A 45,037-nucleotide genomic window follows, 5' to 3' on the forward strand; every position below is an offset into this window, starting at 1 on the left:
GGTCGCCGCCGGATGGCGGGCATCGGGCCGCACACTGGAGCAATGGCCATGCCAGCCGACACGTTCGCCGTGGTGGACGAGTACGTCCGCGCGGCGCCGGTGCCCGCGTTACGCCCGTACATCGCCTGGTACAGCGGCTACCGCCAGCGTGGGGTCGCACCTGCCCTGCACCGCGGCCTGCCCTCGCCGTACCTCACTCTGATCTTCACCCTGGACGAGCCGCTGATCGTTGTCGGCCACCCTGATCCGCATCAGGCGCCGGGCGGCTACGACACGCTGCTCGGCGGCCTGCACACCTCGCCGGCGTTGATCTCACACGACGGCGCCCAGTCGGGAGTGCAGGTCGCGCTGCGGCCGCTCGGGGCGAGGGCGCTCCTCGGCCTGCCCGCGGGTGAACTTGCCGACCAGGACCTTCCGGCGGATGCGGTCCTCGGCGACGTGTGTGCGGAGACGCGGGAGCGGATGCGGGCCGCCTCCGGCTGGGCGGAACTGTTCGCGGTGCTGGACGACATCCTGTGTCGGCGGGCCGCGTGCCGGACGTCGGCGGTCGCGCCGGAGATCGCCGAGGCATGGGCGATGTTGGAGCGTGCCCGGGGCTCCGTCTCGGTGGTGGACCTGGCGGCCGAGGTCGGATGGAGCGCACGTCACCTGCGGAGCCGGTTCAGGACCGAGATCGGCCTGACACCGAAGGCGGCGTCCCGGGTCATCCGGTTCGACCACGCCCGCCGTCTGCTCGCCCGGCGTGCCGTGGCCGGGGACACGGGGGAGCTCACCCTGGCGGACCTGGCGGCCGGTTGCGGATTCTTCGATCAGGCGCACCTGGCACGCGAGTTCCGCGCGCTGGCCGGGGTGCCGCCGAGCCGCTGGCTCGCGGAGGAGGCGGGCTACCCGCCGACCGGTCGGCGGGCGCGGGCCGAGAACACCGGGACGAAATAGGTCGGGCGGTCGGTGGCGGCGTCCACTTCGGCGAACGCCTTCTCCCAGCGTCCGACATCGTCGCTGTGGGCGTGCCCGGCGGCCGTCATCGCCGGTACGGCGGCCCAGGACGGTGGCCGCAGCCCCGGCGGCGGCTCGTTGACGTTGTACCAGCCCCGGTGGTGGACGTCGACGAGCCCGGCCGTGCGCAGTAGGGAGCCGAGCCGCAGCCCGACGGACAGGTCATTGCCGAGGGCCGTGTGGAAACGGTGGTACCGCTCATTGAGCTCGAGGACGTCGGTGACTGCCGGCGGGCCGCCGACGATCCGGAGCGCCGACGCGTCGATGTCGAGGAGGTACACCCAGCCGCCGGGCTTCACCAGCGTCGCGAGGTGGTCGACGATCGTCTGCTCGCGACCGCCGTTGTGGGCGAGGACATGGCGCATCATCACCGTGTCGTAGCTGGCGGCCGGGAGTCCGCTGGCATCCGCGGAGCCCTCGGTGATCGAGATGTTGTCGGCCTTCCCGGCCGCGACGACCTGCCCGGCCAGCGCCCGCGCGTCGGGGTCCCGGTCCACGGCGTCGACCTTCCCGGTCGGTCCGACCACGGCGGCCAGGGCGAGGGCGAGCGCGGCCGGTCCGCAGCCGACGTCCGCGACCCGCGCGCCGGGGACGATCCCGGCCGCGGTCCATTCGACGGACTCGTCCTGTTGCGCCACCGCCGCCATGAACTGGTAGCGAGCCAGCTCACTCGAATCAAGGGTCAGCACATAGGCGTTCTGGCCGCCTTCACCGTGATCGGTCACGGTGCGAAGCTAGTACGCGGGTCGGGACTTCGGGCCGCACAGTCGCCTGGCCGTCACGGCGGCCGCCCGCACCGGACAGGACGCCGTCCTGTCTCGCCCGACGGGCGGCCGCGCCGGCAGGCGCGGGTCAGGTCTCGCCGCGGGCCAGCAACGGCAGGTCGTGGGCGTAGTCGGCGACCGAGGTGCCCGTCAGGTAGGCGACCCGGGCGGTGCCGTCCGGGCTGAACGCGGTCACCTGCGCGCTGTGCGTCACGTTCACGGTGCCGTCGGCCTCGCGCACCGCCGGCTCGATCGCGACGTCCAGTGCGTCGGCGAACTCCTTGATGTGCGGCCAGGTGCCGGTCAGGCCGATGAAGGACGCGTCGAACTGGTCCAGCCAGCGGCGGATGACCGGCCCGGTGTCACGGTCCGGGTCGGTCGAGACGAACACGACCCGGATCCGGTCGCGGTCGGCCGCGGGGAGGCTCTCCAGCGCCGCGTCGAGGTCGGCCATGGTGGTCGGGCAGATGTCGGGGCAGTTCGTGAACCCGAAGAACACCAGCGTGACCCGGCCGGCGGTCGCCTGGTCCGTCCGCAGGTCGAACGGCGCCCCGGCGGTGTCGACCAGCGTCGTGGCGGGCTTCGCGACGGGGGCACCGAGAGACACACCGCGCACCCCGGCCGCCCCGCTGGCCTCGCTGAGATCGACCACGGCCGGGCCGGACGAGCCGTCGCCCCCGGAGCCGCAGGCCGCCCCGGTGAACAGCAGCACGGCCGCCGTCGCGGCGCACGCCAGGCCGGTGGACGTCCGCCCGCGCCGCCCGCGCTGTCGGTCCTGCCAGTCCCGTCGGTTCCGTCGAGGCTCCGGCCGCGGCGGGCCTGGCGGTTCAGACCCCTCGGGCGGCGCAGACCGCTCAGGCCGCTCAGGCCGCTCAGGCCGCAAGGCGGACCAGCTCCTCCGCCTGCTGCTGCCACCAGGCGCCGGCCTCGGGGTCGCCACGTCCGCATTCGCCGTCGCTGGCACCCGGGGTCTTGATCCAGAGGAACGCGTCGGCATGCGGTGAGCCCGTCTCGGTCGTGGGGGCGATGCCCAGGCCGCGTCCCGGCGGGTTGCACCACGGGTCCTGGAAGCCGTCGGCGGGGCCCTGGCCGTTGCGGGAGGTGTCCACCACGAAGTGGGTGCCACCGGTCAGAGCCGAGACGACCTCGCCGCGGGCGACCTCGCCCTCGGTCCGGTAGTAGTTCGACACGTTGACCGCGAAGCCGCGAGCGTTCTTCACCCCGGCCCGCAGGAGCCGCTCGGCGATCACCGGGGCGGCTCCCGCGGGCATCCAGCCGCAGTTCGCGCCGTCCAGGTAGACGCTGGTGTTGGGCAGCGCGCCGTAGACGCCGACCGCGTCGTTGAGCAGCGCGTAGCGCTCGGCCTGCTGGTCGGCGGGCAGGCTCTCCATCTGGCCGAGCGAGTCCGGCTCGAGGACGATGACCGCGCGGGCGTCGCCGATCGCGCCGGCGACCTGGCGGGTGAACGTCCGGTAGGCGTCGGCGTTCGGCAGGCCGCCGGCGGAGTGGCCGGCCGCCGCGTCGCGGTGCGGAATCGCGTAGATCATGAATGTCGCGGTCGTGCCGGTGTCACGGCTGGCGGACGCGCGCTTGTGGACCTCGCCGGGCACGTCCCGCAGCCAGTCGCCGACCGGGTAGGCGGTGGGGGTGTTGACCAGCGGCGCGAGGATCTGGGCACGGGCCGGGTTGCGCTGCGCCTCCTCGGCCGCCTGGCTGCCGTGGTCGACGAGGAAGGGCGCCGCCGGAGCCGGATCGGCGGGGGCGACGGACTCGGCGGGCCGCTGGGCGCCGGCCGGGTCGCCTGCCGGGCAGTGTGGTCCGACCGCCGTCAGCGGACCGGCGGGAACGTTCGGCGCGCCCGCGGTCACGGTGGGTGCCGCGGGGCCGGGGTCCGACCCCCCGCTGCAGGCGGCGAGGGCGAGTACCGCGACCGCCGTCGCCCCCGCGGCACAGGCCCGGCGCCGGAGGCGGGTACGACCTGGCCGGTCCCGAAGCCCGCGCCACCGCGGCTTCGGCCCGTTGCCGTCTTCCGCCCGGAGGCTCACCCGGCATCCCCCCTGCTCCCGTGATCCAGCCGGCCGGGCCAGACGATTGTGTTGTGCCGATTCAACCCGTCCCAGGCTAGTACTGACCGTCCGGCCGGCCCGAATGGTGGGGGTGGCGGCTCACTGGACCTGCACCCAGGTGGCGACGGACGGAATGTTCTCGCCGTTGTCGACGAAGAGCATGTACCAGTCGGGCGGGAGCAGGTTGCCGTTCTCGGGGACACTCACCGTCACCTTGCCGTTCGCCTGGCTCACCAGGGGGAGGGCCACCGAGCGCTGCTCGGTGTCGGTCACGTGCGTGTAGGCGCCCGGGCGGATCAGACGGACCTTGGACACCTCCTGAGAGACGCCCAGGTCGATCGTGGTACCACGGGTCACCGAGGTCGGCGCGGTCTGGATGACCGGCCGCTCACCCTGATACATGTAGGGCGGACTGTAGATCTCGATCTGGGTCTCGAAGAAGTTTTCGTCGCTCAGTGGATTCGAACCGAAAACCGCCACCCGGCCGTCGGGCATCAGCAGATAGCTCGAGTGGTAGTCCCGGCCGACGAGCGGGTCGGCGGCCGGGGTGAAGGTGTTCGTGTCCGGGTGGTAGATCTCCGCCGTCTGGGTGTCCTTCTGGCGGTAGGCGGTGGAGCCGCCGGAGACGAGCACGGTGTCGTCCGGCAGGACGACGACGCCCGGATAGCGCTTCGCGACGGTGGTGTCCGGTCCCTGGACGTAATGGGGATTCGGCTCGTCCAGGTCGACGACGGCGGTGCGGGCGGTGGCCACCTGGGTGTCGCCGACGCCGCCGCCGGCGACGAACATCACCCGCTGTTCCTGGGCCGGCGGCAGCAGCACCGTTCCGGCGGTCTCGTTGATCTCCGGATCGGGCAGGCCAGGAATCTCCTGGAACGTACCGTCCGCGAGGCTCCAGAGACCGGGGTGGCGGGCTTCCAGCGAGGTCGGTCCGTAACCGGCGTTCGCTCCGGAGAAGAACAGCCGGCCGTCCCCGGCGAGCAGCAGCGACGGGTAGGTCGGGAACTCCTTGACCAGCCCCTCGTTGTGGTTCCACGTGCGGCTCGCCTGGTCGAACCACTCCGTGTTGCCCGGGTCGATGTCGCCCTTCTCGTTCAGGCCGGAGACCGCGACCACCTGGCCGCTGGCCAGCGTGACCAGCGTCGGGTACCACCTGGCGAATTGCAGGTCGCCCGTCTTCTCGTACCGCTCCGTCTGCGGATTGAACGTGTAGCTGTCCTTCAGCCCCTGGTACTCCTGCTTCTTGCCGTCCGGCGAGTCCTGGGCGAGGACCTCGTACTTCTTCGTGCCGCCGGCGATGAGCAGCTCACCGCTCGGGAGAAACGCCTGGCCGGCGCAGAAGACGTCCCACGGCGTGTACACCTGCTCGAAGGTGTTGGCGATCGGATCCCACAGCAGGGTCTCGAAGCGCTTCGCGTCGAAGCTGGCCTGGTCGTTTCCCGATCCGGCCAGCAGCAGAATCTTCCCGGTGCGCAGCAGTGCCGCGTGGATGGAGCGCGAGCCGGGGTCTGCGACGATGTCCCAACGGCCGTGCTGACGCATGTAGTCCGGCTGGTGCGAGCGCCAGGTGTCGTATTTGTCGGTCGCCCAGGCGCTGAGGAACGGGCCGTTCCCGGCCACGATGACAATGGCTAGGCAGCAGACCTGGACCACTCGCCACCGACGCGGCCCGCTGATTATTTTCATCGTCCCATCAGATTCTCGTCATGGCCATCAGCCGATCTCTTCCAACAGGCCGTCGAGTGACACCCGCCGGCGGCGGGGATGCAGGGTCATCGTGACGTCCTCGGTGTAGTGCGGAACGCCGGCGGGGGAGCGGCCCTCCCGGGCGAGCGCCGCCCGCCGGGCGGCGAGGACCTCCTCCGGCGACCCCTGCCGGGAACGGAGAGTCACGACGGTGTCCTGATCGACGTCGTCGGGGTCAGCCGAGTCACGGCGCAGCCCGGCGGCGGCCAGGACGGCGCCGACGACCGGCCGGGACGTCCGGACCGTGTCCTCAGGAGTGCCGGTGCCGGTGCCGGGGCTGTTGGCGTCGGCGGCGGCGACGATGGCCGCGATCCGCGGCTTCTCCGTGCGCACGGTGTCGTCGCTGAACCAGCCCGGGTCCCGCGGCCGCGACTGTTCGGCATCCCCGCCGCCCGCCGCGCCGCCGCGGGCGCCGACGGGCTCGAGGCCGGTCAGCGTCGGATCGTCGCGCTCCCCCCCGGCCCGCCCGGCGCCGGCGTGCTCCGGGGAGCCTGCCGGCCTGGCACGCCGCCGCCCGGGTGCGGCGGGACGTCCCGGCTGGGCCCGGCGTGGCTGGGCGGGCCGGGGCTGGTTCGGGCGCGCCGGCCGTACCGGGTGCGGCTGCGTGAGCGGCGGCGCCGGCGGGGGGACGGGCGGAACCGTCCGCTCGGTGCCGGGTGCCTCCGGGAGCGGCGTGCCGACGGTCGCCGGGTCGACGTCGGACGGCCTGGCACCGAATCCCTTCCCGCCGGGTCCCCTTCCGCCGGGCCCGTTCCCACTGGCGCTCCCTGCGCCGATCGCCCCCATGACGGTCGTGTCCGCGGCGCTCGGGTCGAGGGTGGACGTCTCGACCGTGGCCGGGTCGACGCCGCCGCGACCGGCGGGGGTGCGGTCGGCGCGGCGCTGGGCGCCGGGGCGCGCGTCGGCCGGTGCGCGGTCGCCGGTGCGCTGCGGCGGGATGTGGGCGGCCGGCAACGGGTTGGGAGCGACCGCCCGCCGCGGGGCCAGGATCGGCTCGATCAGCCACAGCCCGATGGGAATCAGGCAGGTGATGATCGACAGTGAGGCCCAGACCATGTTCGCCGGGTACAGGTGACCGAAGACCGCGGCTCCGGCCACGGATCCGCCCGAGACCGCCGCCCAGAACAGGTGCTTGCGGAAGGTCATCAGGCGGTCCGGGCTGGCCGCGTTCCCCTTGGGGGTGACCACGAAGCCGAGCTTGCGGCGGGTGAGCGCGCCGACGAAGGCCGTCGAGTAGAAGGGCGTGCACAGCACGGACACGAAGATCCCGCTCATGCCCGCGCTGCCCTTCTCCTCGTGCGGGCTGATGTTGAACCGCCGCAGCCAGAAGTAGAGCAGCATCCGCGCGACGAACACGTCGACGTAGAGCGCCAGCCAGAACGAGACGTTGACGAGGACGCCGGTCGAGCCGAGCGCCATGTAGAGCACGGTGAGCAGGTTGCCGACGATCCAGGTGATCGCGACGGTGGGGTAGTGCACCATCAGCGTCAGGTAGTGCAGGCGCGGTCCCCAGCTCAGCGCCTTCAGTCGCCGCGGGGCCTCGGTGACCATCACCTCGTTGGCGCCCCGCGCCCACCGCAGCTGCTGGCTGAAGAAGTCCGTCCAGTTCGCCGGGCCCTCGCCCACGGCGACCACGTCCGGGGTGTAGACCGACGTCCAGCGGTGCCCGGTGACCTCGTTGAACGAGCCGTGCACGGCGAAGGATGTCGCCAGGTCCTCGGTGATCGAGTCCTGGAACCCGCCGATCTGTTCCCAGGTGGACACCCGGTAGGCGTGGTTGGTACCCACGAACATGCCGGCCGCGAAGCGGTTCGCGGCCCGCTGGATCACCGAGTGGAACATGTAGTTCTGGGCCTCGGCGCCCCGGGTCAGGTAGTGCCGGAAGTTCCCGTAGACCTGCGGGCCGACCACGAAGGCCACATTCGGGTCGCGGAAGTACCCGAGCATCCGGTCGGCGAAGTTCGGCAGCGGGATGTGATCCGGGTCGACGGAGAGCACGACGTCGTACTTGTGGCCGTTCGCGTCAAGCCACGAGTTGTGGTTGCCGTGCTTGGTCTTGGCACGGAACCGTCCCTTCGGCGTGTTCCATTTCTCGACGCCCTTGCGGGAGAAGTGGTGGACGCCGGTCTCCCGGCACATCGCCTTCACGGCCGGGTCGTTGCCCTCGTCGAGCAGCCAGACGTCGATCTGCTCGCTGTACTGAATGTTGCGGGCGGCGATCAGGGTGTCGCGGACGATGTCGACGGGTTCCTTGGACGGCACGATCGTTGTGGTGAACGCCACTCGAAGCCCCGGGGGCGGCAGCACCGGCACCGGGTCACGCATGATCACTGATGACCAGCACAGGATGATGGAGCTGAGCAGGCGGATGCCCTCGGTCACCACGATCAGCCAGAACATGATGTGGTTACCGACGGCCACCGCCGTCGGTATGTATTTCGTGCTGGGATAGTGCTGGGGCTGGAGAAGCCAGACGAAGAACAACGACGACAGGCCCAGTGTCGCGATGAGTAGCGGCATGACCTGCCAGAGCACACGACCTGCCATGATGCGCCGGTACTCGACGTGGTGCACCGCACCTTCGGCCGGGCGCGTCAACGGCCCGGCGAGCGTCGAGAAGGTCGCGTAGTCGTATGCCACTGCTGTCCCAAACGGTCGTCGCGGAGATGGTGCCGAACGGATCCTGGGTAAACCTGTGGAATTCGGCGCGGGACTCCGCGGTCAGGTCAGGATGTGTCGCGGTCGGGACTGCGGTCGGGGTCGCCTTCACGCTCCGAGCTGAGCTCGTGGTCGGGTGCGCGGCCCGCCGGAGGGGAAGCGGCGTCTGTGGGCCGGGATACGTCGCCGCCGGGTCGTGCGCTTCGCTCTAACACCAGCCGGGCGCATCCCGCGACCAGGATGACGGCTCCGGCCGCCAGAATGACCCAGAGACCGAACGCGCTTCCGTGGGTCGCCGTCGGATTCTCGGTCTGGAAGGTTCCGATTCGGAGCCGTTCGAGCTTGCGGGCCACCGGTTCAGCGGTCTGCAGCGCGGTGAGCGGAATGATGACCATCACCAGGCCGGCGACCGGGATCAGTCGGCGCAGCCAGATGTTCTCCTCGGCCGGTGGGATCAGGACGAGCAGAGTAACGACCACCCCGACCGCGAAGACAAGCTGCCCCGCCGGCGCGAGCTCCCAACCCGTCTGGTTCACGACGAGGAGATCGGCGCCCCGGTCGGCGAGGGTCGCGTGGGTCCAGGGACGGAACGACGCGAGTGCGGCGATCACACCGGCGAGCGAGCACACCGGTCCAGTCGCGGTGACGAGCCGGAAGCGGAGAGTTCTCGTCTCTGCTCCGCTCGGCCGCGGCCTCGCTGGTGAATCCGCCCCCATTGATGTATCCCGCCCTCGAGGAACACGAAGTGCTTGCCGTCAATCGGCCGTCATCGTACATACCTCCGCTGTGGGCCCTGGCTCGTGGTGCTTTACGGGCCATGATTGCGTGCCTCTCACGTAACGGTTCACCGTGCTGTGAGCGCAACCACGTCATTACAGTGACGTGAGTGTCGGGCTCTCGGGTTTTCTCTGCCACGAAGGCTCGAAGGTGGCGGACGGTCGCCCATCGGCCACACTGCTCGCGCACGCCGGAGCGTCAATTATTCGGCCGGAGTTGTTCGCGTGCGTGCTACTTGGCCTGCCTGGAGCGCGACGACGTCTGTGCGTAGCCAGCCGCCGCGCCTTCGTGGCCGTCCCGAATCAACGTGCGGCACCCGGTGAATCTCGACACCAACGAGGGTGCCCAAACGGTGGTCGGGATCACCGAGCCCGATCGACGCGCGGGTCGGGACGAACAGGAGAACGGCCCGCGCGGTGTCGTAGACGTCTACGACGGTGCAGTCGACGTCTACGACGGTGCCGCCGACGCGCACGGCGCAGCCCCGGCGCGTGCTCGTGTGCCACTCGTCACGGTGGGCCCCGGAACGAGTCGGGCGGCAGGGACGTCAAGGCACGAACTGTGGCACGGTTGGGCGCAGGGACGAGAGAAGAGGGACTGCCGTGCGAGAAGCAGTGATCGTGGAGGCGGTGCGCACGCCGATCGGGAAGCGCAACGGCTCCCTGGCGGGCGTGCACCCGGTGGAGCTGGGCGCCCTGGTGCTCAACGAGCTCGTCAACCGGACCGGGATCGATCCCGCGCTCGTCGACGACGTCCAGTGGGGGTGCGTGACCCAGCTCGGTGACCAGTCGAGCAACGTCGGCCGGTACACCGTCCTCGCCGCCGGCTGGCCCGAGAGTGTCCCCGGGGTCACCGTGAACCGGGCGTGCGGATCGAGCCAGCAGGCGCTCGACCACGCCGCGTTCGCCGTCATGTCCGGCCAGCAGGACCTCGTCGTGGCCGGCGGTGTCGAGTCGATGAGCCGCATCCCGATGGGTGCCACCCGGCAGATGGGCGAGCCCTACGGGCCGAGCGCCAAGGCACGCTACGACGGCACCGACTTCAACCAGATCGTCGGCGCCGAGCGGATCGCGCGGCGGTGGGGCTTCTCCCGCCAGCAGTTGGACGAGTTCTCCTCGCTGAGCCACGAGCGCGCGGCGGCGGCGATCGACGCCGGCGCCTTCGAGCAGCAGATCGTCGCCGTCCCGACCGAGTCCGGCCCGTTCACCGTCGACGAGGGCCTGCGGCGCGGCACGACGCCGGAGAAGCTCGCCGGGCTCAAGCCCGTCACCGGCGAGGACGGCCTGCTGCACGCCGGAAGCTCCTCGCAGATCTCCGACGGCGCCGCCGCGCTGCTCGTGACCACGCCCGAGAAGGCGCGCGAGCTGGGCCTGCGACCGATCGTGCGCTACCACAGCGGCGCGGTCGTCGGCTCCGACCCGTTGCTCGTCCTGAGCGGGCCGATCCCGGCGACGGAGAAGGTGCTCGCCCGGGCCGGGCTCTCCATCGGTGACATCGGCGCGTTCGAGGTCAACGAGGCGTTCGCCTCCGTCCCGCTGGCCTGGCTGGCGGACACCGGCGCCGACCCGAAGGTCCTCAACCCGCTGGGCGGCGCCATCGCGGTCGGGCATCCCCTGGGTGCCTCGGGCGCGATCCTGATGACCCGCCTCGCCCACCACATGCGCGACAACGGCATCCGGTACGGGCTGCAGACCATGTGCGAAGGCGGCGGCACCGCCAACGCCGCGGTTGTGGAACTCGTCACTGACTGACCAGCCGCTCCCGGAGGATCCCCGACCCCGATCCGCCGGAGTGAATCCCGTCGCCGAGGCGCTTTACCGGACCATCCGGCAGCGTCGGGACGTCCGCGGGCAGTTCACCGGGGAGCCGCTCGGGCCCGGTGTGCTGCGCCGTGTGCTGGCCGCGGCGCACGCGGCGCCCAGCGTCGGCCTCAGTCAGCCGTGGGACTTCATCCTCGTGGCGAACGCCGCGACGAAGGCGGCGCTGCACGCCCACGTCCAGCACGAGCGGCAGGTGTTCGCCGCCACGCTCAGCGGCGAGCGGGCGGAGCGCTTCGCGGAGATCAAGATCGACGGCGTGCTGGAGTCGACGCTCTCGCTGGCCGTCACCTACGACGCGTCCCGCGGCGCCCCGGCCGTCCTCGGCCGGCACGCCATCGCCGACGCCGGCCTGTACTCGGTGTGCCTGGCGATCGAGAACCTCTGGTTGGCGGCCACGGCGGAAGGGCTCGGCGTCGGATGGGTGTCCTTCTACCAGGAGGCTTTCGTCCGCGAGCTGCTCGGCCTGCCGGCGGGCCTGCGTCCGGTGGCCTGGCTCTGCCTCGGACCGGTGACCCATCTGGAGTCCACCCCCGACCTTGAGCGCCACGGCTGGGCCCACCGCCGCCCGCTGGACGCCGTCGTCCACCACGAGCGCTGGACGCCCTCCCCCACCGAAGCCGAGGCAACGGTCGGGAACGGAACCGGCCCCCCGGACTGACCGGAGCGCACGCCGCGACCGGAGCCGCCCCCGGAGCCGCCACCCCGGGGGCGGGGCCTGGGAAGGAGCCACCGACCCGCCACGCAACTCCGGGTGGGGTGGGGCTAGCGAGTGGGGAACCGGGCTGGGATTCGGGTCGGGGTCGTGCGCGGCTCGGGCACCGGCGGGTACGGGGGGCGGTAGATGGGGTCGATCTGCGTGGTGAGGTCGGTGCCGGCGGACCTGTTCGCCCAGGCGCGGGCGTTGCGGCGGTGGATCTCGTGCATCTGCGCCACGAACCGTTCCGGGTCGCGCACGGTCCGGTCGACCAGGCCCTGCAGCGTGGCCAGGGATGACCTGGTCTCCGGGTCGAGGTCGTCGAGGTGGAACGGCCGGCCCTGCTCCAGGGCGCGGACGGGCGGGCAGTGGCGGAAGCAGGCGCGCAGGTCCGCGCCGAGGTGCTCGCGCAGGAACGCGACATCCGAGTCATCGGAGATCTTGTTGCCCACGGCCGACACGGTGATCTCGTAGTCCGCCGCGTACTCCCGGTACTGGTCGTGGACGGCGACCGCCTTCCGGGTCGGCTCGCAGACCAGGAATGTGTGGTCGAAGCGGGTGAACAGCCCGGACGCGAACGCGTCGGCCCCCGCCGTCATGTCGACGACGACGTACTCGCCGGCGCCGTCCACCAGGTGGTTCAGTAGCAGCTCGACCGCGCCGAGCTTCGAGTGGAAGCACGCGACGCCGAGGTCGTCCTCGGTGAACGCGCCGGTCGCGAGTAGCCGGACACCGTCGACGTCCACACCGAAACGCTCCCACAGCGGGTTGTCGTCACCCGTCCGCAGCAGCCGCGACCCGGGGCCGGGCGGTGTCGTCTTGACCATCATCCCGGCCGACGGGATGCGCGGGTTGCTGCCGCGCAGGTAGTCCTTGATCACGTCGAGGTGTTCACCCATCGGCGGCGCCGTGGCCTCCTCGCCGCCCGCTCCGCCGAGCGCCGCACCGAGGTGCTGGTTGATGTCGGCGTCGATGGCCAGGACGGGATGACCTCGCGCGGCGAGGTGGCGGCACAGCAGGGCCGAGAGCGTGGTCTTTCCACTCCCACCCTTACCGACAAAAGCGATCTTCATGGTGGCTGTCTCCGAGGTCGTGGCGGCGGTGCCGCGATCAGAGTGGCATCATAACCGTTATCGTTTTCGATAGCCTGGAGGCGGGCCGCCGGGTGACAACGCGGACGCGCCGGCACGCGGACGCGCCGTGAGGTACGGGTGTGGGGAGTGCCCGGCTCGCTCCCGGGCCGATGGTCTGACCCGTGCCGGTGACCCCGGTGCCGCGCGGCTGTCCCGCGCGCGGCTGCCCTCCACATGGCTGCCCTGCGTGTGGGCTGCCCCGCGCGGGCGCCGCGGGATACCGCTGATGAAAGCGTTATCCTCGGGAAGATCCCGCGATGTTTCGGCGTGGCGAATTTGTTCAATTTCTTTTTCGGTAAACGGAAAGTTTTCTTCGTTACCTGTCGTTTACCGGGCGAAGCGTCGCTGTGACATGCGCCCGCCAATAATCTATGCGGGTTCGCCGGAATTCGGCCTACTCCGGTCGGCGCGCGGCCGAGAAAAGCGGGCTGTCGGGCGCGGGTGCACCGCGGTCGGCGGCCGCCGTCCTGTTCGGCTGATTGGAGAGGATATCATCATGCCATTCGTGATCACCTCCGCGTGCATCGATGTCAAGGACGGCGCGTGCCTGGGTGGCGGATGCCCGGCCGACTGCATCTACGAGGGAAACCGCAAGATGTACATAAACCCCGATGAATGCACCGAGTGCGGGGCGTGTGCGGTCGCCTGCCCGGTCGGGGCGGCGATGATCGACGAGATGGTCCCGGACGAGGAGCAGGATTTCATCAAGAGCGAGGAGCTGTTCTTCTCCGAGGTCCTGCCCGGCCGGGACGAGCCGCTCGGCGAGCCGGGTGGTGCCGCTGAGGTCGGCAAGATCAATGCTGACTCGGAATTCGTCGCCGTGTACAAGAAGTAGGTATCGCGGCGGGTGGAGGGGCACCTCGCCACGAGGCCACGCCGGCGGATGATCGCTGCCGGCCTCCAGACAGATGCGCCTGGTCCGCTCCCTGGTCGATACTCCGACCAGGGAGAAGCAGCGCCGTGAAGCCGTGCTTGCGATGCCCGTCCGTGGCCGAGGGGCGGCGTGCCACCACGGTGAGCGGACGCCGCAGCGATCGTCTGGGGGATCATTGGTGGAACGGTCACGCCGGTCGGGGCGGTCGTGGTGAGACCGCCCAGCCAGGACGCGCTCTGGGAGGCCGTCACCAGCCGCAACGAGGGCATTCTTGCCACGATCGGCGAGACCGGGCTGCCCCACCTCTCGAACGTCTACTACGTTGCCGACGCCGAGCGCCGGCTGGTCCGTGTCTCGACGACGGGCGTCCGGGCCAAGGGCCGCAACCTGCTCCGCGACCCCAGGGCCGTGCTGCACGTGCCCGGCGGCGACTTCTTCAATTTCGCCGTCGCGGAGGGCGAGGTCACGCTGGCGATCCCGAGCGCGCCGGGCGACGAGGCGACGGACGAGCTGTACGCCGTGCACTCGGTCTTCAACGGGGCGGCGGAGCGGCCGGCGTTCGACCACCAGATGCTCGAGGCAAGCCGCATGGTCATGCGGCTTGAGGTGAACCGCCTGTACGGCCTGCTGCACCGGGCCTGACGGGCCCGCCTCGTGGACGACTGGCAGGTCGGGGAAACGCCGGGAAGTGGAGGAACGCCCGTGGACGACTTCGCGGTGAGCTTCGAGGTGAGCAAGGACGTCGAGGCCATCAAGCAGTTGAAGGCCCGTTACTTCCGGCTGCTCGACACGAAGGACTGGGACGGCCTGCGCGGGCTCTTCACCGACGACCTGGTGGTCGACACCACCGGGTCGGGTGGCGGGGTGATCGCCGGTGCCGACGCGTTCGTGGGATTCGTCAGCTCCCACCTCGCGGAGGCGGTCACCGTCCACCACGGACACACCCCGGAGATCACGCTGACCTCACCGTCGGAGGCCACCGGCATCTGGGCCATGGAGGACCGGATCTGGTTCGCGAACGGCCACGCGATGACCGGTTTCGGTCACTACCACGAGACCTACGCGAAGACTGACGGCTCCTGGCGGATCGCCTCCTCGGCGCTGACCCGCCTCCGCGTCGACATGACCGGACCTGCCACCGCCTGACGGAAATCGACCCCCCCGCGAACGCGGGTCGTGGTATTTCCGTCGGCAGGGTCAGGGATAACGGGGCAGGTCAACCTACGGTGCCGGTCGGGCCGCCTCGGACCAGCCCCGGTCGCGCAACGCCTCCCAGGCGATGCGGACATGGGCGCTGGTGAACATCCTGTCCTTACGAGGGCTCCGCTCCCGGACGAGCCGGCCGCCCGGTCGCGGTCAGGTCGGGTCGATGTGACGGGTGAGGAGTGTGCGGGCGTCGCGGGCTACGCCGATCATGCCGCGCCGTGCGGCGCGGTCGGCGACATCGCGCAGGTCGTCGAGGTCCACGGGGTCGCCGGCGAGCGCGGCGAGCTCCGCGGCGAACAGGCGGCAGCGCAGCAGCGCGCCGACGCCCTGCGCGCGGGTGGCGACCTCCACGGCGGTCCGCAGATGCTCGCGCGCGCCCGGGAGGTCGCCGCCCAGTGCGGCCAGCCGGGCGAGGGCCAGCGCGACCGTACCGACGTAGCCGCACTGGCCGATGTTCGCGACGCAGTGCGCGACGGGCGTGAGCCGTGCCATCAGTGTGCTGACCTGTGAGCGCAGGCCGAGGTCGGCGACCGCGTGGGCGAGCATCGTCAGCCGCGAGTGGGTGGTCCAGGTGACCGGCTCGACCTGCGCGATCTCCGCGATCAGCAGCTTGTCGGCATCAGGCTCGCCGCGGGCGACCGCGGTCAGCGCCGGCGCCCACGGGACGAACGGGCTGATCGGCACCGGCTCGTCCGGCTCGTCCGGCTCGTCCAGCCGGCCCTGCTCCCAGCACAGAGCGAGCAGCGCGAGGTGGTACACGCCGCTCTCGTAGAGCTCGGTCTCCCGGTGCAGGGCGAAGGCGTGGTGGTAGATCTCCTCCGCCGTGGAGAGGTCGTCGTCCCGCCACAGCGCCAGTGAGCCCTGCGCCCAGCGGAACTGCACCCGGCTGGCCGGCAGCCGCAGCAGGTCGCTGCCGAGCGCGCCGAGCCGGACGTGCTCGGCGGACCCCGGGTCGCCCAGCTCCGTCTTCGCCAGGTAGAGCAGCCCGTGCGCGATCACCTCGTCGATCTGCGCGCTGGCGTGCGGGACGGTGGCCAGCCGGTTGAGCAGCTCGACGGACTCGGCGGCCCGCTCCGCGATCCCGGAGAACACCAGTGCCCGACTGAGTAACGCGTCGGCCAACGCCTCGTCGTCACCGATGCGTTCGGCCAGCTCGATCGCCCGGCGGCTGAGCAGGTCGGGGACGGAGCCGTCCGGGTCGTAGGCGCTGCCGACGGCGAGCGCGGCCAGCACCCGGACGTGCGCGGCGGGGTCGGCGGCGACGAGGGTCTCCAGGCCGGCGAGGCGCGCCAGCAGTGGTGCCGGGTCGTCGCCGTAGACGGCCCAGGGCCAGGATCCGCTGGTCCGTAGCAGCGCGGCGGCCAGCCGGCCGGCCGAGTCGAGCCGCCCGCGGCGCACCGCGTCGAGCAGGCCGGCGTCGACGACGTCGAGCACCGTCTGGCCCCGCCCGGCGCGGGCGAGCGCGCTGACCCGCGCGACGAGCACCTCGTCCCGGTCGATGTCGAGATCACCGGCGCTCCGGTCGAGGACTTCCAGCGCCTGGCCCCACCAGTGCGCGGCGGCTTCCGACTGCCAGCGGCGCTCCGCGTCGAGGGCGGCGGCGCGGCAGGCGTCGAACACGTCGGCGGACTCGGCCAGCGGCCAGGCGGCGGCGAGATGCGCGGCCCGGCGGGAGAGCGCCTCGCCACCACCGGAGCCGCCCCCGGCGGAGCCGCTGCCGGAGCCGCCGCCGGAGCCTCCGCTGCCTGGGCCGCCGTCCACCGGGCCGAGGGCCTCGGCCACCCGCAGGTGCAGCCGCTGGCGGCGCAGGCTGGAGATCCCGGCGACGACCTCGTCGCGCAGCAGCGCGTGCGCGAACATGTACCGCCCGGTGCCGGCGGCCTGGACGATCACATGTTCGTCCGAGGCCTCGTCCAGCAGGTCGGCGAGCTCGTCGCGATCGAGCCGGGTCACCTTGCCGAGCAGGTCGATGTCCAGGACGTCGCCGATGACGGCGGCGGCGCGCAGCACCTGGAGCACCGCCGGATCGAGGACGGCGAGCCGCTGCCCGAGCACCGAGCGCACGGCGACGGGTACCTTTCCGCCGGCGCGGTCCTCGGCGGGCAGGCGGGCGTACTCGCAGACGAAGAACGGGTTCCCGCTGGTCCGGTCGGCCAGCTCGGCGGCCTCGGCGTCGTCGATGGCCTGGCCGCTGATCCGGTTGACCAGCTCCGACACCTCGCCCTCGGTCAGCGGTGGGACGGCCAGCCGCCGTGATCCGTGCCGGCGGGCCGCGGCGGCGAGCAGCCGGTCGAGCTCGGGGCGGCCGGTGACGTCCCTGGCGGTCACGACGAGGGCCAGCCCGGGGCACGCCCCGGCGTCGGCGAGGTGGGTGAGTAGCCGCAGGCTCGCGGTGTCCGCCCAGTGGACGTCCTCGGCCACCACCAGCAGCGGACGGGTCCGCACGGCCTCGGAGAGTGCGTCGAGCACCCGGCCGTAGACGACGAACCGGGCCGCGTCCGCGTCGGCGCCGCTCGGCGGGGTCAGCAGATCGTCGGGGTCGGCGCCGAGGTCACGCAGCAGTTGGCGCACCGGCCACCAGGGCGGGACGGCGTCGTCGTCGGGGCACCCCGTCCGCGAGACCGCCCCGCCGGCCCGGTGCCAGCCGGCGGCGGCCTCCTCGGCGAGCCGGCTCTTGCCGATGCCCGCGGGGCCGGTGAGAACCACCCAGCGGACGGGCCCGGTCATCGCCTCGGACAGCACCGAGTCGAGCACGGCGATCTCGCGCACCCGGCCGACGAGTTCCCCGTACCGGACTCCCGGCGTTCCCTCGCCTTCGGACGCCCCGCTGCCGGCCATGGTGGTCGGGGCGGCGGGGCGGGCCGCGCCGACGGCGATCGGGTTGACGGCGATCGGGTTGGCGGGGTTGGCCGCGGCGGCGGTGTTGGCTGGGCCGGTGGAAGTGTTGGCTGGGCCGGTGGGAGCTGCCGGGGTGGTGGGAGTGGCTCGGCCGGCGGTGCGGGGGGAGGCTGGCCAGGAATCCAGCGCCGGGTCTTGGCGCAGGATGGCGCCCTGCAGGTCGCGCAGCGCCGGGCTGGCCTCCAGGCCGAGCTCGTCGGCCAGCCGCCGGGCGTGGTCGCGGAAGGCGTCGAGAGCCTCGGCCGCGCGCCCCGCCCGGTAGAGCACGATCATGTGCAGGTGGCAGGCGCGTTCCGCCAGCGGGGCGTCGTGCACCAGCTGGCGGGAGCGCAGCACCGCGGCGGTGATCCGCCCGGAGCCGAGCAGGCCGACGACCGCGCTCCGCTCGCACTGCGCCCACCGCTCGTCGACCGCGTTCGCCACGCCGCGCACCCACGGCTCGTCGCCGAACTCGGCGAGCAGCGGGCCCCGGCGCAGCGTCGCCGCCCGGTCGGCGGCCGCCACCGCGTCCGGCCAGTCCCCGGCGTCGGCGGCGGCCTGGGCCTGGTCGCACTCCCGCTCGAACAGCCGCAGGTCCAGGTCGTCCGGGGGGACGTCCGCCAGATAGCCCGGGGTGCGGCGGACGATCGGTGAGGTGGCCCGCTCGTCGTCGCGCAGCAGCCGCCGCAGGTTGGAGATGTGCGCGTGCAGGCTGGAGAGCATGCTCGGCGGATGCTCGTCGCCCCACACGGCGCCGGCCAGGCGGTCGACGGAGACCACCCGGCCGGCGTCGAGGAGCAGGGCGGCCAGCACCGCCCGCTGCTTGGGGCCGCCGAGCTGGACCGGCCGGCCGTCCCGGACGACCTCGATCGACCCGAACAGGCGGTAGTACGGCACGCCCCTCATGATGCCGTCTTCGCGGTACTGGCTCGCGGGATGCGGGATCAGGACCGCGCCCGCGACTGCACCAGACCGGCGGCGGCCCGCACCGGGTGTGAGGCGGCCATCCGCGCGCGCGGGTCGTAGCTGGCGGTGAGCGTGGCGAGGCGGGCCAGCGCGGCCATGTCGTACTTGAGCGCGACGAGCACCGGGTCCGTGGTCGAGCCGAAGTTCGGCGCGGAGATTCCACCGGACCACGGCTGCACCGCGTCCATCACCGCGGCGGCGTGCCCGGCTGTGGCCTCGACGATCGGCGGGGCGGCGATGCCGATGGTCAGCAAGGAGTAAGCCGCTTCCCGGTGGCAGACGGCGCTCGACTCCCGGGGCTCGCGGGCCAGCGCGCCGCCGAGCAGCCGCAGCTCGACGAACACCTGCGGGCAGTCGGCGGCCGGCCCGGTCAGCGCGAGCAGGGTGCGCACCGCGGCGTCCGGCAGCTCCCGCAGCAGCACCGACCGCTCGTGGACGGGCATCGGGTCGACCGGGTCGGCGTGGATCATCCCGAGCGCGGTGAACGGCATGACGCCGAGCCCGCCGAAGATCGCCGGCGCGAGGCCGCGGATCGGGTCGATCGCCCGCTCGCCGTCGGCCGGGTCCCCGACCCAGGCGTAGCGGACCGCGACGGTGCACCGGCCCGCCAGCGGCGGGGGCACCGCCGGCATCGCCGGCAGCCGCATGATCGCGATGGACGTCGACGCCTGCTCCGGCAGCCCCGCCGACCACGTCTTCCACGCCGACAGGACCCGGTCGGCGTCCGCGCCGTCGAAGTAGAGGCAGCCGCCGTAGATCCGGTCGACGTCCAGCAGTTCGAACTCGACGGCGGTGACCACGCCGAGCGCGCCCTTCCCGCCGCGCAGCGCCCAGAACAGCGCCGCGTTCTCCGTGGCGGTGGCCCGGCGCGGCTCGCCGTCCCCGGTGACGACGTCGAAGGCGGTGACGAGATCGCTTCCGAAGCCGAAGGTCCGCGCGACCGGCGACAGGCCGCCGCCGGTCAGGTACCCGACGACGCCGACGTGCGGCGCGGATCCGGCGAGCGCGCCGAGTCCGTGCTCGGCGGCGGCGTCGAGCACCCGCTGCCAGCGCACCCCGGCGCCGACCCGGGCCCGGCGGGTGGCCGGGTCGATGGTGACCTCGTCGAGGCGACCGGTGTGGACGAGCAGGCTCGGCCGGGTGTGGGCGAGGGCGCCGTGGCCGGTGGACTGGACGATGACGTCCAGGTCGTGGGCGTCGGCGAAGCGGACGGCGGTGACGACGTCGGTCGCGTCGGCGACCGCGACCACGGCCACCGGGGAGACGGCGACGGCGACGTTCCACGGGGTGGCGGCCGCGGCGTAGGCGGCGGTGCCGGGCAGCAGGACATCACCGCTGATCTTGCCGGCGAGGTCGGCCAGCGGCAGCTGCAGGGACGAGGAGTCGGGCGTGAAGGACATGACGGCTCCGTCTGGTCGAGCGGTGTCGAACGGGACGGGATGAGCGTGCGGTCCACCGCTTGGACCCCACTTGTCGTTCGCCGCCGCCCGCTTGCGCCCCGCCGCCGTGCCACTTGGACGCCGCCGCCGTGCCGCTTGGGCCCCGTGGCCGTGCGGCTTGGACGCCTGGTCGCGCCGCCCGGAGGCGCCCGGAAAAGCGAGCAGGCACCGCGCTCGGAACGCGCGGCAGCGATGAGGCCGAGCGCTTCTCCAGCGGCCCGGACCGCCCCCGGGTCTTACGATGGCCGGGTGAGTCCGACCGCCGCGCGAGACGTCGTCGTCGACCGTGCCGCCCTGTTGGACTTCATCCGTCCCCGGCACCGCGGCATCCTCATGACCACCCGCCGGGACGGCAGACCGCAGGCGTCACCGGTGACGATGGGCGTGTCCGGATCCGGCGACGTCGTGATCGCGACCTACCCGGAGCGGGCCAAGGTCCGCAACGCCCGCCGTGACGAGCGCGCCTCCCTCCTCGTGCTGTCGGACGAGTTCAACGGGGAGTGGGCGCAGGTGGACGGCACGATCACCGTCGTCGACCAGCCGGCGGCCGTCGAGGAGCTCGTCGACTACTACCGCAGCATCAGCGGCGAGCATCCCGACTGGGACGAGTACCGCCAGGCGATGGTCCGGCAGGGCAAGGTGCTGCTGCGGCTGCGCGTCGACGGCTGGAGCCCGATCAGCCGCGGCGGTTTCCCGGCCCGCCTGCTCCAGGGGGCCGACCAGCCGAGTCCGTCGAGCCCGGGCGGCGCCTGACCGCGACCGGGCGTCCTGGCGTCTGACCGCGGCCCCGGCGTTCCGGCGCCTCCCGCCCGCCGCGGTTCACGGCTTCGCACTGTTCCTGGAAGCTCGCGGTCCGTGGCTGTTCGCTGTCCAACGTGGCTCACGGCTCACGGCTCACGGCTCGCAGCCGCTGCCCGCTGTCCGTCACGTTCCCGCCCTCGGCTCCGCCGGACGCCTGAGGTCTGGATCTCGGCGCGCCGCCGGCGGTGCCCCCCAGCTGGACTCGGGCGGGCGCTGCGACCCGTCCCGGGACAAGCCATCCAGGCAATATTGACGTCGATATCAATAAGTGGTAATTTCGCCTCAGGTCAGTGATGACGTAAGGGGGTAGTCGTACGTCCCGGCCCCATGCCGTGCCGGGGGAGTCGTGCGGCTGTCTCGTGGCATTCGGCTGGAGTGGTTCGGCCAGCCAGTACGGAGGAATACGTGCCCGCGACCAAAGTCGACTTTCCCGTCTTCGACGCCGACAACCACATGTACGAGACACCCGACGCGTTCACGAAGTTCCTCCCCGAGGAATACGCCGGCCTGATCAAGTATGTGCAGGTCAACGGGCGTGACAAGATCGCGGTCAGGGGTGTGATCTCCGAGTACATCCCGAACCCGACCTTCAGCGTCGTCGCGCGGCCGGGCGCCTGGGAGGACTACTTCAAGAACGGCAACCCGGACGGGAAGTCGACCCGGGAGCTGATGGGCAAGCCGATCCGCTCCCCGGAGGCCTTCTTCTCCCCGGAGCCCCGCCTCGCCCTGATGGACGAGCTGAACATCGACCGGGCACTCATGTGGCCGACGCTGGCGAGCCTGCTCGAGGACCGGCTCCGCATGGACCCGAAGGCCACGCACGTGGTCGTCCACGCGCTGAACCAGTGGATGCACGAGCACTGGAGCTTCAACTACGAGGACCGCATCTTCGCCACGCCGGTCATCACGCTGCCGATCGTGAGCGAGGCCATCAAGGAACTCGAGTGGATTCTCGAGCGCGGTGCGAAGATCATCCTCATCCGGCCGGCTCCCGTGCCCGGCTACGAGGGTTTCCGGTCGTTCGCGCTGCCCGAGTTCGACCCGTTCTGGCAGAAGGTCGTCGAGGCGGACATCACCGTCGGCCTGCATTCCTCGGACGACGGCCTGACCCGCTACTACAACATGTGGGAGGGCCGGCAGGACGGTGAGCACCTCCCGTTCGCCTCGCCGTCCGCCTTCCTCGACATCATGCACCTCCAGGGCCGGGGCATCTTCGACACCGTCGCCTCGCTGATCGGGCACGGACTCCTCACGCGGTTCCCGAGCCTGCGGATCCTGCCCGTCGAGAACGGCTCCGGGTGGGTGCGTCCCTTCGTCGAGGCCGTCGGCACCTCGTACGCGCACAGCCCGAAGCTGTACGACGAGGACCCGCTGAAGGTGCTCAAGCGCAACGTCTGGATCCACCCGTTCCACGAGGAGAACCCGCGCGGCCTCATCGATCTCCTGGGCGTCGACCGGGTCGTCTTCGGATCCGACTACCCGCACGCCGAGGGGATGTCCGACCCGGTCTCCTACGTGAACGAGCTCGAGGGCCTGCCCAAGGAGGACATCGCCCGAGTGATGGGCGGCAACCTCGCCGAGGCGCTGAAGCTGCCCTTCGCAGCCTGAGGGCGTCCCGCCTTTCGCGGGTCGCACCCTGACAGACCGGCCTGGCCGGCATCGCACGAGTGATCCGTGCGGTGCCGGCCAGGCCGCTTTCGTGTGTGGTGGAACCACGAGCGCCGTCCCGCGAATGATCGTCGTCGGCGGAGTCGGCGGAGTCGGCGGCAGCGGCGGTGTCGGTGTCGGCGCCGGATTGGTCGTGCGGCCGTCGGGACTGCTCCGGTCAGTACTGCACGTGCGTGATGGCGGCCGCCGGGTCGTGCAGGGCCGGCCCGTAGTGCTCGGCGAACAGCTTCGCGACGAGCTCACCGCGGCTGCCGACGCCCACCTTGGCGAAGACCGCCTTGAGATGGTCCCGCACGGTGTGCGGTGACAGGAACAGCTCGGCGGCGATCTCCTGGTTGGACAGGTCCCGGGCGACCGCCCGGGTGATCTCCTGCTCGCGCACGGTCAGGCAGTACGCCTCGACGATGATCGGCGCGATCTGCGCCGACTTCGCCGGCTCGATCGTCAGCGCGGTGGGGCCGGGCCGGCCGTTCGGCTGGCGCAGGCAGGACGCGTGAATCGAGATCCAGCGTCCGGAGACCGCCCGCAGCCGCGCGGCGGCGGGCCCGCGGTCGCGGCCCTCGTGGACGGCGGCGGCCCGGGCGACCACGGCCAGCACCGGCGTCATCGACACCGAGGGCAACGCCCAGGACGGGCCGGCGAGCTCGGCGAACAGCCGCTCGGCGTTCTCGTCGAGCGAGAGCAGCGTCCCCGACGTGTCGAACAGTGCGGTGCCCGGACCGCTGGCCGCGCCCGCGGCAGCGGGCCGCGTAGGCACGGCGGTGGTGAAGGCACGCAGCGCGGCCGCGATCACCGGCATGAGCGTGCGGACGAGCTCGACCTCGGTCGCGGTGAACGAGCCCCGGGCCCGGGCCCGGGCCCGGTCCCGGTCCCGGTACAGGTCGACGACGCCCCAGGTGTTCCCGCCCGACCGGAACGCGGCGCGCAGCTCGTCGCCGTAGCCCTGCGGGGCGATGAACTCCCGGTACCGGGCGCTGCGGGCGGGCTGGTCGTCCGTCGCCGTGTAAAGCGTCGCGACGCCCGATTCGGAACGGGCGAGATCACGGAAGAGCAGGACGTCCTCGACGAGGCATTCGCGTTCCCAGTACGACTCGCATCGGCTGTTCTCGATGTTCTCCACCCGGACCGGGCTGGTGGCAAGGACGGTCAGCGGGTCGGTGGCGAACCAGCCCGCCCCGTCGAAGGGCACCAGCCGGCGAAGCCGGTTCGAGACATCCTCGAACAGCCCTTCGCAGGTCTCGGCTTTCGTGCAGACATCCGCCAGGGATGACAGCTGGCTCTCGACTGTCGACGTCGACCCGCGCACTGTTTCCCCCGTTGGTCACGCGCACCGCCCGGACGCGTCCGCGTGGCAAGTGTGCGGTCGGCGGGCGCGGGGCGACAACCCCCCATCTGTAGGGGTCGGTGAAAGGCCGGCCATCGAACCGGGGGAGGTGCGCTCGCGGAGGTCCCGCGATTCGCGGGATGGGTCCGGTCGGTGAACGGCGGCAGGCTTCTCGATGACGGCGACCCCCACCGCGGGAGCACATCATGAAGCTCGGAATCGCCCTTCCCAATGCTGTCCCCGGCGCACCGGGAGACGCGGTGACGACCTGGGCGCGCCGCGCCGAGGAATGCGGATTCGACTCCGTCGCCGTCATCGACCGCGTCGTGTACGACAGCGTCGACCCGCTGGTCGCGCTGGCGATGGCCGCGGCGGTGACCAGCCGCGTCGAGCTCGTCACCAACGTCCTCATCGCCCCGCAGCACCGGACGGCGCTGCTCGCCAAGCAGGCCGCGAGCATCGACCGGGCCAGCGGCGGGCGGCTCACCCTCGGCGTCGGCGTCGGCGTGCGCGCGGACGACTTCGCCGCCTGCGAGATCCCGTTCCGCAGCCGGGGCGCCCGCCTGGACCGGCAGCTCGACGAGCTGCGCGGAATCTGGAACGGGGAGTGGGGCATCGGCCCCGCCCCGGCCCGGCCCGGCGGGCCCCGGCTGCTCATCGGCGGCGACGCGGCGCTGGCCGGCCCGCGCGCGGCCCGGCACGGCGGCGGCTGGACGATGATGGTCGGCACTCCCGACCAGTTCGCCGCCGGTGTGGACACCGTGCACCGCGCCTGGCGGGAGGCGGGCCGACCCGGGACGCCGCGCACCATGGCGGTCTTCTACGCCGCGCTCGGCGAGGCGGTCCCGAACTCGCCGCCGGCGCGATCGGCCACTACTACTCCTGGCTCGGCGCCGACCTCGCCGGCTGGATCGCCGGCACCGCCGCCACCGACGAGGACGCCGTCGCCCGCCGCGTCGAGGAGTTCACCGCCGCCGGCGCCGACGAGATCGTCATCGCCCCCTGCTCGGCCGAGATCTCCCAGCTCGAGCGGCTCGCCCGCGTCGCGCTGCGCACTCCCGCCGCCGTCTGATCACCACCCGCTCAGCTCCTGATCGTCTTCGTTCGCTTTTCGCTTTTCGCCTTTCGTCGTCCTTCGCGCTCCTGTCACTGGAGGAAATCTCATGACCATCGCGCCTCCCGCCGCCTCCGCACTCGACCTGCTCGCCACCGACCTCGACGGCAGCCTGCTGCGCCCCGGCGACACCGGCTGGGACGCCGCCCGGCAGGCCTGGCACCTCGCCGTCGACCAGCGCCCCACCGCGGTCGTCGTCGCAGCCTCCGTCCGAGACATCGTCATGGTGGTCAACATCGCCCGCATGCTCGGCCTGCGCGTCGCGGCCCAGTCGACCGGCCACAACGCCGGGCCGATGGGCGACCTGGCCGGCTCGATCCTGCTGCGGACGTCCGCCATGCGCGGCGTGCACATCGACGCCCGCGCGCGGCTCGCCCGGGTGGAGGCGGGCGCGCAGTGGGCGGACGTCACCACGGCGGCCGGTGAGCACGGCCTCGCCGCGCTCGCCGGATCGGCCCCGGACGTCGGCGTCGCCGGCTACACACTCGGCGGTGGACTCAGCTGGCTGGGCCGCTCACACGGGCTGGCCGCGAACAGCGTCGTCGCGATCGAGGTCGTCACCGCCGACGGCGCGCTCCGCCGGGTCGACCCCGACCACGACCCCGACCTGTTCTGGGCGCTGCGCGGCGGGGGCGGCAGCTTCGGCGTCGTCACCGCCCTGGAGTTCCGGCTGTACCCGATCACGCAGGTGTACGCGGGAGTGCTGTTCTTCCCGGCCGAGCGCGCGGTGGAGGTGCTGCGGGCGTGGCGGGAGTGGCTGCCGTCGGTGCCCGACGAGGTCGCCTCCGTCGGCCGCATCCTGCACTTCCCGCCGCTACCGGAGCTGCCACCGCATCTGTCCGGCCGCTCGTACGTCGTCGTCGAGGCCGCCTGCCAGCTCTCGGTGGGGCAGGCCGACGAGCTGCCCGCCCCGCTGCGCGCCCTCGAGCCCGAGCTGGACACGTTCCAACCCACACCGGTCGGTGAGTTCGGGCTGCTGCACATGGACCCGCCCGGCCCCGTCCCCGCGCACGGCGACGGGATGCTGCTCGGCGAGCTGCCCGAACAGGCCATCGACGTGTTCGTGGACGTCTCCCGCGCGCACGGGCCGGCTCTGCTGTCGCTCGAGCTGCGCCACCTCGGCGGCGCGTTGCGCCCCGGCGCGATGGCGGGCGGGGCCGTCGACGGGATCGACGCGGCGTTCGCGGTGTTCGCCGCCGGCATGACCCCGACCGAGGAGGCGACCCGCGCGGTGACAGCCGCGGTCGATGCCGTCCACCGTTCGCTCGCACCGTGGTCGACGGGCGGGTGCTACCTGAACTTCGCCGAGCGTCCCAAGCCGGGGCAGGCGCTGTTCGGCGCGGACGTCCACCGTCGGCTGACCCGGATCAAGGCGGCCTACGACCCCGCCGACGTGATCCGGGCCAACCACCCGGTGCCACCCGCGAGCTGACGCCGCCGGCCCACCGCCGGCCCGCCGTCGGAACGCGGTCGGGACACGGTCGGGAGGCCGTCGGCCGGTCTATGCCGCGGATCGGGGGCCGTGCGCGGTCCAGCCCAGGCGGTTCAGCACCGCCTGGGCAGTGGCCGTGACCGGCGGCTGAACGGTGAAGTCGCCGTACAGTGCCACGAATCTCGGCCAGTAGAAGTCGATCACCTGCTTTCCCCGCTCGAACGGGTGGACGTACATCCACCTGAGCTCCCACACCCCGTCCATGAGCTTGAAAGCGACGGCGCCGGCGGCCACGAAGCTGACCGCGTTCACCCGCGGGGCGGAGAGCAGCCACACCCGCTGCTCCCCGAAGTTCAACGCCCGGGCGAGCGGAAAATCGTAGCCGCATTCCCGCTTGGCCGCGTTTCCGAACATCTCGGCGGCCTGCCGGAGGTCGAGCGGTGAATCCCGGGAAACCTCGATACAGTCCGGACCTTCACTCGCGCGACGCTGATAGGGAAGGACCGGCATGTCGATCCGGTATCGAGGTGAAAGCCGTTCCTCCTCGCTGAGCCATGTTTCGCGGTCAACCGGAGTGAGGTCGGTCATCGTTCCCCTTCACTGCGTGGTTCGGTCGTTCGCCGTTGAACCGGATCCGGGTGGGCGACGCCCTCGGGGTTGTTCCGGGCGGCGCCCCGGGCGGCGAACGACGACGATCACCCGACGGGGATGCCACCAAGCCTGACCGACCCGCCCGCCCCGCGAAAGATGCTGGATGGCCCCAGAACCGAAACGGATGGCACCTCGGTGCGGGCACCGCCCGCTCGCCGCCCGCTTGCCGCCCGGTCTGCCGCGGCCCGCGCTTCGGCAGCCCGTTTCTCCACAGCCTGGTCTTCCGCCACACGGTCATCCACAGCCCGGGGCCGCGCCGCCCTCAGCCGCGTTGATCCGAGGACACTGGGCGCATGTTGCCCGACCTCACGGTCGCCGGGGCGGACCTGCCCGTCCGGTCCACTCTGCCGGCGCTCGTCGCCGCGCTGACCGGTGGTGACGAGCACGGGTCGCGCTCCGCCGGCGGGGCCGCGGTGCTGGTGGCCCCGCCCGGCACGGGCAAGACGACGATTGTCCCGCTCGCGCTCGCAGACCACGTCCCGGGTCGGGTACTGGTCGTCGAGCCGCGGCGGATCGCCGTCCGCGCCGCGGCACGGCGGATGGCCACCCTCGCCGGCGGTGGTGTGGCGGGTGGTGCCGGGGCTCGCGCTGATGCTGTGGGTCGCGGCGGTGTGGGCGGGGGCGAGGTGGGTGGCGCGGTCGGCTACACGATCCGCGGCGAGCGCAGGGTCGGGCCGTCCACCAGGGTCGAGGTGGTCACGACAGGAGTGCTCGTCCGGCGGTTGCAACGCGACCCCGAGCTACCCGGTACCGACGCGGTCATCCTCGACGAGTGCCACGAGCGGCACCTCGACGCGGACCTGGCGCTCGCGTTCCTGCTCGACGTCCGCGCGGCGCTGCGCCCCGACCTGCTCCTGCTCGCCGCCTCCGCGACAGCCGACACCCGGCGGCTGGCCGCGATGCTCGGCGCGCCCGGCCAGCCCGCGCCGGTCGTCGGGACGGACGCCTCGATGTTCGACGTCGAGGTTGTCTGGGCGCCCCCACCAGGGGTGATCGCCCCGGCGCACGGCCTGCGGGTCGACCCGCGGCTGCTCGACCACGTCGCCGCGACCGTCGGGCGCGCGCTGCGGGAGACGTCCGGGGATGTGCTTGTCTTCCTGCCCGGGGCCGGTGAGATCGTCGCCGTCGCCGGCCGGCTCGCCGGGCACCGGGACGCGGTCGACGTGCTCACCCTGCACGGCCGCCAGGCCGGCGGAGCGCAGGACGCGGTGCTGCGCGCCGGTCCGCGTCGCCGGGTCGTCCTGGCGACCGCGGTCGCGGAGAGCAGCCTCACCGTGCCCGGCGTGCGGGTCGTCGTCGATGCCGGCCTGGCCCGCTCCCCGCGGATGGACCACGCCCGCGGGCTGGGCTCGCTGGTCACCGTGCGGGTGTCACGGTCGTCCGCCGGGCAGCGCGCGGGCCGGGCCGGCCGGGAGGCGCCAGGCCGGGTGTACCGCTGCTGGTCCGCCGCCGAGCACGATCGGCTGCCCGCCCAGCCGGAACCGGAGATCGGCGTCGCCGACCTGACCGGCTTCGCGCTGGAGCTGGCGGTCTGGGGCCATCCCGGCGGCGTGGGCCTGCCGCTGCTCAGCGACCCTCCCGTCGGCGCGATGGAGGCCGCCGGGGCCTCGCTGCGGGCCCTCGGCGCTGTCGACGAGACCGGCCGGGTCACCCCGCGAGGACGTTCGATCGCCCAGGTCGGGGCCCATCCGCGGCTCGCGCGGGCACTGCTCGACGGCACCCGGGCCGTCGGCGCGCGGCGGGCCGCGGAGGTCGTGGCGATGCTCTCCGGGGACGGCCCGGTGGGCGGCCCCTCCGACGACCTCGTCGCCGCGTGGCGCCGCCTGCGCAACGACACCGACCGGGCCGCGTCCGCCCGCTGGCGGGAGGAGGCCCGCCGGCTGCGCTCGGCCGCGGACGCCACACCCGCCGGGCCGGCTGGGCCTGCTGGGCCTGCCGGGCCCGCGGCCGGGGGAACGGGTGGGATGACCGACGATCTCGCGGCGGGGCTCGTGGTCGGCCTCGCCTTCCCCGAACGGCTCGCGCGGGCCCGTGATCCCGGCGGGGCGAGCTATCTGATGGCCGGCGGAACCGGCGCCGAGCTCACCGCGGGCTCGGCGCTGACCGGGGCGGAATGGCTCGCCATCGCGGTCGCCGACCGCGGGCCCGGCCGGACGTCCGCCCGTGTACGGCTGGCCGTCACCCTCGACGCGGCCACCGCGTGGGAGGCGGGCGCGGCGCTGCTGCGCACCGAGGACGAGGTCGCCTGGTCCGGTGGCGACATCGTCGCCCGCAGACTCGAGCGTCTCGGCGCGATCATCCGCACCGAGCGCCCGGTGAACAGGCCCGACCCGTCCCTGCTGCGGGCCGCGGTGCTCGACGGGCTGCGTGACGCGGGTCTTCCCGTGCTGCGCTGGAGCGCCGACACGCTCGCGCTGCGGGACAGGCTCGCGTTCTGCCACCGGGTGCTAGGCGTCCCCTGGCCCGACGTCACCGACGCCGCCCTGCTGGACTCCGCCCCCGACTGGCTCGGTCCGGACCTCGACGGCGTGCGGCGCCGCGCCGACCTCGAGCGCATCGACGCCGGCCGCGCGCTGCGCCGGCTACTGCCCTGGCCACAGGCCGCCCGGCTGGACGAGCTGGCTCCCGAGCGGGTGGCGGTGCCCAGCGGCTCCCGGGTGCGCCTCGACTACAGCGGCACCAGCGGCGCGGCCGGCCCCGTGCTGGCCGTGAAGATCGCCGAGGTGTTCGGCTGGGAGCGGGTACCCGTCGTCGCCGACGGCCGCGCGCCACTGGTGCTCCACCTGCTGTCGCCGGCGGGACGCCCGGTGGCGGTGACGAGTGACCTGGCGTCGTTCTGGCGCACGGGCTACCCGCAGGTCCGCTCGGAGCTGCGCGGCCGCTACCCCCGCCACCCCTGGCCGGACGACCCGACCACCGCCCCGCCGACCCGCCGCGTCGCCCCCCGCACCCGCGGCCGCTGACATGTCAGACGGCGCCGCCCCACGGGCCGGTGATGACGCAGGTCATCCCTGAAGGGGCGGGGCCGGCCCGCGACCAGCATCAGCGCAGGTGGGGGCACCTGTCAGAGCTTGCGGACGCGGGTCGCGCGGTAGCGGAAGCTGTCCTGCCGGACCTGTTCGTAGTCGAACTCGACGCGGTCGCCGGCCTCCAGGAAGCGGTACCCGTCCATCTCGATCATGCTGAAGCCAACCCACGCGTCGAACCCAGGCGGCAGGTCGGGGGAGGAGATCGCTCCCCACCCCCGCTCGGCGTTGTAGAACTTCACGGTGCCCTTGGTCATTGAGCCAGAATGACCTGTTCGCTCCTGCGCGGCGATCGAGTTTCGCGGGGCGGCCGGCCGTTCCAGCACGCCGCTTCGGACAGCTCCGAGAACCGCGGCGGCGGCGGCAACTCCCGCGACGAGCCACAGCCGGCGTCTGGCCCGCCGCCCATGCGCTTCCCCGTCGTCGACCACGAAGGTGGTTGTACGGCAAGGAACGCGCCGCCGCCATCCCCCGGGTCTTCGATCAGAGATCAAGCGGGGCCGCGATCTCTCCGCCTACGGCTATCCCGTCCGGACTGCCGGGTGGGAGTGGATCAACCGGTAGCACGCAGGTCCGCGCATCCGGACTCGTCCGGCAGCAGCGGGCGGAAGCTGACCTTCCACTGCCTGCCGTCGGACGTCCACCGTGTGGTGGTCACAGCCGTACGCGCCGCTGCCAGCAGCTTCGTCGCGTTGTCGCCGCTGGCTGTCACGCAGCTCAGATCGACGCCTCCGCCGACCGGCTCGCCCGGCAGCGCCGGCCCGGGCCAGGCGCGCTCAGCACCCGCCGGATCGCCGCCGCAGGGGTTGGACGGAACGGTGCTGTCGGAGGGGGAGGGGCAGTCTCCGACCCAGGGGGAGGCGATCGCGGCCACCGCAGCCGGAATGTACGACTCGGGTTCGCTGACCGCACCCGGGCCCAGCGCGGTGGGCAGGTCGGTGAGTGCCGTGAACAGCTCCTGGGCTGCCCGCCGTGCGGACTGCTGCTGCGCTGTCAGCCCGTGGCCGTCCGCCTCGAAGAGCGCTTCCACCTGCATCGTCTCGACGCCGGCCGCGGTCCGGAGGGTGAAGCGGGTCGACGGTGCATCCGCGACCGGTGGCTGACCGAAGTCCTGTTCGGCGCCGACGCCGGCCGCGGCCGCGCGGTCGACAAGCTTCCGCACATCGGCGGCCGAGATCCGCCTCAGTTGGATGTTCGGCAGCGCCGGCCCCGGATAGGCGAGGGTCTGCGGACCCTCGCTCATGACCCGGCCGTCGGGGTAGACGGCCACTATCGGCAGCCGGGTGGCCAGCATCTCCGGTGTCACGAAGCCGCCGACCCAGTCCACCCGCAGCACGGCGGTGTCGGCGCGGGCACCGGTGCCGGGGCTGTCACCGGCGGCGGCGCTGCCGCCGACGACGCTGTCCCGCACGTCGGCGGCGGCCCCGGCACAGGCCGCGGCCGCGAGAACCAGGGGTACGACGGCGGCCACCAGGCGGGCGCCGCGGAGCGTCATCATCGCCATGGCCCTTGGACGCAGCGGGCCCCGGTCCGGTTCCCCTCAGGAAGGGATGAACCCACAGTCCGCTGTCACGCCTTCCTGATGGCCTTCAGTGCGTACAGCAGCGGCACACGTGGATCCGTCTCCGGTAGCCGCCACCAGCCGTCCTCCCCGCGGACCATACGTTTCCACCGTGGCCACGGCAGCGCGTCGGTCTCCCTCAGCCCGGTCACGGTCAGGTCCGCCCCGACCAGCGCGTCGATCACCTCGCCGAGACCGTGCGTCCATTCATAGGCGACCGTCGCGCTCCCCAGCGCGGGGCCGTCGGTGTACGTGTAGGTCGCGTCGCGCTCGATCGGGCCCCGGCCCGCCAGGTAGTCATGGCGCAGCAGCAGTTCCTCGCCGACGCCCGGTGGGGGCTTGGGACCCAGCGCATTGAACAGCGGATGAAACTCCACCAGATACAGCCGGCCACCGGGACGCAGCAGACACGCGACCTCGGCGGCCCACCGGGGCAGATCGGGTAGATAACACAGCGCACCCTTGCCGGTGTAGACGACATCGAAACAACCTTGGCCCAGCACGCCCGCCGCGTCGTATACGTCAGACCGCACGTACCGTAGGTCGGCGCCGGCCCGCGACGCGATCTCCCGCGCCCGTGCGACGGATTCTCCGGAAAAATCCAGTCCCACCGCGCGGGCGCCTCGGCGTGCGAACGCAATGGTTTCCGTGCCGAGATGACACTGCAGATGGACGACGTCCCGGCCCGCCAGGTCGCCGAGGTCCTCCCATTCGAACGGCGCAAACCAGTCGAATGGTTTCCTGCTACCGTCGAGGCCGTAGAACGCGCTCGCCACGTGCACCGGGGTGCGGGCGTCCCAGTTCGCCTCGTTCGCCCGCATCATCCGCCGGACCTCGGCATCGAACTCCTGCGTCATGAGCCACAAAATAAGCGAGGCGCGCTCCGCGGCCTGTCGAACGCGGAACGAGTCTCAGTGGCCTTGGTGGGCCAGCCACGCCAGGGTGTCGTCGGTGATTTGGCGCCAGCCATAATCGAACAGAGCGGTGTGGGGGATCGGGAGATCCCTGGCCTCGAGGACGTGGTCGCCGACGCCGGACTGGCATGCTGGAGGCCCCTGCCTGTCAGCATGATGTGAGACGGTGACAGCCAACATCGAGAATGCTCTCGTTGCGGCCAGCCGTCTGGGACACTGCTGAGGTGAGTACCGGCTCGGCGCCGCCGCCCCTGAATATTCGATGCCTCACCGAGACGCCGAAGGACTACGGCGACTACGGAAAATTACTTTCTCCGCATCCCGTCGACGGCGAGATTGCCGCGTTGCTGCGTGAGGTTGAGGCGTTTGACCGATTCCCCGAGCTGATTGGTGCCCTGACGCCGCGGGTGGGCTGGGAGGCGCTGTGGGTCTTCGCGCGGCGCGCGGCCACGTTCGCGGTCCGGCGGCGTGACCCGGAGCTGCTCCGTGCCGGCCTGGTCGCGATCGGCGTGGCCAGCCGCAACAGCCTCGACTACCGGGACGAGCTGGTAGCGCTGGCGATGTTGTGGCACAGCGCAGGACTTCTCGACCTGGATGCGGAGGAGGAGGTCCGCGCAGCCGCGGCCAAGCTCCCGCTCTTCGTCGGCACGGCGAGGCACGCTCCGCCGTCGGAAGCCGAGGCCGACCGGCTGACGTGCTGGCTCGAACGGTCGCCACGCAATCAGTCGCTGGCCGTGATGGGGCTGCGTGAAGGAAAAGACAAAAGTGGCTTTCGCTATGTTCAGCATCTTTGACCGCGGCGCTCCGCCGACGACCGGCAGCTCGAGCTGCGCGAGCTACCGTCGGTCCGGACTCATCGGCCGATGTCATGGTCGCCGGCTTCGACCAGTCCACTTTCGTACGCGAAGACCACAACCTGGGTACGGTCGCGCAATCCGAGCTTGGTGAGGATGCTCGACACGTGCGACTTGACGGTCGCGGGTCCGATGAAGAGTTCCTGGGCGATCTCCGAGTTGCTGGACCCCCGGGCGACGGCGACCACCACATCACGCTCCCGATCGGTGAGGCGCTCCACGCGGCGGGAGGGGGCGGAGCCGACAGCACGGCGCTCGGTGAACCGCCCGATGAGACGCCGGGTGATCGACGGTGCCAGCAGCGCGCCGCCATCTGCCACCGTGCGGACAGCGCCGGCGAGCTGGTCGGCGGGGATGTCCTTGAGCACGAAGGCGCTGGCGCCGGCGCGTAGTGCCTGGTAGACGTACTCGTCCGGATCGAACGTGGTCAGGATGAGCACCCGCACGTCCCAGTCGGCCTCGGCGAGGATTCTCGAGGTCGCTTCGAGTCCGTCCATCGCCGGCATCCGGATGTCCATGAGGATCACATCGGGACGATGCTGTCGCGCCACCTCGATCGCCTCGAGTCCGGTCCCGGCCTCGGCCACGACCTCGATGTCGCCGTGTACCCGCAGGACCATGGCCAGGCCTCCGCGGACCAGCGCCTGGTCGTCGACGATGAGGACGCGGATGCTCATGCGGGACTCCCTCCGATCGGCAGGCGGGCGACCACCCGGAACCCGCCGCCCGCGGCCGGTCCCGCGTCGAGGCTCCCGCCCAGCAGCAGCGCTCGCTCCCGCATGCCGATGATGCCGTGGCCGCCCGGGCCCTCGCGGACGGCACCCGGCTCGAGCGCGGCGGCGCCGCGCCCGTCGTCACGGACCTCGATGACGAGGCCGTTCTGTTCGGTGACCAGGCTGACCGTGGCGGGTGCGCCGGGGCCGGCGTGCTTGAGCACGTTGGTGAGCGCCTCCTGGATGATGCGGTAGGCGAACAGGTCCAGGCGGGCCGGAAGCCCGGCCGGCAGTCCGTCCGTGGCCAGCGTCACATCCACGCCCGCCCGGCGGATCTGCTCGATGAGCCGGGGCAGTTCCGCGAGGCTGGGCTGGGGCCCGAGATCGTCGGGGCTGGTCTCCGGTCGTAGGACGCCGAGCAGATGGCGCAGCTCCTCAAGCGCCTGGCGCCCCGCCTCCTCCACCGCCTCCATCGCCCGCAGGGCGGCCGCCAGGTCCTCGGCGGCGACGGCTCTGGCCCCGCTGGCCTGCACCGTCATGAGGCTCACCCGGTGGGCGACGACATCGTGCAGCTCCCGTGCGATACGGGTCCGCTCGTCGGTGACGATCCGGCGGGTCTCGGCGGCCCGTTCCCGCCGGAGCTGCGCGGTACGGTCCCCGCGGAGTTGCACACGGCGTCCGACATACCAGGCCCCGAACATCACGAGGCTGCCGAAGACGGGCACCTGCCACCAGGGGCCCGGATCGTCGAGACCGTCGACGCTGGCCAGCGCGGTTGCGGCGGCGGCTCCCGCGGGTCCCCGCCAGTCCACGGCGGCGTAACGGCCCACCGCGTACAGGCCGATGATCGTGGGCCAGCCGAGATGGGTGGTACCGCCGCCGAGCAGCACGGCCCAGGTGGTCAGCGCCACGCCCAGCACGAGCAGGGGCGCTCGTCTGCGCCAGTACAGCGCCGGGTTGGCCACGGCGCAGCCCACGAGGACGAGGATCGGGGCGTCACCGATCGAACGAAACAACAGCGTGTCGCCGGGCCCGTCCACCACGAACACCGTCATGACGAAGGACGCGAGGGCGAGGGCGGCGTCCGCGGCGCGCGGCCAGCGGGCGAATGGACCCCGAAACCGCCCCGGAGCGTTCTCTGGTGGCGTCCGGAAGGGCGGCGCCGTGCGGTTCACCGTCACTTCTCAGCGCGGTTCACGGCTGGCGGCCGCGGTTTCGCAATGGGCACCGCCTCACGGTAGGCGAGGCCGGAAGAGTAGTCGCCAGCCTCCAGGCGTAATGCGGCCTCCCCCGTGAGGCGGAGAGGAACCTCGAATCCGCGCCGTGCGACCGCCTTCCGGCGGGGCACCGAACCCCTCCGTGGGCGGGCGACGACCCGGGATGCCGACAAGCACAGTGGAGCGGCGCAGGAACGGAACGCGACGCCGCTCTCAGGAGAACCAGCCATGAAACAGTTCACCCGCCGCATCGGGGACGCGGCCGCGCACCGGCCAAAGCTCACGATCGCCGTCTGGGGGGTCGTCGCCGCTCTTCTGCTGGCTCTGGCCGGTACGGTCGGCGGCCCTTTCGCCGACGACCTCGTCGCTCCGGGCAGCCAGAGCGAGAACGCGATGGAGCTGCTCGAGGAACGTTTTCCCGAGGCGGCCGGGGGCAGTGCCCTGGCGGTGTTCGCCGTGGCGGAAGGACAGCGACTCGAGCGTCACCGCGACGCCGTCTCCGCGGCGGTCGCCCGCATCGAGGGCGTGGAGCACGTCGCCACCGTGACCGATCCGTTCACCGCCGGCACCGTGTCGCCCGGGGGACGCATCGGCTTCGCCGAGATCACCTTCGACGTGCCGGCGACGGAGGTCGGCACGGAGGCCCTCGCCGCGATCACCGACCAGCTGCGGCCGGCGCGGGACGCCGGTCTCGTGGCGGAGCTCGGCGGCGACGCCGCGTTCATCAACGCCGAGGCGGCGACTTCGGGCACGGAAATGGTGGGCCTGCTGGCGGCGCTGGTCGTGCTGGTCGTCGCGTTCGGCACGATCGTGGCCGCACTCGTCCCGATCGTGCTCGCCCTGGTGACCGTCGCCGCCGGGGTGGGTGGCATCGTGCTGCTGGCCAACGCCATGGACGTGTCCTCGGCGGCCCCCACGATCGGGGCGATGATCGGTCTGGGTGTGGGCATCGACTACGCCATGTTCGTCGTGGCCCGCTACCGCGAGAACCGCGCGGCCGGCCAGGACGATCCCACCGCGCTCTCGAACGCGATGGGATCGTCGGGCACCGCGGTCCTGCTCGCCGGGGGCACCGTCGTCGTCGCGATGCTCGCCCTCGTGCTGACCGGCCTGGGTTTCCTGGCCTCGATCGGTCTCAGTACGTCCCTGGTAGTGCTGTTCGCCGTGGCGAGCGCCCTGACACTTCTGCCGGCGCTGCTCACGCTGCTCGGCGGCCGCATCGACGCGGGGCGGGTCCTGGGGCGCAGGCGCGCCGCCCGGCATCCCCGGGACACGGCCTGGTGGCGCCTCGCCCACCGCGTCTCCGGCCGGCCGTGGCCGTACCTGCTCGTCGCCGCGGCGGTGCTGCTCGTGCTGGCCGCGCCGGCGCTGTGGATGCGGACGGGCTTCCCGGACGCCGGCGACGACTCGACCAGCACCACGCACCGCCGTGCCTACGACCTGCTGGCGGAGGGATTCGGCCCAGGGGTGAACGCCCCCCTGCTGCTCGTCGCCGACCTGCGCCGGCCGGGCGCGGACCTCGACACCGTCCGCGCGCTGGCCGGGCGCGTCGCCGCGGACACCGGCATCGCCACGGTCGGCGACCCACAGATCTCTCCCGCCGGGGACACGGCCGTGCTGCACGCTCTCCCCACCACGGCCCCCGCGGACACCGCGACGTCGGAGACCCTCGCGCGCATCCGTGACCTCGTCCCCGGCAACGTCGCGGTGTCGGGGACGACCGCGCTGACCGACGATCTCACCAGGCAGCTCGCCGACACCCTGCCGATCTTCATCGCCGCCATCCTGGCCGCGTCGTTCCTGCTGCTGATGGTGGTGTTCCGGTCTGTCGTGCTGCCGTTGAAGGCCGCCCTGCTGAACCTGTTGTCGATCGGCGGCGCGTACGGCGTCGTCGTCGCCGTGTTCCAGTGGGGGTGGCTCGGGAGTTTGTTCCGCCTGGAGGGGACGTACCTGATCGCGTCGCCGCTGCCGACGATCTTCTTCGCGGTCCTCTTCGGTCTGTCCATCGACTACGAGGTGTTCCTGCTCTCACGGATCCGTGAGGAGTACGACGCCACCGGGGACAACGCCGAATCGGTGGCCCGCGGCATGGCGGGAACGGGTCGCGTGATCACTTCCGCGGCACTGATCATGACGGTGGTGTTCCTCAGCTTCGTCGCCAACCCCTCTCCGCTGGTCAGGATGATGGGTCTCGGGCTGGCGGCGGCGATTGTGCTCGACGCGACGATCGTCCGCATGGTGCTGGTTCCCGCCGCGATGGCGCTGCTGGGCCGGGCGAACTGGTGGCTACCCCGCTGGCTCGACCGCCGGCTGCCCCGGGTGGGCTCAGGCGGTGCCGGCCTCCCACGGCAGTGCGAGCCCGTGCTCGCCGTGCCTGCCGACCTGGTGAAACGCGACTGACCGATGGTCCACAGGCACCGGCACACCAGCCGGGAGGAGCCTGCCGGGCTGCACGACTCCGGTTACGTCTCTGTCACGGAAACCTTCTGGTCGGTCCGGCCCGGCGCCCACATCTTCGTCGTCGCGACGGTGAGCCGAAACGGCGGCAACGGCCCGCGCCTGCGCCTGTCTGCCGACCCCACAGGCGAGGGGACCACGGCCTGCACGCGCGCGCAGACGCTGGACCACCTGGCCACCCGCGCCGCCCGCTGGGCAGCGGGCGCCAGGGCTACCGCGGTGACCGGTCTCGTCCTCACCAACGCCGGGCTCGTCCTGATCCTGACTGGCTTCGGCTGACCCGGCGCCCCAGGGGCACCGCACCCACCGAGCGGAGTCGTCGTGTGCGCCAGCTCCACCCGCGGGGCGAGGCCGGTCAGGACTCCGACAGCGACCATGATTGTTGTCCGGCGAGTGGCGCTTGTCCGCGGACACAGCCGTCAGCCGTCAGCCGTCAGCCGTCAGCCGTCAGCCGGCCACCGTCGCCGGTCAATGAAGGAGATATCCGCAGGCGACTCCTGGGCGTGCCGCTGGCAAGCAAGTCGCGGGAGGATCGGCCGTATGACATCAGGTAGGCAGCTTTTTCTGGACGTCGCCGCATCGGCTGCGGCGCTGCTGCGCGATCCGGCGGTCGCCGCGTCGTGGGAAACAGACAGCGCGTTGGCTGAATTCCGCGTCAGCGGGCTGACCGCGCACCTGGCCTGGCAGATCACCATCATTCCCCGGCTGCTCGCCGAAAAGCCACCGGACGAGGAACCCGTCGCTCTGTTCGACCACTACACCACCCAGGCGGTGTGGATCGGCGCGCCCCTGGACGACGACCTCAACGTGACCATCCGCCGCCTCAGCGAGGAGATGGCCGCGGACGGTCCGGGCGCGCTGGCGGCCCTGGTCGACGCCGCCATCGGTGAGCTGCGCGACCTGCTGCCAGCCGAGCCTGCCGGGCGGATCGTGAGCCTGGAGTCGATGGTGCTGTCCCTCGACGACTTCCTGACCACCCGCACACTGGAGATCGCCGTGCACTCGGACGACCTGGCGGTAAGTGTGGGCGTGCCGACACCGGAGCTGCCGGCCCCGGCCGCCGACACGGTACTCGCCCTGCTGACCCGTCTCGCGGTGCACAGGCACGGGCCCACGGCCGTCCTGCGTGCGTTCAGCCGCGCCGAGCGTGCCCCCGCCACGATTACGGCGATCTGAGCGGCGGGTAACCCGACGCGGGCGGCCGGATGTCGCCGTGAACCGCGCAGGCGTTCGGCAGGCGTGCCGGCGCCGACCGAATATGGTCGTGCGTCATGCGGAACTCGTTCTGTTCGTACTGCGGCACGAAGTACCAGCCTGATGTGGCGTGGCCGCGGGTGTGCGCTGGCTGCGGCGAGACAACGTGGCTCAATCCGCTTCCGGTGGCGGTGGCGTTGCTGCCCGTCGTGGAACCTGACGGCGGACGCGGTCTGGTGGTGGTGCGCCGCGACATCGACCCCGGCCGTGGCGAGCTGGCGCTGCCCGGCGGTTTCATGGAGCTGGACGAGGCCTGGCGCGACGCCGTCGTTCGGGAGCTGAGCGAGGAGACGGGAATTACCGAGCAGGCGGCGGATGTCCGCCTGTTCGACGTGCACAGCGGGAACGACGGCCGGTTCCTGCTGGTGTTCGGTCTCCTGCCGGAACGGCGTTGGGCCGAGCTACCGCCGGTGATCGCGACGAACGAGACGGCCGAGTGGCTGGTCGTCACGGAGCCGCGGCAGCTCGTGTTCCCGACCCATACCGACGCGATGGCCTTCTACTTCGCGCGAATCGAGGGGCAGGTGTCGGCCTCCGCCTCCTGAAGCTCGTTCAGGGCCGTCCTGGCGGGGTCCCGGACCAGGGATCATTCTGGGGCGAGCTGTGCGGCCGGGGGTGTGGTGCTGGCGGTCAGTGTCCGGGCGGTGCGGGCGACACGCCGGCTGATGCGCCAGCCCTCCGTGGTTCGGAGGAAGATGTCCTCGTAGCTACCGATCACATCGACCCAGTTCGCCGGATCGTCGGGAGTTACCAGGAGGACGCCGTGGACGTAGGACCGGACGGCCGCCCGGTCCCCGTCGATCCTGATGGCGATGTTCGATATGCGGTGGAACGTCGGGCCCATGTTCTCGTGGGTCCGTGCCATGACCTCGGTGAGCGCGTCGGCGCCGGTGAACTGTCCGAAGGAGCCGTAGTCGGCCTCGACGTCGGGCGTCCAGCAGGTTCGTAACAGTTCCCAGTCTCGTTGGTCGATTCCCGTGGCGTAGCGGACGACCACGTCGCTGATCTGCGCGTGGTCTTCCTGGAAGTTGGACACGGCTACCTTCCTGTCTTTCCCGGGTCAGCAGGCTATCCCCGGCCGGCGGTGCCGTGGTTGGTCTGCGTCTGGGTGTACGGGCTGGCCTGGTCGGCGGCGTGCCCGGGCCGGGGCTGCAGCAATCTGATGATCATTTCGACGGTGCGTTCCACGGGACGGCTCCGTGCCGTGGCCGCGGACAGGAGGGTACGGGCCAGGATGGCGCCGAGCAGCATGTCGAAGACGTCGTCGGGATCGACGTCCGGGTCGATGCTGCCGGGCGGTGCGGCGCGGAGGATGTCCTGGAACTGTGGCCGTGCGGAGACCCGTAGGTAGAGATCCGGCGGGCGGGGCCGGCTGGACGCCTGGTGGTGGGCGAGGAGACCGGCCGCGGCCGCGCGGGACGCGGGGGCGCTGAAGGCTGCCAGGTAGGCGCGGACGAACCGGCGGATGTCTCGGCGGAGGTCTCCGGTCGGCTGCACGCTCGGCGGGCTGAGCCCGGGGAAGGTCGCTTCTTCGATCAGCTCGATCCGTGACTCCCAGCGACGGTAGATGGCCGAGGCGTGCACGCCGGAGTGTGCCGCGACGGCCTGGATCGTGGTCGCGTCGAAGCCGCGTTCCACGAGGAGCTCGCGGGTCGCCGCCAGCGCGCGTTCGTCGATGCTCGTGTCGCGCGGGCGTCCTGGGCGGCGAGCAGGCTCTGCCATGCCCGCGATCGTATGGTCCGAGCGTTCCAGCCGGCACCGCTTCCCCCAACTTCCAGGACAGCGTCTCCCGAAAAATTTCAGGACGATGTCTTCTATAACTGGTTTGGTGTCGCTACAGTCCCGTGACGGGAACATGTCCTGGTCGCGGACGAGTGGAGAGCCGATGAGAGCCGCTGTGCTGCGGGCGGGAGTCGTCGAGGCCCGGGTTGTCGACGACCCGGTGCCGGGGCCGGGCCAGCTGCTGGTGCGGTCGCTCGCGTGTGGGATCTGCGCGTCGGACATCCACTTCATGGACCACCTGGAAGCGGGCGTGGACGACGACAGCGGGATGTCGACCTACGACCGTGATGTCGACATCGTCATGGGCCACGAGTACTGCGCCGAGGTCGTCGACCACGGCCCCGGCACCGAGCGGCGGATCCCCGTCGGCACCCGGGTGAGCTCGCTGCCGGTGCTGTCCACGGCCACCGGGCGGAAGATCATCGGGCAGAATCCGGAGTCGCCCGGCGGGTTCGGTGAGTATCTCCTGCTCGACGAGGCCATCACCCGTGTCGCGGTCTCCGAGCTCCCGAGCGAGATCGTGTGCATCGCCGACGCGATCTCGGTCGGCTGGTCGGCCGCCTCCCGGGCGCGGATGACGGCGAAGGAGGTGCCGCTGGTCATCGGCTGCGGGGCGATCGCCCTGTCCGCGATCGCGCGGCTGAAACGGCTGGGGGTCGGGCCGATCCTGGCGGTGGACTTCGTCGCCTCGCGTCGCGAGACCGCGCTGGCCATGGGAGCGGACGTGGTCATTGACCCCGCCGAGGTGTCCCCGTACCAGGCCTGGCGTGACGTGGCCTACGGGTCGCCCGAGACGATGAGGGAACTGATGGCGGTCGCCGGACTGCCGGGATGCGTCGTGTTCGAGTGCGTCGGTATTCCCGGTGTCCTGGATTCGATCATCAAGGGCTGCGAGCGCAACACCCGGATCTTCTCCGTCGGAGGTCCGCCGGACGGCGACCACCTGCACACCCTTACCGCCAAGCGGAAAGGCATCAACATCCAGTTCGGGGGCGGCCCGTCGATGCGGCACTGGGACGAGGCCTTCGAGGCGGTCTGCTCGGGCGACCTCGACGTCACACCGATGCTCGGCCGGACCGTCGGGCTCGACGAGGTTCCCGAGGCGCTCAACGCCTCCCGCGACGCCAACGGACCGGTCCGCATCGTCGTCGTGCCCTGAACCGGGTTCCGCACACGTTCGGAAGGACTGATGGATGAGTGAGATCGAGGAGCTGCGCGCCGCTGTCGAGACGCTGGCGGCAAGGGTCCGGCTGCTGGAGGACCAGGTCGAGATCATGCAGCTCGTCGCCCAGTACGGGCCCGCCGTCGACAGCGGGTCGGCCACCGCCACGGCGGAACTGTGGACCGAGGATGGCACCTTCGACGCCGTTCCTCACCTTCGGATGCGAGGCCGGGGTGACATCGTCGACATGGTCAACGGCGGCCACCAGAGCCTGATCCAGGGCGGCTGCGGCCACGTTCTGACCGTCCCGCACATTTCGGTCGAGGGGGATCAGGCGACCGGCCGCAGCTACGCGCTGAACATCCGCTGGGACGCCGACGCCGACCGGTTCCGGGTGGCCCGCGTCTCCGCCAACACCTGGCGCTGGACGCGTACACCGCAGGGCTGGCGCATCAGCGAGCGGGTGAACGCCAACCTCGACGGCACCCCCGAACACCGCGCCATGCTGGCCCCACGCCCACCTGCCGCCGGCGACCCGCCGGCCGAGGGCCAGCACGCACACAGCCTGGAGGATCGATGAGGATCGGATTCGTCGGGCCGGGCCGGATGGGCCGGCCGATACTCGACCGGCTGACGGCCGCCGGCCACGACGTCACGGTGCTGGTGCGCCGCCCGGAGGCCAGGGCAGCGGCCGAGGCCGACGGGCTGCGCTGGGCGGCAACCGTGGCGGAGACCGTCCATGACGCGGATGCGGTGTTCATCGTGGTGCTTCGGGACGACCAGGTCAGGCAGGTGTGCCTCGGCCCGGACGGGGCCATCGCCGCGATGAGGCCGGGGGCGACGCTCGTCCAGCACACGACCTGCGATCCCGCGACGGCGTGCCTGCTCTCCGAGCAGGGAGCGGGCCGGGGGATACGGGTCCTTGACGCTGCGCTGTCGGGTGGCCCGCACGACATCGCCGCCGGCCGCCTCACCCTGTGGGTGGGTGGCGACGAGGTACTGCTGGACGAGATGCGACCGGTCCTCGGGGTGTACGCGTCGCCGATCATGTTCGTGGGGGAGCTGGGTAACGGTCAGCGGGTCAAGCTCGTCAACAACGCGCTGTTCGTCGCGCAGGTGGGTCTTGCGGTCGACGCGGTGCGCCTGGCGGGTTCGCTGGGAATTGAGGAGACGGCGATCCTGGCGGCCGTTGCGCACGGCAGCGGCGCCAGCCGTGCCCTCGCGGTCGTCGCCGGTGGCGGGTCGGTGGACGCGGTACCCGGGCGCATCGGGGACCTCATGCTCAAGGATGTCACCGTGGTGCGCGAGGTCGCGCGGAGCGCAGGCGTGGATCTCGGGGTCATCGGGACGGTGCTGGCCTCCGACGCCGTCGAGACGAAGGTGCTCCGCCAGACCGGTGCATCCGCCCGGACACCCTGACCGCGGGCGCCGCCGGCGCCGCGGGCCGTCCGCCCAGGACCGAAAGGTGACAACAGTTATGACAGCCAAATACGGACCGTGGGGCATCATCGCTGGCGGGTCCGACGGAGTCGGCGCCGCGTTCGCGCACGAGATGGCAGCCCGGGGCCTGAACGTCGTCCTGGTCGCCCGGCGGGTTCCCGTCCTGGAGACGTTCGCCGAGGAGATACGGGCCCGGCACGGCGTCGAGGTCCGCACGGTCGCGCTGGACCTCAGCGTGCCAGGCGCCGTCGCATCGCTCGCGGACGCGACCTCCGACCTCGAAATCGGACTGTTCGTCTACAACGCCGGCGGCGACGACACCAGCACCCTCTTCCTCGACAAGGACCTCGACACCCATCTGAAGTTGATCCACCGCAACTGCGACAGCGTCCTCGAAGCCGCCTACCGTTTCGGCGGCCCGATGGTTGCCCGGCGGCGCGGTGGCCTGGTTCTGGTGACCTCCGGCGCGGCCTGGGCCGGCGGCGCGACGCTCGCCACCTACGGTGCCACCAAGGCCTTCGATCTCCTCCTCGCCGAGGCGCTCTGGGCCGAATGGCACACCAGCGGCGTCGACGTCCTCGCTCTCGTGCTCGGCAGGACCGACACCCCGTCCATGCGCCGCGTGTTCGACGCGAAAGGCGAACCCTACGGCGACGCCGCGGACCCGGCCGACGTCGCGAAGCAGGCACTCGACCACCTCGCCGACGGGCCCACCTGGATCTTCGGCAGCCAGAACCCCACCGGCGGCTCACCCTTCGGCGCGACAAGCCGTCGCGACGCCGTCCTCGTGATGAGCCGGGGATCATCCACGAGCAGCGCCAGCACAGGGTCCTGACACCACCCCGGGCCCGGGCCTGCCTCTGCCTGTAGCGGCCGGACGGTCAGAGGAAGCCTGCTGTTCTCGTTCGCGAATGGTCACAAACTAGCCCAGATGGCCCGAAATCATCGACGTCGAATCACGAGCCGGACTTTGGCTGCTACGGGCAAAGAGTTGGCCGAATGCGCAAAGACCTCCACGGTCCCACCCCCGATGATGTGTCGAGACGGCATCGCCGGTAAATCCAGGAGGGCAGGGGTGACGCTCATGCCCATGGAAGGGTGGAAGATGAATCGTGGGACGCGATTATTCGTCGCCGCTGTCGCATGCTGCGTGGCGCTTCTCCTGGAGGCCTGCGGCGGCGGCAGCGATCCCGCCGGGTCCGCGGGGTCCGCGGGGCCCTCGGGTGAGCCGGTGGCGGGTGGCGAAGGCCGGATCCTCACGTTGAGCGATCCGCGCACTCTGGATCCGGCAATCCTCGGCAACTCGTATGCGTCCGGCGGCTTCCTGGGCAATGCCCTGTACGGGACCCTGATGACCAACGATGAGGCAGACGAGGTCCAGTACTCGATGGCCGAGTCGTTCACCACGACCGACAACGGCAAGACCTTCACCCTGAAGCTGCGGCCGGGCCTGGTGTTCTCCGACGGCACTCCGCTGAACACCGAGGCCGTGAAGTTCAACTGGGACCGAACCAAGGACCCGGCCGTCGGCTCGGCCCACCGGTCGGAGGCGGCGACGATCGAGTCGTCCGAGGTGGTGGACGACGTCACGCTGAAGGTCACCCTGGTCACCCCCGTGCCGAGGTACGCCCTGTCCGTCCTCGCCTCCTCG

At 72.0% G+C, this 45,037-nt stretch carries 40 protein-coding genes (1 of these 40 running past the window's edge); 22 read left to right on the forward strand and 18 right to left on the reverse strand.

Annotation, left to right across the window (positions count from 1 at the left end; translation table 11 throughout):
* Both E0504_RS28790 and E0504_RS28795 read left to right on the forward strand, forming a co-directional pair.
* Positions 1-202, forward strand: the end of a protein-coding gene (locus E0504_RS28790; RefSeq protein ID WP_235014860.1) for a DUF4184 family protein. The gene continues 686 nt to the left of window position 1, outside the view; the window shows 202 of its 888 coding nt (coding positions 687-888); its start codon lies off the left edge, out of view; its stop codon occupies positions 200-202.
* Complete coding sequence (locus E0504_RS28795; RefSeq protein ID WP_235014868.1) at positions 100-936, forward strand: helix-turn-helix transcriptional regulator; 837 nt, start codon at positions 100-102, stop codon at positions 934-936. Before E0504_RS28790 ends, E0504_RS28795 begins: the two co-directional genes overlap by 103 nt.
* On the opposite strand, the gene E0504_RS28800 is transcribed toward E0504_RS28795, so the two are convergent.
* The 6 genes from E0504_RS28800 to E0504_RS28825 all read right to left on the reverse strand — a co-directional run bounded on the left by E0504_RS28800 (position 885) and on the right by E0504_RS28825 (position 8,859).
* On the reverse strand, positions 885-1,721 hold the full coding sequence (locus tag E0504_RS28800) for a methyltransferase domain-containing protein (protein WP_112108813.1): 837 nt from the start codon (positions 1,719-1,721) through the stop codon (positions 885-887). The genes E0504_RS28795 and E0504_RS28800 overlap by 52 nt on opposite strands.
* Positions 1,722-1,848: 127 nt before the next feature.
* Positions 1,849-2,472: an SCO family protein gene (locus E0504_RS28805; protein ID WP_235014862.1), complete on the reverse strand. Its 624-nt coding sequence runs from the start codon at positions 2,470-2,472 to the stop codon at positions 1,849-1,851.
* Between the two features lie 160 nt (positions 2,473-2,632).
* Positions 2,633-3,805, reverse strand: coding sequence for a glycoside hydrolase family 6 protein (locus tag E0504_RS28810; RefSeq protein WP_112108814.1), 1,173 nt, complete (start codon positions 3,803-3,805; stop codon positions 2,633-2,635).
* Between the two features lie 120 nt (positions 3,806-3,925).
* Positions 3,926-5,512, reverse strand: coding sequence for a galactose oxidase-like domain-containing protein (locus E0504_RS28815; protein ID WP_243657659.1), 1,587 nt, complete (start codon positions 5,510-5,512; stop codon positions 3,926-3,928).
* A gap of 27 nt (positions 5,513-5,539) precedes the next feature.
* Complete coding sequence (locus tag E0504_RS28820; RefSeq protein WP_112108816.1) at positions 5,540-8,212, reverse strand: glycosyltransferase family 2 protein; 2,673 nt, start codon at positions 8,210-8,212, stop codon at positions 5,540-5,542.
* An 86-nt stretch (positions 8,213-8,298) separates the two neighbouring features.
* Complete coding sequence (locus E0504_RS28825) at positions 8,299-8,859, reverse strand: Trp biosynthesis-associated membrane protein (protein WP_235014866.1); 561 nt, start codon at positions 8,857-8,859, stop codon at positions 8,299-8,301.
* A 750-nt stretch (positions 8,860-9,609) separates the two neighbouring features.
* Between E0504_RS28825 and E0504_RS28830 the strand changes: the two genes are divergently transcribed.
* Together E0504_RS28830 and bluB are read left to right on the forward strand one after the other, a co-directional pair.
* Positions 9,610-10,758, forward strand: coding sequence for an acetyl-CoA C-acyltransferase (locus E0504_RS28830; RefSeq protein ID WP_071064913.1), 1,149 nt, complete (start codon positions 9,610-9,612; stop codon positions 10,756-10,758).
* Between the two features lie 40 nt (positions 10,759-10,798).
* On the forward strand, positions 10,799-11,485 hold the full coding sequence (gene bluB / locus E0504_RS28835; protein WP_071064912.1) for a 5,6-dimethylbenzimidazole synthase: 687 nt from the start codon (positions 10,799-10,801) through the stop codon (positions 11,483-11,485).
* A gap of 104 nt (positions 11,486-11,589) precedes the next feature.
* Here the strand turns inward: bluB and E0504_RS28840 are convergent, their stop codons facing one another.
* Positions 11,590-12,594 carry an AAA family ATPase gene (locus E0504_RS28840; protein WP_131626130.1) on the reverse strand — a complete coding sequence of 335 codons (1,005 nt, stop codon included), beginning with the start codon at positions 12,592-12,594 and terminating at the stop codon, positions 11,590-11,592.
* 556 nt (positions 12,595-13,150) lie between these two features.
* Here E0504_RS28840 and E0504_RS28845 point away from each other — a divergent pair.
* The 3 genes from E0504_RS28845 to E0504_RS28855 all read left to right on the forward strand — a co-directional run bounded on the left by E0504_RS28845 (position 13,151) and on the right by E0504_RS28855 (position 14,674).
* The gene (locus tag E0504_RS28845) at positions 13,151-13,489 is read left to right on the forward strand and encodes a DUF362 domain-containing protein (protein ID WP_112108998.1); all 339 of its coding nucleotides are present in this window, start codon (positions 13,151-13,153) and stop codon (positions 13,487-13,489) included.
* 249 nt (positions 13,490-13,738) lie between these two features.
* A complete protein-coding gene (locus E0504_RS28850) occupies positions 13,739-14,170 on the forward strand; it encodes a TIGR03618 family F420-dependent PPOX class oxidoreductase (protein WP_160144367.1) in 432 nt (143 codons plus the stop codon).
* 60 nt (positions 14,171-14,230) lie between these two features.
* Positions 14,231-14,674, forward strand: a complete 444-nt coding sequence (locus E0504_RS28855) for a nuclear transport factor 2 family protein (protein WP_112109002.1) — start codon at positions 14,231-14,233, stop codon at positions 14,672-14,674.
* A gap of 210 nt (positions 14,675-14,884) precedes the next feature.
* Here the strand turns inward: E0504_RS28855 and E0504_RS28860 are convergent, their stop codons facing one another.
* Together E0504_RS28860 and E0504_RS28865 are read right to left on the reverse strand one after the other, a co-directional pair.
* On the reverse strand, positions 14,885-18,517 hold the full coding sequence (locus tag E0504_RS28860; protein ID WP_131626131.1) for a BTAD domain-containing putative transcriptional regulator: 3,633 nt from the start codon (positions 18,515-18,517) through the stop codon (positions 14,885-14,887).
* Positions 18,518-18,555: 38 nt separating this feature from the next.
* Positions 18,556-19,977: an FAD-binding oxidoreductase gene (locus E0504_RS28865; RefSeq protein WP_131626132.1), complete on the reverse strand. Its 1,422-nt coding sequence runs from the start codon at positions 19,975-19,977 to the stop codon at positions 18,556-18,558.
* Between the two features lie 288 nt (positions 19,978-20,265).
* On the opposite strand from E0504_RS28865, the gene E0504_RS28870 reads away from it, so the two are divergent.
* Positions 20,266-20,769, forward strand: a complete 504-nt coding sequence (locus E0504_RS28870; protein WP_071064908.1) for a PPOX class F420-dependent oxidoreductase — start codon at positions 20,266-20,268, stop codon at positions 20,767-20,769.
* Positions 20,770-21,222: 453 nt separating this feature from the next.
* Entirely contained in the window at positions 21,223-22,425 is a 1,203-nt protein-coding gene (locus tag E0504_RS28875) for an amidohydrolase family protein (protein ID WP_071064907.1), read from the forward strand.
* A 217-nt stretch (positions 22,426-22,642) separates the two neighbouring features.
* Here the strand turns inward: E0504_RS28875 and E0504_RS54370 are convergent, their stop codons facing one another.
* On the reverse strand, positions 22,643-23,284 hold the full coding sequence (locus E0504_RS54370; RefSeq protein WP_373693948.1) for a response regulator transcription factor: 642 nt from the start codon (positions 23,282-23,284) through the stop codon (positions 22,643-22,645).
* 731 nt (positions 23,285-24,015) lie between these two features.
* Here E0504_RS54370 and E0504_RS28885 point away from each other — a divergent pair.
* Both E0504_RS28885 and E0504_RS28890 read left to right on the forward strand, forming a co-directional pair.
* Positions 24,016-24,903 carry an LLM class flavin-dependent oxidoreductase gene (locus E0504_RS28885; RefSeq protein WP_112108592.1) on the forward strand — a complete coding sequence of 296 codons (888 nt, stop codon included), beginning with the start codon at positions 24,016-24,018 and terminating at the stop codon, positions 24,901-24,903.
* Positions 24,904-24,972: 69 nt separating this feature from the next.
* Positions 24,973-26,355: an FAD-binding oxidoreductase gene (locus tag E0504_RS28890; RefSeq protein WP_131626134.1), complete on the forward strand. Its 1,383-nt coding sequence runs from the start codon at positions 24,973-24,975 to the stop codon at positions 26,353-26,355.
* A gap of 69 nt (positions 26,356-26,424) precedes the next feature.
* On the opposite strand, the gene E0504_RS28895 is transcribed toward E0504_RS28890, so the two are convergent.
* Entirely contained in the window at positions 26,425-26,943 is a 519-nt protein-coding gene (locus tag E0504_RS28895; protein ID WP_071064903.1) for a hypothetical protein, read from the reverse strand.
* A 356-nt stretch (positions 26,944-27,299) separates the two neighbouring features.
* Between E0504_RS28895 and hrpB the strand changes: the two genes are divergently transcribed.
* Positions 27,300-29,969, forward strand: coding sequence for an ATP-dependent helicase HrpB (gene hrpB / locus E0504_RS28900; RefSeq protein WP_131626135.1), 2,670 nt, complete (start codon positions 27,300-27,302; stop codon positions 29,967-29,969).
* Positions 29,970-30,070: 101 nt separating this feature from the next.
* Here the strand turns inward: hrpB and E0504_RS28905 are convergent, their stop codons facing one another.
* The 3 genes from E0504_RS28905 to E0504_RS28915 form a co-directional block, all read right to left on the reverse strand.
* A complete protein-coding gene (locus tag E0504_RS28905) occupies positions 30,071-30,289 on the reverse strand; it encodes a cold-shock protein (RefSeq protein ID WP_020464544.1) in 219 nt (72 codons plus the stop codon).
* A gap of 296 nt (positions 30,290-30,585) precedes the next feature.
* Positions 30,586-31,530 (reverse strand): cold shock domain-containing protein, encoded by a 945-nt coding sequence (locus tag E0504_RS28910; RefSeq protein ID WP_112107872.1) that lies wholly within the window; start codon positions 31,528-31,530, stop codon positions 30,586-30,588.
* 71 nt (positions 31,531-31,601) lie between these two features.
* Positions 31,602-32,450, reverse strand: a complete 849-nt coding sequence (locus E0504_RS28915) for a class I SAM-dependent methyltransferase (protein WP_041255161.1) — start codon at positions 32,448-32,450, stop codon at positions 31,602-31,604.
* Between the two features lie 281 nt (positions 32,451-32,731).
* On the opposite strand from E0504_RS28915, the gene E0504_RS28920 reads away from it, so the two are divergent.
* Positions 32,732-33,301, forward strand: coding sequence for a hypothetical protein (locus E0504_RS28920; protein ID WP_112107871.1), 570 nt, complete (start codon positions 32,732-32,734; stop codon positions 33,299-33,301).
* A 59-nt stretch (positions 33,302-33,360) separates the two neighbouring features.
* Here E0504_RS28920 and E0504_RS28925 read toward each other — a convergent pair whose 3' ends face one another.
* Both E0504_RS28925 and E0504_RS28930 read right to left on the reverse strand, forming a co-directional pair.
* Positions 33,361-34,038 (reverse strand): response regulator transcription factor, encoded by a 678-nt coding sequence (locus E0504_RS28925; RefSeq protein ID WP_071064900.1) that lies wholly within the window; start codon positions 34,036-34,038, stop codon positions 33,361-33,363.
* Positions 34,035-35,249: a sensor histidine kinase gene (locus E0504_RS28930; RefSeq protein WP_235014358.1), complete on the reverse strand. Its 1,215-nt coding sequence runs from the start codon at positions 35,247-35,249 to the stop codon at positions 34,035-34,037. The genes E0504_RS28925 and E0504_RS28930 overlap by 4 nt, the downstream gene beginning before the upstream one ends.
* A 270-nt stretch (positions 35,250-35,519) precedes the next feature.
* Between E0504_RS28930 and E0504_RS28935 the strand changes: the two genes are divergently transcribed.
* The 4 genes from E0504_RS28935 (at position 35,520) to E0504_RS28950 (ending at position 39,547) form a co-directional block, all read left to right on the forward strand.
* Positions 35,520-37,691, forward strand: a complete 2,172-nt coding sequence (locus E0504_RS28935) for an MMPL family transporter (RefSeq protein ID WP_112107869.1) — start codon at positions 35,520-35,522, stop codon at positions 37,689-37,691.
* 3 nt (positions 37,692-37,694) lie between these two features.
* Positions 37,695-38,027: a hypothetical protein gene (locus tag E0504_RS28940; RefSeq protein WP_112107868.1), complete on the forward strand. Its 333-nt coding sequence runs from the start codon at positions 37,695-37,697 to the stop codon at positions 38,025-38,027.
* A gap of 261 nt (positions 38,028-38,288) precedes the next feature.
* Positions 38,289-38,924 carry a maleylpyruvate isomerase N-terminal domain-containing protein gene (locus tag E0504_RS28945; protein WP_112107867.1) on the forward strand — a complete coding sequence of 212 codons (636 nt, stop codon included), beginning with the start codon at positions 38,289-38,291 and terminating at the stop codon, positions 38,922-38,924.
* Positions 38,925-39,019: 95 nt separating this feature from the next.
* The gene (locus E0504_RS28950) at positions 39,020-39,547 is read left to right on the forward strand and encodes an NUDIX domain-containing protein (protein WP_112107866.1); all 528 of its coding nucleotides are present in this window, start codon (positions 39,020-39,022) and stop codon (positions 39,545-39,547) included.
* A 41-nt stretch (positions 39,548-39,588) separates the two neighbouring features.
* Here E0504_RS28950 and E0504_RS28955 read toward each other — a convergent pair whose 3' ends face one another.
* A complete protein-coding gene (locus tag E0504_RS28955; RefSeq protein ID WP_071064894.1) occupies positions 39,589-40,038 on the reverse strand; it encodes a nuclear transport factor 2 family protein in 450 nt (149 codons plus the stop codon).
* A gap of 32 nt (positions 40,039-40,070) precedes the next feature.
* A complete protein-coding gene (locus E0504_RS28960) occupies positions 40,071-40,724 on the reverse strand; it encodes a helix-turn-helix domain-containing protein (RefSeq protein WP_131626136.1) in 654 nt (217 codons plus the stop codon).
* A gap of 163 nt (positions 40,725-40,887) precedes the next feature.
* Here E0504_RS28960 and E0504_RS28965 point away from each other — a divergent pair, with 163 nt between their 5' ends.
* From E0504_RS28965 to E0504_RS28985, 5 genes are all read left to right on the forward strand, one after another.
* Positions 40,888-41,943, forward strand: coding sequence for a zinc-binding dehydrogenase (locus tag E0504_RS28965; RefSeq protein ID WP_112107864.1), 1,056 nt, complete (start codon positions 40,888-40,890; stop codon positions 41,941-41,943).
* Between the two features lie 34 nt (positions 41,944-41,977).
* On the forward strand, positions 41,978-42,526 hold the full coding sequence (locus tag E0504_RS28970; protein ID WP_112107863.1) for a nuclear transport factor 2 family protein: 549 nt from the start codon (positions 41,978-41,980) through the stop codon (positions 42,524-42,526).
* Positions 42,523-43,365: an NAD(P)-dependent oxidoreductase gene (locus tag E0504_RS28975; RefSeq protein WP_131626137.1), complete on the forward strand. Its 843-nt coding sequence runs from the start codon at positions 42,523-42,525 to the stop codon at positions 43,363-43,365. The genes E0504_RS28970 and E0504_RS28975 overlap by 4 nt, the downstream gene beginning before the upstream one ends.
* 58 nt (positions 43,366-43,423) lie before the next feature.
* Positions 43,424-44,221 (forward strand): SDR family oxidoreductase, encoded by a 798-nt coding sequence (locus E0504_RS28980; RefSeq protein ID WP_112107861.1) that lies wholly within the window; start codon positions 43,424-43,426, stop codon positions 44,219-44,221.
* Between the two features lie 270 nt (positions 44,222-44,491).
* The coding region (locus tag E0504_RS28985) for an ABC transporter substrate-binding protein (protein ID WP_243657663.1) at positions 44,492-45,037 on the forward strand (546 nt) is incomplete at its 3' end.

The organism is Parafrankia sp. BMG5.11, assembly GCF_004337455.1.

Bases quoted from the DNA above. Each gene is read 5' to 3' on its own strand.
- E0504_RS28980 (WP_112107861.1), top strand. From the start codon at position 43,424: ATGACAGCCAAATACGGACCGTGGGGCATCATCGCTGGCGGGTCCGAC.
- E0504_RS28965 (WP_112107864.1), top strand. From the start codon at position 40,888: ATGAGAGCCGCTGTGCTGCGGGCGGGAGTCGTCGAGGCCCGGGTTGTC.
- E0504_RS28885 (WP_112108592.1), top strand. From the start codon at position 24,016: ATGAAGCTCGGAATCGCCCTTCCCAATGCTGTCCCCGGCGCACCGGGA.
- E0504_RS28845 (WP_112108998.1), top strand. From the start codon at position 13,151: ATGCCATTCGTGATCACCTCCGCGTGCATCGATGTCAAGGACGGCGCG.
- E0504_RS28905 (WP_020464544.1), bottom strand. From the start codon at position 30,289: ATGACCAAGGGCACCGTGAAGTTCTACAACGCCGAGCGGGGGTGGGGA.
- E0504_RS28950 (WP_112107866.1), top strand. From the start codon at position 39,020: ATGCGGAACTCGTTCTGTTCGTACTGCGGCACGAAGTACCAGCCTGAT.
- E0504_RS28910 (WP_112107872.1), bottom strand. From the start codon at position 31,530: ATGATGACGCTCCGCGGCGCCCGCCTGGTGGCCGCCGTCGTACCCCTG.
- E0504_RS28960 (WP_131626136.1), bottom strand. From the start codon at position 40,724: ATGGCAGAGCCTGCTCGCCGCCCAGGACGCCCGCGCGACACGAGCATC.
- E0504_RS28815 (WP_243657659.1), bottom strand. From the start codon at position 5,512: ATGAAAATAATCAGCGGGCCGCGTCGGTGGCGAGTGGTCCAGGTCTGC.
- E0504_RS28895 (WP_071064903.1), bottom strand. From the start codon at position 26,943: ATGACCGACCTCACTCCGGTTGACCGCGAAACATGGCTCAGCGAGGAG.
- E0504_RS28860 (WP_131626131.1), bottom strand. From the start codon at position 18,517: ATGAGGGGCGTGCCGTACTACCGCCTGTTCGGGTCGATCGAGGTCGTC.
- E0504_RS28940 (WP_112107868.1), top strand. From the start codon at position 37,695: ATGGTCCACAGGCACCGGCACACCAGCCGGGAGGAGCCTGCCGGGCTG.
- E0504_RS28915 (WP_041255161.1), bottom strand. From the start codon at position 32,450: ATGACGCAGGAGTTCGATGCCGAGGTCCGGCGGATGATGCGGGCGAAC.
- E0504_RS28925 (WP_071064900.1), bottom strand. From the start codon at position 34,038: ATGAGCATCCGCGTCCTCATCGTCGACGACCAGGCGCTGGTCCGCGGA.
- E0504_RS28865 (WP_131626132.1), bottom strand. From the start codon at position 19,977: ATGTCCTTCACGCCCGACTCCTCGTCCCTGCAGCTGCCGCTGGCCGAC.
- E0504_RS28935 (WP_112107869.1), top strand. From the start codon at position 35,520: ATGAAACAGTTCACCCGCCGCATCGGGGACGCGGCCGCGCACCGGCCA.
- E0504_RS54370 (WP_373693948.1), bottom strand. From the start codon at position 23,284: ATGCCGGTGATCGCGGCCGCGCTGCGTGCCTTCACCACCGCCGTGCCT.
- hrpB (WP_131626135.1), top strand. From the start codon at position 27,300: ATGTTGCCCGACCTCACGGTCGCCGGGGCGGACCTGCCCGTCCGGTCC.
- E0504_RS28840 (WP_131626130.1), bottom strand. From the start codon at position 12,594: ATGAAGATCGCTTTTGTCGGTAAGGGTGGGAGTGGAAAGACCACGCTC.
- E0504_RS28970 (WP_112107863.1), top strand. From the start codon at position 41,978: ATGAGTGAGATCGAGGAGCTGCGCGCCGCTGTCGAGACGCTGGCGGCA.
- E0504_RS28890 (WP_131626134.1), top strand. From the start codon at position 24,973: ATGACCATCGCGCCTCCCGCCGCCTCCGCACTCGACCTGCTCGCCACC.
- E0504_RS28975 (WP_131626137.1), top strand. From the start codon at position 42,523: ATGAGGATCGGATTCGTCGGGCCGGGCCGGATGGGCCGGCCGATACTC.
- E0504_RS28945 (WP_112107867.1), top strand. From the start codon at position 38,289: ATGACATCAGGTAGGCAGCTTTTTCTGGACGTCGCCGCATCGGCTGCG.